The organism is Microbacterium sp. NPDC091676 (assembly GCF_044756645.1).
GTDB lineage: Bacteria > Actinomycetota > Actinomycetes > Actinomycetales > Microbacteriaceae > Microbacterium > Microbacterium paraoxydans_D.
Genome location: NZ_JBIVTI010000001.1, coordinates 1400866 through 1454798 on the forward strand (window position 1 = coordinate 1400866; position 53933 = coordinate 1454798).

At 71.8% G+C, this 53933-nt stretch carries 62 protein-coding genes (2 of these 62 only partly in view); 33 read left to right on the top strand and 29 right to left on the bottom strand.

Annotation, left to right across the window (positions count from 1 at the left end; all coding sequences use genetic code 11):
* Together ACIQID_RS06850 and ACIQID_RS06855 are read left to right on the top strand one after the other, a co-directional pair.
* Nucleotides 1-20, top strand: the 3' portion of a protein-coding gene (locus ACIQID_RS06850; RefSeq protein WP_331202371.1) for an ABC transporter ATP-binding protein. 979 nt of this gene lie to the left of the window's left edge; 20 of the gene's 999 nt are visible here — the last part of the coding sequence; its start codon lies off the left edge, out of view; the stop codon is at nt 18-20.
* Entirely contained in the window at nt 17-784 is a 768-nt protein-coding gene (locus ACIQID_RS06855) for an ABC transporter ATP-binding protein (RefSeq protein WP_312673494.1), read from the top strand. The genes ACIQID_RS06850 and ACIQID_RS06855 overlap by 4 nt, the downstream gene beginning before the upstream one ends.
* A gap of 64 nt (nt 785-848) precedes the next feature.
* Here the strand turns inward: ACIQID_RS06855 and ACIQID_RS06860 are convergent, their stop codons facing one another.
* From ACIQID_RS06860 to groES, 3 genes are all read right to left on the bottom strand, one after another.
* Nucleotides 849-2105 (bottom strand): ABC transporter substrate-binding protein, encoded by a 1257-nt coding sequence (locus ACIQID_RS06860; RefSeq protein WP_312673496.1) that lies wholly within the window; start codon nt 2103-2105, stop codon nt 849-851.
* A 144-nt stretch (nt 2106-2249) separates the two neighbouring features.
* Nucleotides 2250-3182, bottom strand: a complete 933-nt coding sequence (rarD, locus tag ACIQID_RS06865) for an EamA family transporter RarD (RefSeq protein ID WP_312673498.1) — start codon at nt 3180-3182, stop codon at nt 2250-2252.
* 130 nt (nt 3183-3312) lie between these two features.
* Nucleotides 3313-3609, bottom strand: a complete 297-nt coding sequence (groES, locus tag ACIQID_RS06870) for a co-chaperone GroES (protein WP_017203655.1) — start codon at nt 3607-3609, stop codon at nt 3313-3315.
* A gap of 156 nt (nt 3610-3765) precedes the next feature.
* On the opposite strand from groES, the gene ACIQID_RS06875 reads away from it, so the two are divergent.
* Nucleotides 3766-4965 carry an SAM-dependent methyltransferase gene (locus tag ACIQID_RS06875; protein WP_400285700.1) on the top strand — a complete coding sequence of 400 codons (1200 nt, stop codon included), beginning with the start codon at nt 3766-3768 and terminating at the stop codon, nt 4963-4965.
* A 7-nt stretch (nt 4966-4972) separates the two neighbouring features.
* On the opposite strand, the gene ACIQID_RS06880 is transcribed toward ACIQID_RS06875, so the two are convergent.
* The 10 genes from ACIQID_RS06880 to flgN are packed head-to-tail and all read right to left on the bottom strand — an operon-like array spanning nt 4973 to nt 13176.
* A complete protein-coding gene (locus ACIQID_RS06880; RefSeq protein WP_400283216.1) occupies nt 4973-6163 on the bottom strand; it encodes a hypothetical protein in 1191 nt (396 codons plus the stop codon).
* Nucleotides 6147-7271, bottom strand: coding sequence for a hypothetical protein (locus ACIQID_RS06885; protein WP_400283219.1), 1125 nt, complete (start codon nt 7269-7271; stop codon nt 6147-6149). Before ACIQID_RS06885 ends, ACIQID_RS06880 begins: the two co-directional genes overlap by 17 nt.
* A gap of 11 nt (nt 7272-7282) precedes the next feature.
* Nucleotides 7283-7765 carry a hypothetical protein gene (locus ACIQID_RS06890; protein WP_312673502.1) on the bottom strand — a complete coding sequence of 161 codons (483 nt, stop codon included), beginning with the start codon at nt 7763-7765 and terminating at the stop codon, nt 7283-7285.
* A complete protein-coding gene (gene tsaD / locus ACIQID_RS06895; RefSeq protein ID WP_400283223.1) occupies nt 7762-8850 on the bottom strand; it encodes a tRNA (adenosine(37)-N6)-threonylcarbamoyltransferase complex transferase subunit TsaD in 1089 nt (362 codons plus the stop codon). Before tsaD ends, ACIQID_RS06890 begins: the two co-directional genes overlap by 4 nt.
* A complete protein-coding gene (rimI, locus tag ACIQID_RS06900) occupies nt 8847-9335 on the bottom strand; it encodes a ribosomal protein S18-alanine N-acetyltransferase (protein WP_312673504.1) in 489 nt (162 codons plus the stop codon). The genes tsaD and rimI overlap by 4 nt, the downstream gene beginning before the upstream one ends.
* The gene (gene tsaB / locus ACIQID_RS06905; RefSeq protein ID WP_400283228.1) at nt 9332-9949 is read right to left on the bottom strand and encodes a tRNA (adenosine(37)-N6)-threonylcarbamoyltransferase complex dimerization subunit type 1 TsaB; all 618 of its coding nucleotides are present in this window, start codon (nt 9947-9949) and stop codon (nt 9332-9334) included. Before tsaB ends, rimI begins: the two co-directional genes overlap by 4 nt.
* A 58-nt stretch (nt 9950-10007) precedes the next feature.
* A complete protein-coding gene (locus tag ACIQID_RS06910) occupies nt 10008-10379 on the bottom strand; it encodes a flagellar assembly protein FliW (protein ID WP_312673507.1) in 372 nt (123 codons plus the stop codon).
* On the bottom strand, nt 10376-11257 hold the full coding sequence (flgL, locus tag ACIQID_RS06915) for a flagellar hook-associated protein FlgL (protein ID WP_060923324.1): 882 nt from the start codon (nt 11255-11257) through the stop codon (nt 10376-10378). The genes ACIQID_RS06910 and flgL overlap by 4 nt, the downstream gene beginning before the upstream one ends.
* A gap of 13 nt (nt 11258-11270) precedes the next feature.
* Nucleotides 11271-12680, bottom strand: a complete 1410-nt coding sequence (gene flgK, locus ACIQID_RS06920; protein WP_312673509.1) for a flagellar hook-associated protein FlgK — start codon at nt 12678-12680, stop codon at nt 11271-11273.
* A 13-nt stretch (nt 12681-12693) separates the two neighbouring features.
* Nucleotides 12694-13176, bottom strand: coding sequence for a flagellar export chaperone FlgN (gene flgN, locus ACIQID_RS06925; RefSeq protein ID WP_400283233.1), 483 nt, complete (start codon nt 13174-13176; stop codon nt 12694-12696).
* Nucleotides 13177-13394: 218 nt separating this feature from the next.
* Here flgN and ACIQID_RS06930 point away from each other — a divergent pair, with 218 nt between their 5' ends.
* The 16 genes from ACIQID_RS06930 (at nt 13395) to ACIQID_RS07005 (ending at nt 26372) form a co-directional block, all read left to right on the top strand.
* Nucleotides 13395-14198, top strand: a complete 804-nt coding sequence (locus ACIQID_RS06930) for a sigma-70 family RNA polymerase sigma factor (protein WP_400283236.1) — start codon at nt 13395-13397, stop codon at nt 14196-14198.
* An 81-nt stretch (nt 14199-14279) separates the two neighbouring features.
* Entirely contained in the window at nt 14280-15110 is an 831-nt protein-coding gene (locus ACIQID_RS06935) for a flagellin (RefSeq protein WP_312673513.1), read from the top strand.
* Between the two features lie 88 nt (nt 15111-15198).
* A complete protein-coding gene (gene fliD / locus ACIQID_RS06940; RefSeq protein ID WP_400283240.1) occupies nt 15199-16587 on the top strand; it encodes a flagellar filament capping protein FliD in 1389 nt (462 codons plus the stop codon).
* Nucleotides 16588-16589: 2 nt separating this feature from the next.
* Nucleotides 16590-16976: a flagellar export chaperone FliS gene (gene fliS, locus ACIQID_RS06945; protein ID WP_400283243.1), complete on the top strand. Its 387-nt coding sequence runs from the start codon at nt 16590-16592 to the stop codon at nt 16974-16976.
* Entirely contained in the window at nt 16973-17269 is a 297-nt protein-coding gene (locus ACIQID_RS06950; protein ID WP_268777199.1) for a hypothetical protein, read from the top strand. The genes fliS and ACIQID_RS06950 overlap by 4 nt, the downstream gene beginning before the upstream one ends.
* Before the next feature lie 112 nt (nt 17270-17381).
* Nucleotides 17382-17723, top strand: a complete 342-nt coding sequence (flgB, locus tag ACIQID_RS06955) for a flagellar basal body rod protein FlgB (RefSeq protein WP_025104347.1) — start codon at nt 17382-17384, stop codon at nt 17721-17723.
* Nucleotides 17720-18115: a flagellar basal body rod protein FlgC gene (locus ACIQID_RS06960; protein WP_071327494.1), complete on the top strand. Its 396-nt coding sequence runs from the start codon at nt 17720-17722 to the stop codon at nt 18113-18115. Before flgB ends, ACIQID_RS06960 begins: the two co-directional genes overlap by 4 nt.
* Nucleotides 18116-18156: 41 nt before the next feature.
* A complete protein-coding gene (fliE, locus tag ACIQID_RS06965; RefSeq protein ID WP_210677993.1) occupies nt 18157-18417 on the top strand; it encodes a flagellar hook-basal body complex protein FliE in 261 nt (86 codons plus the stop codon).
* Entirely contained in the window at nt 18417-20039 is a 1623-nt protein-coding gene (fliF, locus tag ACIQID_RS06970; RefSeq protein ID WP_312673521.1) for a flagellar basal-body MS-ring/collar protein FliF, read from the top strand. Before fliE ends, fliF begins: the two co-directional genes overlap by 1 nt.
* Complete coding sequence (gene fliG, locus ACIQID_RS06975; RefSeq protein WP_400283249.1) at nt 20036-21040, top strand: flagellar motor switch protein FliG; 1005 nt, start codon at nt 20036-20038, stop codon at nt 21038-21040. The genes fliF and fliG overlap by 4 nt, the downstream gene beginning before the upstream one ends.
* Nucleotides 21030-21638: a FliH/SctL family protein gene (locus ACIQID_RS06980; RefSeq protein ID WP_400283252.1), complete on the top strand. Its 609-nt coding sequence runs from the start codon at nt 21030-21032 to the stop codon at nt 21636-21638. The genes fliG and ACIQID_RS06980 overlap by 11 nt, the downstream gene beginning before the upstream one ends.
* Nucleotides 21635-22927 (top strand): FliI/YscN family ATPase, encoded by a 1293-nt coding sequence (locus ACIQID_RS06985; protein WP_312673525.1) that lies wholly within the window; start codon nt 21635-21637, stop codon nt 22925-22927. Before ACIQID_RS06980 ends, ACIQID_RS06985 begins: the two co-directional genes overlap by 4 nt.
* Nucleotides 22924-23346, top strand: coding sequence for a hypothetical protein (locus ACIQID_RS06990; protein ID WP_331202360.1), 423 nt, complete (start codon nt 22924-22926; stop codon nt 23344-23346). The genes ACIQID_RS06985 and ACIQID_RS06990 overlap by 4 nt, the downstream gene beginning before the upstream one ends.
* Entirely contained in the window at nt 23343-24713 is a 1371-nt protein-coding gene (locus ACIQID_RS06995) for a flagellar hook-length control protein FliK (RefSeq protein WP_400283257.1), read from the top strand. The genes ACIQID_RS06990 and ACIQID_RS06995 overlap by 4 nt, the downstream gene beginning before the upstream one ends.
* A gap of 14 nt (nt 24714-24727) precedes the next feature.
* The gene (locus tag ACIQID_RS07000) at nt 24728-25186 is read left to right on the top strand and encodes a flagellar hook capping FlgD N-terminal domain-containing protein (protein ID WP_312673529.1); all 459 of its coding nucleotides are present in this window, start codon (nt 24728-24730) and stop codon (nt 25184-25186) included.
* Between the two features lie 25 nt (nt 25187-25211).
* Nucleotides 25212-26372 carry a flagellar hook protein FlgE gene (locus ACIQID_RS07005; RefSeq protein WP_312673531.1) on the top strand — a complete coding sequence of 387 codons (1161 nt, stop codon included), beginning with the start codon at nt 25212-25214 and terminating at the stop codon, nt 26370-26372.
* 106 nt (nt 26373-26478) lie between these two features.
* Here ACIQID_RS07005 and ACIQID_RS07010 read toward each other — a convergent pair whose 3' ends face one another.
* Together ACIQID_RS07010 and ACIQID_RS07015 are read right to left on the bottom strand one after the other, a co-directional pair.
* The gene (locus ACIQID_RS07010) at nt 26479-27522 is read right to left on the bottom strand and encodes a Fic family protein (protein ID WP_400283261.1); all 1044 of its coding nucleotides are present in this window, start codon (nt 27520-27522) and stop codon (nt 26479-26481) included.
* 316 nt (nt 27523-27838) lie between these two features.
* Entirely contained in the window at nt 27839-29221 is a 1383-nt protein-coding gene (locus ACIQID_RS07015) for a peptidoglycan DD-metalloendopeptidase family protein (protein WP_312673533.1), read from the bottom strand.
* A gap of 218 nt (nt 29222-29439) precedes the next feature.
* Here ACIQID_RS07015 and ACIQID_RS07020 point away from each other — a divergent pair, with 218 nt between their 5' ends.
* From ACIQID_RS07020 to csrA, 12 genes are all read left to right on the top strand, one after another.
* Nucleotides 29440-29694, top strand: coding sequence for a flagellar FlbD family protein (locus tag ACIQID_RS07020; RefSeq protein WP_331202356.1), 255 nt, complete (start codon nt 29440-29442; stop codon nt 29692-29694).
* Nucleotides 29694-30509 (top strand): MotA/TolQ/ExbB proton channel family protein, encoded by an 816-nt coding sequence (locus tag ACIQID_RS07025; RefSeq protein ID WP_312673536.1) that lies wholly within the window; start codon nt 29694-29696, stop codon nt 30507-30509. Before ACIQID_RS07020 ends, ACIQID_RS07025 begins: the two co-directional genes overlap by 1 nt.
* Nucleotides 30506-31315, top strand: coding sequence for a flagellar motor protein MotB (locus ACIQID_RS07030; RefSeq protein WP_312673537.1), 810 nt, complete (start codon nt 30506-30508; stop codon nt 31313-31315). The genes ACIQID_RS07025 and ACIQID_RS07030 overlap by 4 nt, the downstream gene beginning before the upstream one ends.
* Nucleotides 31316-31364: 49 nt before the next feature.
* Nucleotides 31365-32285, top strand: coding sequence for a flagellar motor switch protein FliM (locus ACIQID_RS07035; protein ID WP_400285704.1), 921 nt, complete (start codon nt 31365-31367; stop codon nt 32283-32285).
* Nucleotides 32282-32941: a flagellar motor switch protein FliN gene (fliN, locus tag ACIQID_RS07040; RefSeq protein WP_025104363.1), complete on the top strand. Its 660-nt coding sequence runs from the start codon at nt 32282-32284 to the stop codon at nt 32939-32941. Before ACIQID_RS07035 ends, fliN begins: the two co-directional genes overlap by 4 nt.
* Before the next feature lie 71 nt (nt 32942-33012).
* Nucleotides 33013-33423 (top strand): flagellar biosynthetic protein FliO, encoded by a 411-nt coding sequence (locus tag ACIQID_RS07045; RefSeq protein ID WP_312675058.1) that lies wholly within the window; start codon nt 33013-33015, stop codon nt 33421-33423.
* Nucleotides 33420-34229 carry a flagellar type III secretion system pore protein FliP gene (gene fliP, locus ACIQID_RS07050; protein ID WP_071327508.1) on the top strand — a complete coding sequence of 270 codons (810 nt, stop codon included), beginning with the start codon at nt 33420-33422 and terminating at the stop codon, nt 34227-34229. The genes ACIQID_RS07045 and fliP overlap by 4 nt, the downstream gene beginning before the upstream one ends.
* Nucleotides 34226-34498 carry a flagellar biosynthesis protein FliQ gene (gene fliQ / locus ACIQID_RS07055; RefSeq protein ID WP_025104366.1) on the top strand — a complete coding sequence of 91 codons (273 nt, stop codon included), beginning with the start codon at nt 34226-34228 and terminating at the stop codon, nt 34496-34498. The genes fliP and fliQ overlap by 4 nt, the downstream gene beginning before the upstream one ends.
* Before the next feature lie 4 nt (nt 34499-34502).
* The gene (locus ACIQID_RS07060) at nt 34503-35264 is read left to right on the top strand and encodes a flagellar biosynthetic protein FliR (protein ID WP_060922129.1); all 762 of its coding nucleotides are present in this window, start codon (nt 34503-34505) and stop codon (nt 35262-35264) included.
* Complete coding sequence (locus tag ACIQID_RS07065) at nt 35261-36352, top strand: flagellar biosynthesis protein FlhB (RefSeq protein WP_060922130.1); 1092 nt, start codon at nt 35261-35263, stop codon at nt 36350-36352. Before ACIQID_RS07060 ends, ACIQID_RS07065 begins: the two co-directional genes overlap by 4 nt.
* On the top strand, nt 36349-38412 hold the full coding sequence (locus ACIQID_RS07070; protein WP_312673539.1) for a flagellar biosynthesis protein FlhA: 2064 nt from the start codon (nt 36349-36351) through the stop codon (nt 38410-38412). The genes ACIQID_RS07065 and ACIQID_RS07070 overlap by 4 nt, the downstream gene beginning before the upstream one ends.
* Nucleotides 38413-38416: 4 nt before the next feature.
* Nucleotides 38417-38668 (top strand): carbon storage regulator CsrA, encoded by a 252-nt coding sequence (gene csrA / locus ACIQID_RS07075; protein ID WP_312673541.1) that lies wholly within the window; start codon nt 38417-38419, stop codon nt 38666-38668.
* A gap of 8 nt (nt 38669-38676) precedes the next feature.
* Here csrA and ACIQID_RS07080 read toward each other — a convergent pair whose 3' ends face one another.
* The 8 genes from ACIQID_RS07080 to coaA all read right to left on the bottom strand — a co-directional run bounded on the left by ACIQID_RS07080 (nt 38677) and on the right by coaA (nt 47377).
* Nucleotides 38677-39813 (bottom strand): hypothetical protein, encoded by a 1137-nt coding sequence (locus tag ACIQID_RS07080; protein ID WP_400283271.1) that lies wholly within the window; start codon nt 39811-39813, stop codon nt 38677-38679.
* On the bottom strand, nt 39810-41402 hold the full coding sequence (locus ACIQID_RS07085) for a PAS domain-containing sensor histidine kinase (RefSeq protein WP_312673544.1): 1593 nt from the start codon (nt 41400-41402) through the stop codon (nt 39810-39812). Before ACIQID_RS07085 ends, ACIQID_RS07080 begins: the two co-directional genes overlap by 4 nt.
* Nucleotides 41403-41611: 209 nt before the next feature.
* The gene (locus ACIQID_RS07090) at nt 41612-42457 is read right to left on the bottom strand and encodes a response regulator transcription factor (protein ID WP_312673545.1); all 846 of its coding nucleotides are present in this window, start codon (nt 42455-42457) and stop codon (nt 41612-41614) included.
* A complete protein-coding gene (gene tsaE / locus ACIQID_RS07095) occupies nt 42454-42948 on the bottom strand; it encodes a tRNA (adenosine(37)-N6)-threonylcarbamoyltransferase complex ATPase subunit type 1 TsaE (RefSeq protein ID WP_396654626.1) in 495 nt (164 codons plus the stop codon). Before tsaE ends, ACIQID_RS07090 begins: the two co-directional genes overlap by 4 nt.
* Nucleotides 42945-44051 carry an alanine racemase gene (gene alr / locus ACIQID_RS07100; protein ID WP_400283276.1) on the bottom strand — a complete coding sequence of 369 codons (1107 nt, stop codon included), beginning with the start codon at nt 44049-44051 and terminating at the stop codon, nt 42945-42947. The genes tsaE and alr overlap by 4 nt, the downstream gene beginning before the upstream one ends.
* Entirely contained in the window at nt 44048-44407 is a 360-nt protein-coding gene (locus ACIQID_RS07105; RefSeq protein ID WP_312673547.1) for a holo-ACP synthase, read from the bottom strand. Before ACIQID_RS07105 ends, alr begins: the two co-directional genes overlap by 4 nt.
* Nucleotides 44408-44512: 105 nt before the next feature.
* A complete protein-coding gene (gene glmS, locus ACIQID_RS07110; RefSeq protein WP_400283279.1) occupies nt 44513-46360 on the bottom strand; it encodes a glutamine--fructose-6-phosphate transaminase (isomerizing) in 1848 nt (615 codons plus the stop codon).
* Between the two features lie 63 nt (nt 46361-46423).
* Nucleotides 46424-47377: a type I pantothenate kinase gene (coaA, locus tag ACIQID_RS07115; RefSeq protein WP_400283282.1), complete on the bottom strand. Its 954-nt coding sequence runs from the start codon at nt 47375-47377 to the stop codon at nt 46424-46426.
* 28 nt (nt 47378-47405) lie between these two features.
* Between coaA and ACIQID_RS07120 the strand changes: the two genes are divergently transcribed.
* The gene (locus ACIQID_RS07120) at nt 47406-48341 is read left to right on the top strand and encodes a Ppx/GppA phosphatase family protein (RefSeq protein ID WP_400283285.1); all 936 of its coding nucleotides are present in this window, start codon (nt 47406-47408) and stop codon (nt 48339-48341) included.
* 61 nt (nt 48342-48402) lie between these two features.
* Nucleotides 48403-48864 (top strand): VanZ family protein, encoded by a 462-nt coding sequence (locus ACIQID_RS07125; RefSeq protein WP_312673552.1) that lies wholly within the window; start codon nt 48403-48405, stop codon nt 48862-48864.
* A gap of 21 nt (nt 48865-48885) precedes the next feature.
* Here ACIQID_RS07125 and glmM read toward each other — a convergent pair whose 3' ends face one another.
* From glmM to ACIQID_RS07155, 6 genes are all read right to left on the bottom strand, one after another.
* Entirely contained in the window at nt 48886-50244 is a 1359-nt protein-coding gene (gene glmM, locus ACIQID_RS07130; protein ID WP_312673553.1) for a phosphoglucosamine mutase, read from the bottom strand.
* Nucleotides 50245-50258: 14 nt separating this feature from the next.
* Nucleotides 50259-50744 (bottom strand): 30S ribosomal protein S9, encoded by a 486-nt coding sequence (gene rpsI, locus ACIQID_RS07135; protein WP_025104384.1) that lies wholly within the window; start codon nt 50742-50744, stop codon nt 50259-50261.
* Nucleotides 50745-50770: 26 nt separating this feature from the next.
* Nucleotides 50771-51217, bottom strand: coding sequence for a 50S ribosomal protein L13 (rplM, locus tag ACIQID_RS07140; RefSeq protein ID WP_071327520.1), 447 nt, complete (start codon nt 51215-51217; stop codon nt 50771-50773).
* A 192-nt stretch (nt 51218-51409) separates the two neighbouring features.
* Nucleotides 51410-52078 (bottom strand): endonuclease/exonuclease/phosphatase family protein, encoded by a 669-nt coding sequence (locus ACIQID_RS07145; RefSeq protein WP_136052048.1) that lies wholly within the window; start codon nt 52076-52078, stop codon nt 51410-51412.
* Nucleotides 52079-52131: 53 nt separating this feature from the next.
* Nucleotides 52132-52980, bottom strand: coding sequence for a tRNA pseudouridine(38-40) synthase TruA (gene truA / locus ACIQID_RS07150; RefSeq protein ID WP_331202348.1), 849 nt, complete (start codon nt 52978-52980; stop codon nt 52132-52134).
* Nucleotides 52981-53018: 38 nt separating this feature from the next.
* Nucleotides 53019-53933: the 3' portion of an APC family permease gene (locus ACIQID_RS07155; protein WP_312673557.1), read on the bottom strand. The gene runs 624 nt beyond the window's last position; 915 of the gene's 1539 nt are visible here — the last part of the coding sequence; its start codon lies beyond the right edge, outside the window — the gene reads right to left on this strand; the stop codon is at nt 53019-53021.

A 53933-nucleotide genomic window follows, 5' to 3' on the forward strand; every position in this document is an offset into this window, starting at 1 on the left:
CCGAGGAGGACAAGGCATGAGCACTGCAACCCCCGCCGAGGGCGCCGCCCCGGCCGACGACGTGGTCGTCGAGCTGAAGGACGTGCACGCCGGCTATCTGCCGGGAGTGAACATCCTCAACGGCGCGAACCTCGTCGCCCGCCAGGGAGAGCTCATCGGCATCATCGGCCCGAACGGCGCCGGGAAGTCGACGCTCCTCAAGGCGATCTTCGGCATGGTCAACGTCCGCGAGGGCGACATCACGGTCAAAGGCGAGAGCATCGTCGGCCTCAAGGCCGACAAGCTCGTGCGCCGCGGTGTGGCGTTCGTGCCGCAGACGAACAACGTGTTCCCGTCGCTCACCATCCAGGAGAACCTGGAGATGGGCCTCTATCAGAACCCGAAGATCTTCGCGGAGCGGCTCGAGTTCGTCAGCAGCATCTTCGCGGAGATCGGCAAGCGTCTGAAGCAGCGTGCCGGCTCGCTCTCCGGCGGCGAGCGGCAGATGGTGGCCATGTCGCGCGCGCTCATGATGGACCCGTCGGTGCTGCTCCTGGACGAGCCGTCCGCCGGCCTCTCCCCCGTGCGGCAGGACGACGCCTTCATCCGCGTCTCCGACATCAACAAGGCGGGCGTGACGACGATCATGGTCGAGCAGAACGCCCGGCGATGCCTGCAGATCTGCGACCGCGGCTACGTGCTCGACCAGGGCAAGGACGCCTACGAGGGCACCGGGCGGGAGCTGCTGAACGACCCGAAGGTCATCGGCCTGTACCTCGGCACCCTCGGGACCGACGCCGCCTGAGGCCGGCGCTCGGACGACGAAGGCCCCGGATGCCGAAGCATCCGGGGCCTTCGTCGTCGCTGCGTTACTTGATGCGCGAGGTGACGTTCTCGGAGTCGAACTCGTAGACGCCGATCGCGGCGCCCTTCGGGTCGTTGTTCTCGTCGAACGTGATCTCACCGGAGAGGCCGTCGTAGTCCGCCGTGCCGCCGTCGTTGATGATCGCGGCGCAGTCGGCGAAGTTGTCGCACTTCTCGCCGTCGCCGTCGCCACCGGAGACGGTGATCATCTCCGCCGCGATGTCCGGGCCCTCCACCGAGCCGGCCTTCAGCGCGGCCAGAGCGATCAGCACCACGGCGTCGTACGCCTCGGCCGAGTACGTCACGGCGTCGATCGGGTCGTTGCCCTCGGCCGTCCAGACCGCGTTGAGCTGGTCGAGGAAGTCCTGCGGCAGCTCGGCGCCGGCGCGGGTGCCCTTCGAGCCCTCGAGGCTGACGGACACGTCCGCGCCCCAGTCCTTCAGGTTGCCGTCGACGAGGTACAGCGACCCCGTGTCGACCCCGGCGTTGCCGAGCAGCGGCGCGATGGTGGCGAACTGGTCGTAGGAGACGACGGCGACCGCATCCGGGTTCGCCGCGGCGATCTCCGACACCTGGGCGTTGAACTGTCCGTCGCCCTGGTTGTACGACGCGTCGGCGACGACCTCGCCACCGGTGCTCTCGAACGTGGCCTTGATCGCCTCGAACAGACCCGTGCCGTACGGGTCGTTCTGGTAGATGATGCCCAGCGTCTTGTGGCCGTCCTCGGCGATCTCGTTGCCGAGGACCTCGCCCTGCAGGTTGTCGCTCGGGGCGGTGCGGAAGTACAGCGGGTTGATGCCCGTGAAGTCCGGCGAGGTGTTGGACGGGGACACCGTCAGGATGTCCGCGCCCGCGTTGCCGTCGAGGATGAGCTTGGTGACGCTCGAGGACGCCGCGCCGATCATGGCGGTGATGCCGTCGTTGCGCAGGTTGGTGATGGAGGTCTCGTAGGCCTTGTTGTCGAGGTCGCCCTCGTCTGCCGTGCTGAGGTCGATCGTGATGCCGGCGTCGGCCTCGTTGATCTGGTCCACGGCGAGCTGGACGCCGGCCTCCATCGGCGCGCCCAGGAACGCGAGCGTACCGGTGGCGGGCAGCAGCGAACCGAGCTTGAGCGTCAGGTCGGCGGCGGGCTTGTCGCCACCCCCGTCCGACGGCTCCGCGTTCGGCGTGCTGCTGCAGCCCGCGATGATGAGGGCGGAGGCGCTGACCAGCGCGATCCCGGCGAAGATCCTCGCGCTGCGCGAGCCCTTCAGTGCGTTCATGATGCTCCCTTGCGTAAACGAACGTGGATGGTGACCACAGTCGGGTGCTCTAACACTAGGGCGTGCGCCCCGCGCGCAGGAGGGGCAAGTATCTCGGTGCGTTAACGATCCAGGACCGCTGTTTCCGCCTGTGGGCGGGCGGGATCAGAGCCCCGCGGCGGGGGTGTCCCGACGGCCGCGCCGCGCGGCGAGGAGCAGATCGACGACGAAGACCGCGATCGCGATCCACACCAGGACGAACCCGATCCAGCGCTCCGGCGGCATCGGCTCGTGCAGCACGACGACCCCGATCAGGAACTGCAGGACGGGGGTGAGGAACTGCAGCATGCCGATGACCGTGAGGTCGACGCGACGCGTCCCGGCCGCGAACAGCAGCAGGGGGACGGCGGTGGCCACCCCCGCGAAGGCGAGCAGCACGGCATGCGACCAGCCCGCGGTCCCCATGGTCAGGCCGACGGGCGTCGTCGCCACGATCACGAGCTGCACCACCGCGATGGGGATCAGCCAGAACGACTCGAGCGTCAGCCCGCTGACCGCGTCGACGGCGGGGCCGATCTTCTTCTTGATGAGCCCGTACAGGCCGAAGGAGGCCGTCAGCGTCAGGGCGATCCAGGGGACGTCGCCGTACGCCACGACGATGACGACCACCGCGGCGGCCGCGATCCCGACGGCCACCCATTGCAGCCGGCGGATGCGCTCCTTGAGCACGAAGACGCCGAGCAGCACGGTCGTGATCGGGTTGATGAAGTAGCCGAGCGCCGTCTCCACCACGTTCCCGCTCAGCGTGCCGAGGACGAACACCTGCCAGTTGACATAGATGAGAAGGCCGGCCAGGGCCGTCCAGCCCAGCAGTCGCGGGCTCCGGACGATCGCGAGGAAGGCGGGCCATCCCCTCGTGACCGTGAGCAGCAGGAGACAGAAGACGAAGGAGAGCAGCACCCGCCAGGCGACGACCTCCCACGGACCGGTCGGCTGCAGCAGGAGGAAGTAGAGCGGCAGGACGCCCCACAGCAGGTAGGCGCTCCCGGCGTACGCGATGCCCGCCGTCCGGGTGGCGCGGGTCGTCTCGGGGGTCACCGCACAACCCTATGCCCGCGAGGACCAGGGCCGCGCCGCTCCGGATGCCGAAGAGGGCCCGGATGCCGAAGCATCCGGGCCCTCTGGGAACCGGGTTCCCGTCCGGCTAGCGGAGGGAACGGGTGTGCGATCAGCGGACGACGACCGCCAGGACGTCGCGAGCCGACAGGACGAGGAACTCGTCCGCGCCGAACTTCACCTCGGTGCCGCCGTACTTGCTGTAGAGCACGCGGTCGCCGACGGCGACGTCGAGCGGAACGCGGTTGCCGTTGTCGTCGATACGGCCGGGGCCGACCGCCACGACCTCGCCCTCCTGGGGCTTCTCCTTGGCGGTGTCGGGGATGACCAGGCCACTCGCGGTGGTCTGCTCGGCCTCGACCTGCTTGATGACGATGCGGTCCTCGAGCGGCTTGATGGAAACCGACACGGTCTACCTCTTCTTTCTTGACGCTGACACGAAAGACTCGTTCGCACTCTCAACCCGAGAGTGCTAATGCCAGTGTAGGCGGTCGGCTGGCACTCATGCAATGCGAGTGCCAACCCGGGCCGGGTGGCACGCGGGTCCTAGGCTGGGAGGGTGGAGATGTCCGAGCTGCGCGCCCTGCTGACCCCCGCCGGCCTCGAGCTGCTCGACGCCCTCGGGCCGGTCACCTCCACCGCCGAGGCGGCCGCAGCCGTCTCCCGGCTGCGCGCCGCAGGCCACTCCCCCGACCTCGTCTCCGCCGTCGTGGGCCAGGCGCACCTGCGCGCCAAGGCCACGGCGAAGTTCGGTCCCTTCGCCGCCCGGATGCTCTTCACCCGCGCGGGCCTGGAGCAGGCCACCCGCCTCGGGGTGGCCGCCCGTCACGCCCAGCGGATCCGCCGGGCCGGCCTCACGAGCGTCGCGGACCTCGGCTGCGGGATCGGCGGCGACGCCCTCGCGTTCGCCGGTGCCGGACTGGCGGTGCACGCCGTGGATGCCGATGAGGTGACCGCGGCCCTCGCCGCCTACAACCTCGCCCCGTTCGGGGACGACGCCACGGTGCGCCATGCCACCGCGGAGGAGGCGCTCGGGGCACCGGTCCCCGGCCAGGCGATCTGGATGGACCCCGCCCGCCGCACCTCCGGGCACAGCGAGACCCGGCGCGTCTCCGCCGACGACTACTCGCCGTCCCTCGACTGGGCGTTCGCCGTCGCCGCGCAGCGCCCCACCGGGATCAAGCTCGGCCCCGCCCACGACCGCGACGCCCTGCCCACGGACGCGGAGACGCAGTGGGTCAGCGCCGACGGGAGCGTCGTCGAGCTCGTGGTGTGGTCGCGGGAGCTGGCGAGGGAAGGGGTCCGGCGCTCCGCCCTCGTCATCCGCGGTGAGCGCTCGCACGAGCTCACCGGATCCGCGGATGCCGAGGACGCTCCGGTCCGTGCGCTCGGGGCCTTCCTCCACGAGCCGGACGGGGCCGTCATCCGGGCCCGTCTCATCGGCGACGTCGCCCGCAGCCTCGACGCGGGGATGCTCGATCCGCGCATCGCGTACCTGACCTCGGACGCCGCCCTGACGAGCCCGTTCGTGCAGTCCTTCCGCGTCCGGGAGACGCTGCCGATCACACCGAAGACGATCAACGCGGCCCTGAAGACCCACGGCATCGGCCGCATCGAGATCAAGAAGCGCGGGGTGGACGTCGATCCGGCGGCCTTCCGGCGCAAGCTGACCCTGCGCGGCGACGCCGAGGCGACCCTGATCCTCGCCCGGTTCGGCGATCAGCGCCGCGCGATCCTCGCCGACCGGGTGCCCGCCGCGGACTGAGAGCGCGTCAGCCCTCCGGGTCGCGACCCGGGATGTCGATGCGGATCGGATCCCCGGGTGGGCCGGTGGTCACGAGGTAGGACTCGCCCGTCGCCGCATCGACGACGGCGGGGCCCGAGGTCACGGTGAGGTAGGGCGTCTGCCAGCGGGTGAAGTCCACCTCGATGACGGATGCCGACAGCAGCTCCCCGGTTTCCTGGTCGACGTCGAGCAGCTGCACGCGGAGCCCGGACTGCACGGCTTCGTCGATCGTGGCGCACTGGCGCGAGCCGTCGGCGTCGACGATCAGGCAGCGTTGGGAGGGCCCGCTCTCCGTGCTGCGGTCGCCGAGCCAGACCGGCTGCTCGCGGAAGGATCCGAGGACGGAGAGGTTGAGATCGTAGCCGTCTCCGACGAGCTCCTCCGCCCTCGCGCGCTCCGCCTCGCCGAACTGGGCGACGAGCGTGGAGCTGCCTCCCCAGCGCTGGATGCTCACCATCGGCTCGTCCGTGGTGGAGAAGAGCATGACCGCCGTCACGCTGTCGAAGGAGAAGGAGCCCTCCTCGTCGTCCGCGGAGGAGGCCGGCACGGGGAGCGAGGCGTACAGGCCCGTCCCCACCTCCTCCCCGGCCAGGCAGGTCGACTGGGAGTCGGCGCCCACGTCGAGGATCAGGCACCGGCTGTCTCCGTCGTCCTGCGTGGCGAACCAGGCGAGCGCATCCTCCGCCTCCGCCACCGGGCGGACGGAGCCGGGATCGTAGCCGGAGCCGGCGAGCTCGCTCCGTCGCTCCTCCTGCGCCGGCGTCAAGGCGACCGCGTCCGATCGGGGGGCGAACAGTGCCCACCCGGCCCCCACGCCGATCGCGAGGAGCGCCGCCGCCGCGGCGAGCACCGGGACGAGACCCCGGCGGTTCACGACCGGCGCCTCGGACGCGGAGATGTCCTCCGGAGTCTCCGGCGAGGCGCCTTCCGCGACCGGCTCTCCCTCCGGCGCCGGGAGAGCGTCCGCGACATCCTTCGCACCGCCGGGGTCCGGGGCTGCGGACGTCGCCGGCTCCTCGGACGCGGGCAGAGCGGCGCGACGGCGCTCCGCCTGGAGCTCCTGCAGCCGGAGGGCCGCTGCGGCGTCGAGCCCGCCGTCACGGCCGTACGCCGCGCGCTCCAGCGCCCGGCGCTCCGCGTCGTCTCCGCGCTGCGGTCGATCAGTCTCCTCCCGCACCGACGTCGCTCCCTTCTCGGATGATCACGAAGGACGGGGAGCCTGCGGTCGGCAGCTCGTACGTCGTCAGGCCGCCGGTCTCTCCGTCTGTCACCTGCAACTGCAGCCGGCCGTCGTGCTCCTGCAGCGTCTCCGTCGTCTCGCAGGCTCTCGGCGCGTCGGGTGTCGACCCGTCGTAGATGAGGCACTGCCGCCCCGTCTCCCCCTCGGAGGCCGTCCAGATCGGGACGTCATGGTCGTATCCGACGACCCAGATCGAGTGCGGATCGAAGCCGTCATCGGCCAGGCGCGCGGCCGTGCGGGTCTCTTCCTCGTTCGCATAGGTGATGCCGCTGCCCTCACCGGAACCGAAATCCGAGACGCCGACGCTCACCGCCGGTTCGCCGTCGGGCGTGAGGAGCAACTGCGCGACGACCTGTCGGGTGTACTCGTCGCCCCGCTGCGTCGTCACCTCGCCCCACAGCCCTTCCTTCTGCACGGCTTCCCGCTGGTTGCAGCTCGGCGTCGTGCTCTCCGCCGACCCGAGGACCAGGCAGATGCTCGCACCGCCGTTCTGGGTCGCCATCCAGACGACCGCGTCGTCCTCCGTCGCGAGCGCCCGCACCGACCCGGCGTCGTACCGGCCGGACGCGATGAGCTCGGACTGCCACTGCTGCTGCGCGGAGCTCAGGGCGACGGCTGCGCCGCCGGTCCGGCCGAAGGCCAGCCACCCGATGCCGACGCCGAGCAGCAGCACCACCACCGCGGCGAGCGCGAGCATCCCGAGGCGACGGCGGCGCCCCTCCTGGAGAGTCGGCGCGTCGGTCCGGGCGGTCGCGACCTCCTCGGCCTCCTCCTCCGGAATCACGGGAGCGCCGCCGGGGGCCGGAGGCTCGCCGTCGTCTGGTGCACCGGACACGGACTCGGAGGACGGCGGAGGACCGGGCGTCCGGGCCTCCGGGACGGGACCGGTCGCCGAGGCGGCCGCGGGCGGCCCCGCCGCTCGTGTCCGCCGGGACTCCTCGAGCGCGCGCAGACGGGTGGCCTCCGCGGCGGTCAGCTCCCCGCCGGCGCGGTACGCCTTGCGCTGCAGGGCCCTGCGCTCCTCGACGTCATCGTCGTCCGTCATGGCCGTCCCGTCTAGCCGAGTCTCTCGAACTGCATCCCCGCCCAGACCAGCCAGCCGAGGCTGTACACGGTCGCGCACAGACCCAGCACGAGCGCCCAGCGCGCGATCGCGCGGTTCTCGACGGGGCGGCGCAGCGACATGATCGCGGCGATCACCGCGACGACCGCGACCGGGATCCCCCAGCCCACGAAGAACGATGCGCCGAGCGCGACGATCGCCGCGAGCAGCGCCCACGGGGCCAGGCGCGTGTCGTCGACCGCGACCGGCTCGACCGCGGGCTCCCACGCGTCGTCCTCCGCGTGGTCGAGGTCGGGCCCGCTGACGACCACCGGTTCGATGCCCACCGGACCCGTGGGGAGCTTCGTGTACCCCTCCCGAGGAGCCCCGGGGAGGCGCGCCGTCCCCGCCGGGCGCTCGACCTGCCCGCTGGCGCGCTCGACCCGCGCCCGGGGCGCGGCCCCGTCCGACTCCGGCTCCTGCGCGAGCCCGGTCACGCCGGCACCGCCTCCGCGACCTGGATCTCGGTGACCGGCAGGGTCGAGTCGGCACCGAAGCCGAGCGTCGAGGCGGGGCGCCCCGACGCGATGAGCTCGGCGGCGAGCGCGGCGATCATGGCGCCGTTGTCCGTGCAGAGGGACAGCGGCGGGATGCGCACGGTGACGCCGGCCTCGGCGGCCCTGGCCAGCGCCACCTCGCGGAGCCGACGGTTCGCGATCACCCCACCGCCCAGGAGCAGCCGCGGCACGCCGAGGTCGGCGCACGCGTTGAGAGCCTTGGTGACGAGCACGTCGACGACGGCCTCCCGGAAGCTGGCGGCGACGTCGGCGATCGGGAGGTCCCTGGCGTCCGGACCCGCGGCGGCGTTCTCGGCCTCGAAGCGCTCGATCCAACGGGCGACGGCGGTCTTCAGCCCAGAGAACGAGAAGCCGTAGCGATGCTTCGCGAGGTCGGAGGCACGGGAGAGCCCGCGCGGGAAGCGGATCGCGTCCGGGTCTCCGCCGACCGCGGCCCTGTCGATCTCGGGGCCGCCGGGATACGGCAGGGACAGCAGCCGGGCGACCTTGTCGAAGGCCTCGCCCGCGGCGTCGTCCACGGTCTCGCCGAGTAGCTCGACATCGGTCGTGAGGTCGCGCACGTGGAGCAGGGAGGTGTGGCCGCCGGAGACCAGCAGCGCGATCGTCGGGTACTCCAGCGGCGCCGCCTCCGGGGTGAGGATGTCGGCGGCGATATGGCCGACGAGGTGGTTGACCGCGTACAGGGGCTTGTCCAGGGCGACCGCGAGGCCCTTCGCCGCTCCGACACCGACCATGAGCGCTCCGGCGAGGCCAGGGCCGCTCGTCACCGCCACCGCATCGAGGTCGGCGAGACGGACGTCGGCCTCGGCGAGGGCGGCGTCGATGGCCGGCTGCAGCGCTTCGAGATGCGCGCGGGCGGCGACCTCCGGCACGACGCCGCCGTACCGGGCGTGCTCGTCCATGCTGGAGGCGATCGTGTTGGACAGCAGCGTGCGCCCCCGCACGATGCCGATGCCGGTCTCGTCGCAGCTCGTCTCGATGCCGAGCACCAGGGGCTCACTCATGCGGTCGCCTCCTCCGGCGTATCGGCGGCCGCCGGGTGGCGGCGCAGGTCCAGACGCATCACGATCGCGTCGACGTCGTCCGGCTGATAGTAACGGGGGCGCCTGCCGATCTCCTCGAAGCCCTCCGTGCGATACAGCCCCTCGGCCGCCGGGTTGTCGGCGCGCACCTCGAGGAACACCTCGCGCGCGCCCCGGGCCGCGGCCGTCCGCAGCAGGGCGCGCAGCAGCGCGCGCCCGCGTCCCTGTCCCCGGACCTCGGCGAGGAGGGCGATGGTCTGGATGTCGGCGTCCGCGCCGCCCTGCAGGGCCCTGACCCCGCCGTAGCCGACGATGGCCCCGTCGTGCTCGTCGACGAGGTAGCGGCCGTGCGGGCTCGCCAGCTCGCTCGCCATGGTGTCACGGCTCCACGCGTCGGTCGGGAACGAGCGCTCCTCGATGGCCATGATCGCGTCGAGGTCGTCCGGCCGTGCGTCCCGGAGGGTCATGCGCCCACCTTCTTCGGCGCGCCGGGCAGGGTGACGTCCGGATGCCGCAGGTAGAGCGGCTCCTCGCCGGCGAGGACCCTGCCGGCGGCGAGCGCCCGCGCCCCCACCCGGGCGAGGTCGACCGCGGACAGCGTCGCCACGTCCACCCGGCGGAGGCCCCCGAGGTGCTCGTCCGCGTCGGCGGCGCGCACGAGCACGGTGTCGGCGATCGTGCGCGGGATCCCGTCCTCGTCCAGCCCGTCGAAGACGGTGACGGCGACCTCGCGGCGGCGGGCATCGGTGACGACGGCGAACGGGCCGGTCACGGTGGCCTGGATCGTGAGCGCTGCCGCCGTGTGGCTCGGGACCGGGACGACCGGGACACCGCGGCCGAGGGCGAACGCCCGCGCGGTCGCGATGCCGATGCGCAGTCCGGTGAACGGGCCGGGGCCCATGCCGGCCACGACGTGCGTGATGCCGTCGGACCCGCCCTCCTGGAGCACGTCGCGCACCAGGTCGCCGATCACTTCGGCGTGGCCCAGCGGATCGGCGGTACCGGCCTCGGCACGACGCGTCCCGTCCGGGTCGATGAGGGCGACGGCGGTGCCAAGGGACGTGTCGACGGCGAGGATCACCTCTCCAGGGTAGTCGTCACCCCGCCCGTCACGCCCGGCGCCCCGGCACCCGCACGGGTCAGCCCAGCGGCGCCCGCACGGGGTAGTCCTGGCCTTCGAGGATGACCTGGGTCGCCGCTCCGGTCGCCCGGTTCACGACGACCGGCGCCAGCAGGTTGACGCTGACCCCGTCGGCGGCGGGGTGGGCGACCACGAGCACGAAGGCGTCGTCCGCCGAGGCGAGCGCGAGGTCGGCGACCTGCGCGTCCGTGAGGGTCGGCGCGTACTCCGTGAGGACGGTGTTCGGGTCGACCAGGTAGAGCCGGAGGGCGTCGTCCTCGACCGCCCGCATCGCGAAGAGCCCGTCCGCGCCGTCGACCGGCGCCAGGGCGAAGTCCACGTGCGGAGCCAGCCCGGGCGGCGGAGCCGTGAAGGTGAGCGCCGCGGTCATCGCAGGAAGTCCATCAGCGACGGCTGCAGCACGCGCGCGTTCACGGCGAGCGCCGAGCGATAGACGAGCTCCTGCGCCTGCAGGCGGATGAGCACCTCGACCGAGTCGACGTCCTCGACCGCGGCGCGGCGGGACTCGAGGGACACGGAATTCTGCACTGCCGCCTCCTTGGCGCGTTCGATCTGGGCCTGTCTGGTGCCGACCGCGCCCTGCACGCCGAGCATCGCCGTGCGGCGGTCGTCGATCTCCGCGAGCCGGGGTCCCACGTTGGTGCCGGAGCGGAGATCGGCGACGATGCGGTCGACGAGGGCGAACACCGAGTCGTCGCCGGTGCCGAAGACCGCCGCCCCGTCGGTGTCGACGCGGACGGCCGCCGCGTCGGACACGCGGCGGGTGACCTCGGAGCCGGCGACGCCGCTGTACGAGTAGTCGGCCGCGAAGGCCGCGGTGTCCGAGGTACCGGCGAACACGGAGCGCCCGAGCAGCCGGGTGTTCGCCTGCGAGAGCAGCTCGTCGCGGATGCCCTCCAGCTCCACCGCGAGGGCCTCCTTCGCCGCGGCGTCCAGCGCCCCGTCGTTGGCTCCCTGCGCGGTGAGGTCCCGCACCCGCGAGAGCAGGGAGGTGCTGGAGGTGATCGCCGTGTCGGCCGCGGTCACCCACGCCAGGCCGTCGTCGATGTTGCGCGCATACTGCTCGGTGCGCCGCTGCTCGGCGTGCAGGGCGAGGGCGGCAGCGGCCGCGGCCGGATCGTCCGAGGGCGCGGCGAACGCCTTCTGCGACGTGGCCTGCTCCTGCAGACGGGCGAGCTCGGAGAGGTTGGACTGCAGCTGGCGCATCGCCGTCTGCGTCATCGTGGTCTGGGTCACGCGAGAGATCATGGGGCTCCTCCGATCAGCGTCCGACGACGCCCGTGCGGTTGATGAGGACGTCGAGGGCCTCGTCGACGGCGGTGAGCACGCGGGCGGCCGCCTGATAGGCGGTCTGGTAGGTGAGGAGGCTGATCGTCTCCTCGTCGCCGTCGACGGCCGCGACGGACTGCTGCGCGCCGACGGCGCCGATCGCCGCCGCATCCGACGCCTTCGCGCGCTGCACATCGGCCGCGGTGGCGACGCCGAAGCGGGTCACCTGGTCGGTCCACAGCGCATCCGGAGAGGTCGCGCGCTGCCCGATCTGGGAGATGAGGTCGGCGTTGGTCGCGTCCTTGGAGCCTGCTCCGGGCGCGGCGAGGGCCAGGTCGGTCGCCGAGGTGACGGCCACCTGCAGCCCGAGCGCGGCGGAGCCCGTCGTCGGCAGGGTGAAGAAGTCGCCCCCGGCCTGTCCGGACGCCGTGACACCGGCGCGGTGCTGCGCGTTGAGCGACTCCGCCAGCGCCGTGGCCACCCGGTCGTAGGTGGCGGCGAGCTGTGCCAGCATCCCGCCGTCGGCGGCCGGGGCGAGCACCGCGAGCGAGCCGCCGAGCTCTCCGCCGTCGACGACGAGGGGAAGATCCGGCACCGACTCCCAGACCACGCCGACGCGGGGCGCGCCGTCGATCGTCGCCGAGCCGGTCAGGGCGAGGTGGCGGGCGTCGCCCCCGGAGACCAGGGCGTTGCCACCGAGGCGGACCGTGAGCGTGCCGTCCGCCTCCACCGTCGCGGTGCCCCCGGCGAGCCGGGCCACGTCCTCCGCGAGCAGGTTGCGGCGGTCGGTGAGCTCGTTGGCCGAGCGTCCCGAGGCCAGAGCGTCGCGGATCTCGGTGTTCAGCACCGCGATCTGGTCGGCCGCGGCGTTGACCTGGCTGACGGTGCGCTCGGCCGTTCCCCGTGCGGCCGTCCACTGCGCGGCGACGGTGCGATAGCCGCCGGAGATATGGGCGGCGAGCTCCTTCGCCGACTCCAGGATGCTCGCGGCCGCGGCCCCGGAGTCGGGGGTGTTGGCGAGATCCTGCCACCCCGCCCAGAAGTTCGTCAGCCGGTTCGCGAGCCCCTTGTCGGTCGGCTCGGCGAGCGCCGACTCGGCGGTCGTCGCCGCGAGCGCGCGCGTGGCCCAGTAGCCGGAGGCCCCGAGGGCGTCGCGCACCCGGGCGTCCAGCAGCGCGTCGCCGAGCCGGGACACCCCGTCGATGGAGACGCCGTGTCCGGGGAGCGCGCCCATGCTGAAGCGCCCCGTCTGCGCGACGGCGGCGATCGAGGAGGTCTCCACGCGCTGCCGCGTGTACCCCTCCGTCTTCTGGTTGGCGATGTTCTGCCCGATCACGTCCATGCCCCGCCGCGCCGCGGCGAGGCCGCTGGCGGCGGTGGTCAGTCCACTGAAGGTCGACATGAATCCCTCTCGGTCACATCTCGGTGTCGATGATGCGGGCGGCGTCCTCGCGGGCGCGATCGCCGCGGGTGGTGTACTCGCCGCTCTCCTGGCCGAGAGCGGCGATGGTCTCCTGCGTGGCGCGGAGCACCCCGCTGAGCTGCTCCGCGGCGGCGTCGCGCATCTGCTCGACCTCCGCCGTCAGCTTCACCAGGGCGCGCATGTGGTCGGTGAAGACGTCGCCCCAGGCCGCGTCCGGAGCATGCTCGATGAGCTGACCGATCGTGGCGTCCTGAGGAGCCCCCCACTCCTCGGCGACGCCGGCGACTTCGACGGCCCTGGCCAGGCTCGCCGCGCGCAGGCGGTCGAGCACCTGATCGATCTCCCTGGCCGCGAACTGAATCCAGTGCGACCGGCCGGCGGCGAGCAGCAGTTGCTGCTCGTCGAGCTTGAAAAGCAGCATCTCGAGCAGCTCGCGCTCGCGCCAGAGTTGCATCGATAGTTCGTTGGCTCCCATGATCCCCTTGTCCCCAGCGATCCCCCGCCCCACGCAGGTGCGATCGGCCCGCCTGTTAACGGTTCATAAATCTCTATCGGCCACCGCGCCCCTAAGGTTACTATGTGGACTGGCGGCGGTTAGTGCTCCCCATGGACATATCCCGGACCTTGTGATATGCCCATCTACCCCTCGCCATGGAGCTTCCGGAGTGCATCCAGAGAGGTGGATCATCCCCCATGTCGTCGCGCGCTGAGCGCAACCGCCTCGTCGAGGCCAACCTCCCCCTGGTCGGCTACCTCGCTGCAGACACCCATGCTCGGGCTACCCATATCCCCCGCGAAGAGCTCGCCGCCGTCGGCGCGCTCGCCCTCGTGACCGCCGCCGACGCGTATGACCCCGCTCTCGGCGTCCCGTTCGGCGCCTACGCCCGCCGGCGCATCCTCGGCGCGTTCGCCGACGAGATGCGCGCCATGGACTGGGCGTCCCGCGGCATCCGCAAGCGCATCAAGGAGACCGTCGCCGTCCGCGACACCCTCACCGCCGCCCTCGGTCGCACGGCGACCGCCACCGAGATCGCCACCGCCATGGGCTCCCCCAAGGAGGTGGTCGTCGAGGCCCTCGCCGACGCCGCGCGCACCGTCGCCCCGCTGGACGACCCCGCCACACGGGACCTCGTCGCCGACATCCCCCTCCCGGAGGAGTCCGCGATGGTCGGCGAGCGGCGCGAGGTGCTCGAGCACGCGATCACCGCCCTGCCGGAGCGCATGCGCCGCATCGTCGTGGCCGTCTACGTCGAGGAGCGTCCCGTCAAGGAGATCGCCGAGGAGCTGGGCGTGACCCACTCGGCCGTCTCGCAGCAGCGGGCGGAGGCGGTGCGCCTGCTCCGCGACGCCCTGGACCGCTACTTCGCGGAGGGCGGCACGGAGACGACGACCACCACCCGGGTGTCGCCCGCCGCGCGGGATGCGTACTTCGGTCGCATCGCCGAAACCGCCGGCGTCCGGATCGGCGACGTCTTCCGCGCCGCCGCCCCCGCCTAACGCGCCGGCGTCCTCCGCCGATAGGTGAGGGCAGGAGACCACGGACGGTCTCCCGTTCAACACATCACGGAGGAAACCCTCATGGGTATGCAGATCAACACCAACGTGTCGGCGCTCAACGCCTACCGCAACCTGTCCAGCACGCAGAACGACCTGTCGAAGTCGCTCGAGAAGCTCTCGAGCGGTCTGCGCATCAACCGCGCCGCGGACGACGCCGCCGGCCTCGCGATCTCCGAGGGCCTGCGCTCGCAGGTCAACGGCCTGAACGTCGCGGCCCGCAACGCCCAGGACGGCATCTCGGTCATCCAGACCGCGGAAGGCGCCCTGACCGAGGTGCACTCCATCCTGCAGCGCGTCCGCGACCTGACCGCTCAGGGCGCGAACGACTCGAACAACGCGAAGTCGCGCGACGCGATCCAGAAGGAGATCAACACCCTCGGTGACGAGCTCACCCGGATCGCCGAGAGCACGAACTTCAACGGCATCAAGCTGCTCTCGGGCGGCACGACGCTGACGTTCCAGGTCGGTGCGGGCGCGGTCGCCGCCGAGGACCAGATCTCGGTCGCCCTGACCAACTTCGCCGACCTCGGCGCGGACATCAAGGGCTACGCGGCGACGATGACGAACGCGGCGACGTATGGCGCCGCACTCGCCGACATCGACACCGAGATCCAGGCGGTCTCGACCGCACGCGCCGGTTACGGTGCGCTGCAGAACCGCTTCGAGTCGACCATCAACAGCCTCAACGTGTCGGCCGAGAACCTCGCCGCCGCCGAGAGCCGTATCCGCGACACCGACATGGCGTCCGAGATGGTCAAGTTCACGTCGGCGAACATCCTGTCGCAGGCGGGAACGGCCATGCTGGCCCAGGCCAACCAGGCCAACCAGGGCGTGCTCCAGCTGCTGCGCTGATCCGCGCCGCCGCACGGAATCACTCCGGGGGTCCGGGTGACGGCTTCGGCCGTCGCCCGGGCCCCGCCGCACACAGAAGGGAAGCCGCATGTCGCTCTCGCTCGACGGCCTCGTGTCGGGGCTCAAGACCACCGAGGTCATCAAGGCGCTGATGGACGTGCACGCCATCCCCCGCACGCTGCTCAAGGCCAAGATCGACGACAAGAACGTCGTCATGACGCAGCTGCGCACCCTCAACACGGCCGTGCAGAACCTCGCCGCCGCCGCCGAGAAGGCCGCAGCGCCCGGCGGTCTCGACCGCTTCACCGGCAGCGCGTCGTCCGAGTCGGTGAAGGTCGCCCTGCGCACCGGCGCCGCGCCCGTGTCGACCGACATCGTCGTCGACCGTCTCGCCCAGGCGCACACGGTGGTCTCGGCCGCCATGACTCGCTGGCCCGCCGACCCACCCGTCCTGACGCTGGAGGACGGCACCGGGAAGCGCGTCCAGGTGCAGGCCGACTCCCCCTCCCTGCAGGACATCGCCCAGGCCATCAACGACGCCGACACCGGTGTGCGCGCCACGGCCGTCCCCGCCGGCAAGGATGCCGACGGCACCCCCGTCTACCGCCTGCAGCTCCGGGCCGAGGAGTCCGGAGAGGCGGGACGCTTCCGCGTCTACGCGGGCGACCTCGCCGCCGTGGCCGCCGGCACCGCCACGGACGTGTCCGCCGAGCCCGGCGCCGCCGTCATCGCCACGGGCACGGATGCCCAGCTGCGCCTCTGGGCCGGCACCGCGGCCGAACAGGTCATCACCTCGTCCGGCAACACGTTCACCGATTTCTTCGAAGGCGTCGACGTCACCGTCTCCACCGTCTCGACGACCCCCGTCACGGTCACCGTCGCCGTCGACGGCGAGGCCAGGACCAAGGCCTCCGGCGAGTTCATCGCCCTCCTCACCGACATCTTCACCCGCATCGACAACGGCTCGAAGGCCACGGTCGCCACGGGACAGGGCGAGAAGACGACGCTCGGGGTCTTCACCGGAGACAGCACCATCCGCGGTCTGCGGACGGCGCTCGCCGACGCCGTCCAGCACCCGGTGGACGGCGTCTCGCCCTCCACGATCGGCATCTCCACCGACATGTACGGCAAGCTCACGTTCGACGAGGAAAAGTTCTCCGAGGCGCTGGCGAAGGACCCCGCCGCCGTCGGCGCCCTCTTCTCCGCGGTCGCGGCGCGCGTGGAGCAGACGGCGACGTCCTACTCGGACAAGTACGACGGGCTGCTCACCTCGCGGATCACGGGTCAGGAGAGCGAGGTCAAGAGCCTCGGCGAGCAGATGGAGCGCTGGGACGTGCGCCTCGCGCAGCGCAAGGCGTCGCTGGAGCGCACGTACGCCCGCCTCGAGGTGATGCTGTCGCAGATGCAGTCGCAGTCCTCGTATCTCACCTCCCAGATCAACGCGCTGCCGAGCAGCCGCTCCGGGTCGAGCTCGTGAGCATGAACGCCGCCCTGCGCGCCCAGCAGCGGTACCGCGAGGACGCCATCCTGTCCGCCCCGCCGGAGCGCCTGGTCACGATGCTCTACGACCGGCTCCTGCTCGACATCGAACGCGCCGAGACGGCGCAGCGGGCGGCCGACTGGACCGAGGCCAACACCCAGCTTCAGCACGCGCAGGCGATCGTGGCCGAGCTGTCGTCGTCCCTCACCGACGACTGGAGCGGCAGCGCCGGGCTGCGCTCGCTGTACGTCTTCCTGTCGCAGACGCTGATCGGCGCCAACATCGGCCGCGATCCGGAGCGCACGCACGCCTGCCGCGAGCTCGTCGTGCCGCTGCGCGACGCGTGGCACACGGCCGCCCTGGCCGTCGCGGAGGGCCGCGCATGACGGACGAGGACTGGGCCGCCCTGCTCGACCGGCTCGAAGCGGACGCCGACCGGATCCTCGCCGCGCCGGCGGGAGCCGTCGAGGTGCACGACATCATCCCCTGGGCGCCACCGTCCTCCCCGCTCCCCCCGCACCTGGCCGACCGCGCCCGCGCGGTGATCGACCGGCAGCACGCCGCCATGGAGCGCGCCCGGTCGGAGCTCGACGGGCTGCGGCAGCACCTCGGCGCCGTCCGCCGGGTCCCGGCACCCCGTCCTCCTGACGCCCCCGCCTACCTCGACGTGGACGGGTGAGCGACCCTCCTAACGAAACCGCACGGACGGCCGACAGTCTCCCGAGAGCACGGATGGCTCGCAAGACTCGGCCAGGGAACGGCCACTTCACCCACACACGGGGAGCCGGTTCGTGTTCGACTCTGTGACCATCACCGCACTGACCAGTGCGCTGAACGGCCTCTCGCTGCGCCAGCGAGCCATCGCCGACAACATCGCCAACATCAACACCCCCGACTACCACGCCAAGCGCGTGCAGTTCGAGGCCGCGCTCGCCGACTCGATCGCCGCCGGCGACGGGGACGTGTCCGCCACGGTCGGGACGTCGCTCGAGCCGACGCGCCTGAACGGCAACAACGTCAACCTCGACACCGAGACCCTGTCCAGCATCGACACCATGCTGCGCTACCAGTTCGCGACGCAGGCCGTGAACGGGTCATTCTCCTCGATGCGCACCGCGATGAGGACGTCATGACCTTCGACGCCATCGGGATCGCCGGCACGGGACTGACCGTGCACCGGAAGTGGCTCGACGCCATCAGCGACAACATCGCCAACATCAACACGGCGACACCGACCGACGGCGCGGCCTTCCGCGCGCGGTACATCCTGGCCCAGACCAGCGACCAGTCCCCCGGCGTCTACGTCGCCGGGACCGTCCAGGGCGACGCGGAGGGCCGGCTCGTGCACCAGCCCGACCACCCGCTCGCCGACGCCGACGGCTACGTGCGCTACCCCGACATCGACCTGGGAGACCAGATGAGCCAGCTGATCCTCGCGCAGCGCGGATACCAGGCGAGCGCGGCGATCGTGGACCGCGCCCGCAACTCCTACGAGGCGGCGCTGCAGATCGGGCGGAACGCGTGAGCGCCGTCGCCGGCATCGAGGCCGTCGCCTCGTCCCTCGGCATGACCACCTCGCCCGTGACGGGCGCCAAGACCGGCGACGACGCGGCCTTCGCGAACAGCGTCACCGGGGCGATCGACGAGCTGCGCTCGCTGCAGTCCGAGTCCGACACCCTCAAGGTCGCGGCCGTGACCGGCGACCTCGACGACATCCACGCAGCGATGATCGCCTCCTCGCGCGCTGCCGTCACCCTCGAACTCGTCGCCGCCGTCCGCAACAAGGGCGTCGACGCGTTCAACGAGATCATGCGGATGCAGGCCTGATGCCCCCGGCAGTGACCGGGGCGTTCCAGCGGATGCGGCGGGTGATCGCCGGATTCTCGCTCGCCCAGCGGACCATCGCCATCATCGGCATCGCCGTCCTCGCGCTCGGCATCATCGCCCTGTCGAGCTGGCTCACGCGCCCCACGTACACGCCGTTGTTCTCGGGGCTGAACGCCTCGGACGCGAACGCCGTGGTGGAGCAGCTGCGCTCCGCCTCGGTCCCCTACGAGCTCGCCGACGGCGGGGCCACGGTGCTCGTCCCCGAGAAGGACGTCTACGACCAGCGGCTCGCGGCCGCCTCCGCCGGGCTCCCGAGCGCCGGATCGGCCGGGTACTCGCTGCTCGACGACATGGGCGTCACCACGAGCGAGTTCCAGCAGTCGGTCACCTACAAGCGCGCGATCGAGGGCGAGCTCGCCGCCACGATCTCCGCGATCGACGGCGTCTCCGCGGCGTCCGTGCAGCTCGCGATCCCCGAGGAGAGCGTCTTCGTGTCGGAGACCGTCGACGCGACGGCCTCCGTGTTCGTGGAGACCGCCGGGCGCACGACGCTCGATCAGAAGCAGGTCGAGGCCATCGTGCACCTCACCTCGGCCGCCGTCAGCGGCATGAAGCCGGAGAACGTGGCCGTCGTCGACCAGACCGGGCGGACGTTGTCGACCGTGGGCGGCGGGGCCACCGGCGGCCTCGACCAGCAGGCGAGCGACTACGAGGCCCGCGTGGCCGCGAGCGTGCAGCAGATGCTGGACACCGTGGTGGGCCCCGGCAACGCGACCGTGACGGTGGTCGCCGAGATCGACCGCTCGGTGAACGAACGGGTCGAGGAGACCTACACACCGGCCGAGGGCGCGCCCCCTCTCACCGAAGAGGTGCGTGAGCAGAACAGCAACGGCTCCACGTCCGAGGCCGGCGTCCTGGGGCCGGACAACATCGCCGTCCCGAACGGGAACGGCGACGGCACCTACCGGTCCTCCGAGGAGAGCCGCACGAACGCCGTCAACAAGGCCACGCAGTCCACCTCGACGCCCGCCGGTGCCCTGCTGCGGCAGTCGGTGTCGGTCGCCGTGGACGCCGGTGCCGGAGGCGACCTCAGCTCCGCGCAGCTCAGCGACCTCGTGGCCACCGCGGCCGGCATCGACCGCACCCGCGGCGACGAACTCGCCGTCGAGCTCGTCGCGTTCAGCCAGACGGACGCCGAGGCCGCCCAGGCCGCGCTGCAGGCGGCGAAGGAGGCCGAAGAGGGCGCTCGCCAGGCCGCGCTCCTGAACACCGTCATCATCGCGGCCGCCATCGCGATCCCGCTCATCGCCGCGATCGCCGCCCTCATCGTCCGCTCCCGGCGGAAGTCGGCGGGAGTGGAGGAGTTCGACCAGCTCTTCGGCGACCGCCCTGCCGAGCTCGCCGCGCTCTCCGCCGATGCGCCGACGGCCGTGCTGGAGGCGCCGACCACCCCGCTCGCCTTCCTCGAACCGGTGCCGGATCTCGACCCGGACCCCGAGCCGGAGCCCGCGCAGATCAGCCTCGAGCGCCGCCGTGCCGAGATCGACGCCCTCACCCGTCAGGACCCGCAGCGCACGGCCGAGCTGCTGCGCACGCTCATCGACGACAGGTCGCGGGCATGAGCGGACTCACCGACCGGCAGACGGCCGCCATCGTCCTCATGAACCTCGACCGCGCGCAGGCCGTCGAGGTCATGAAGCACCTCTCGGAGACCGAGGCCGAGGCCGTCGCCGCCGAGATCATCGGGCTGCAGGACCTCGACGCGGAGACGACCGCACAGGCGCTGGGACAGTTCCATCGCATCGCCGCCGGGCACCTGCCCCCGGCCCGGGGTGGGCGCGACATCGCCGCCGGACTCCTGGAGGCCTCCTTCGGCTCGGAGCGGGCGGCCGCCGTGCTCGGCCGCGTCGGCTCGACGTCGATGAGCGCCTCGTTCGAGTTCCTCGCCTCCGCTGACGCCGCCCATCTCGCCACGCTCCTCGACGGGGAGCTGCCGCAGACCGTCGCGCTCGTGCTCGCGCACCTCCCCGCCGATCAGGCCGCCGCCGTGCTCGCCGCGCTGCCCGACCCCGCCCGGACCGACGTCGCCCAGGCCATCGCGACCATGGGCACCGCCTCGCAGGACGCCATCGCGATCGTCGCCGACGCCCTCAGGGCGCGGACCGGCAGCCTCGCGTCCCGGGACAGCCCCGAGGTGCTCGGCGGCGTCGAGCCGCTCGTGGAGATCATCGGCCGCTCCGGTGCCACCATCGAGAAGGCCCTGCTGGCGAGCATCGAGGACCGCGACAGCGCCCTCGCGGAGGACATCCGCTCGCGCATGTTCACGTTCGCGGACATCGTCAAGCTCGACGACAGGGACACCCAGCGCGTGCTGCGGGGCATGGACATCCGCTCCCTCGCCCTCGCCCTCAAGGGCGCCCAGCAGCCGATCGTCGACCTCATCCGCCGCAACGTGTCCGAGCGCAACCGCGAGAACCTCGACGAGGAGGCCCGGACGCTGGGCCCCGTGCGCGTCTCCCAGGTCGAGGAGGCGCGGGCCGAGATCGTCCGCACGATCCGCGCCCTGGAGGCCGCCGGCGACATCACGGTGCAGCGGGCCGACGAGGACGAGTATGTCTACTGACGCCTTCGCCCCCGCCGCGTTCCCCCGGCTCGGCGGCTCCGACCATCGAGCGGAGCAGGAGCGCGCCCGGCGCCGCGGCTACGCCGAGGGGCACGCCGCAGGCTTCCGGGCGGGAACAGCCGACGCCGCCGCCGCGCACCGCACGCTCGCGGCGGAGATGGAGGAGCGCGAGCGCCATCGGGCCGAGGAGGTCGCCGCGGCCGTGGCGGCCCTGCACGCCGCCGCCCGCTCCCTGGCGGAACGGGAGGCGCAGCTGGAGGCCGCCGCGACGACGCAGGTGCTCTCCCACGCCATCGACCTCGCGGAGCTCCTCCTCGCAGCCGAGCTGAGCGACGCGGGAGCCGCCGCGGCCGCCGCCGCCCGCCGTGCCCTGAGCGCGACCGAGCCGGCCGCGGTGCGCAGCCTCCGCGTCCATCCGGAGGATCTTCGCCTCCTGGCCGCGGAGACCGGGGACGACCTCGCCGCGTTCCCGCTCGTCGCCGACGACACCCTCGCCCGCGGCGACGCCGTCGCCGTGCTCGCGCACGGCGTCATCGACGCCAGGGTCGGGACAGCGCTCGACCGCGCGCGCCGCGCCCTCGCGGAGGGCACGCCGTGAGCTCCTGGGCGGCGGTGCTCGAGGCGGCGCGCCCGGAACGCATCGGCGAGGTCTCGCAGGTGCGCGGACTCAGCGTGCAGGTCCGCGGGCTCGACGGCGCCGTCGGGGACGTCGTGACGCTCGACGGCATCGACGCCGAGGTCGTGGCGACGGGCGAGGACGGACTGCGCTGCATGCCCCTCGCCCCGGTCGCCGGGCTCACCGTCGGCGCCCCGGTGCGCGGCCGGGGCGGCCCCGTGCGCGTTCCCACCGGGGCCGCGCTGCTGGGTCGGGTGCTGGACGGCCTCGGGCGTCCCATCGACGGCAAGGGCCCGCTCGTGGCGCCGCATGTGAGCCTGGATCACGACCCGCCGTCGATCATGGAGCGCGACCGCATCGACACCCCGCTCCCCCTCGGCGTGCGCGCGCTGGACACCCTCGTCAGCGTCGGTCGCGGGCAGCGCGTCGGCCTGTTCGCGGGATCCGGCGTGGGCAAGTCGTCGCTGCTGTCGATGATCGCCCGCGGCACCGAGGCCGAGGTCACCGTCATCGCCCTCGTCGGCGAGCGGGGCCGCGAGGTGCGCGAGTTCATCGAGGACGACCTGGGCCCTGAGGGACTCGCCCGCTCCGTCGTGGTCGTCTCCACCTCCGACCAGCCGGCGATGGCCCGCATCCGCGCCGCGTTCACCGCCACCCGGATCGCGGAGGCCTTCCGTGACGACGGGGCGCACGCGATCCTCATGATGGACTCCCTGACCCGCGTCGCCATGGCCCAGCGCGAGATCGGACTCTCCGCCGGAGAACCGCCGGCCACGCGCGGCTACCCGCCCTCCACCTTCTCGCTCCTCGCCGGGCTGCTGGAACGCGCGGGTACCGACCGCGCCGGCTCCATCACGGGCATCTACACCGTGCTCGTGGACGGCGACGACCACAACGAGCCGATCGCCGACGCCGTCCGTTCCATCCTCGACGGCCACGTCGTGCTCGACCGCGCCCTCGCCCTGGCCGGGCACCACCCTGCCATCGACGTCCTCGGGTCCGTGTCCCGCGTGGCCGGCAAGATCACGAGCCGGGAGCGCCGCGCACAGGCGGCCACCCTCCGCGCCGTGCTCGCGGCCCGACGCCGGGCGAACGACCTGATCGACATCGGCGCCTATCACGCCGGCGCCGACGCCCGCATCGACGCGGCGATAGCCCACGAACGGCCGATCTCGGCGTTCCTCACCCAGCCGCTCGACGAGACGAGCGGGATCGAGGACTCCTGGGCGCGGCTGGACGGGCTGGTCTCCGCCTTCGAGGGGGTGTCATGAGCAGAGGGTTCTCGCTCGCCGGTCTGCTGCGCGTCCGGGAGATCCAGGAACGCGCCGCCGCGCAGCGTCTGTCGCGCGCCGTCATCGACGCGCAGCACACCGAGGCCAGGGACAGGGCCCTGCGCGCGCACCTGGCCGGTACGGACACGGAGGCCGTGGACGTGCGTGCCCTCGCCGCGCTCGCGGCGGCCCGGGTCTCCAGCCGGGCACTGCTGGCCGACCTCACCACGCTGTCCGCCCTCCAGCAGGAGACCGTCGCCGAGGCGAGGACGGCGCACGCCGACGCCCGACGCACCCTCCGCGGTCTGGAACGGCTCGCGGACGGTCACGCGGACGCGGTGCGCGCCGCCGACCTGCACGCCGAGCAGGCGGAGCTGGACGAGATCGCCTCCCGCTCCCGGACGGAGGATCCGGCATGACCGCTCTCGACCTCCTCGCCGCGCTGGACACCCGCCCCGCACGCCCGTCCGCCCCGGCCGGACGCGGTGGAGCCCCGGGAGCCGCCGCCTTCGCCGACGCCGTGCGCGATGCGGAACGGGAGACCGCGCCGGCCGGCCCCGAGTCGTCCGAGGGCCCCGCTGCCGACGCGGCGACGGGTACTGACGGACCCGCTGCCGGCGCTCCGGCCGACGGATCCACCGGTCCCGCGCCGCTCCCCCTCCCCGCGCCGTCGCCTCCTGCGGCCGCGACGCCGCCGCCCGCGATCCCGCAGGCCACCCCGCAGGAGTCCCGCACGCCGACGGACCGGCCACCGGCGGCGGAGTTCCTCCCCCCGGCCGCCTCCGTCCCGAGTGACCCGGTCGGAACGGTGACCGACGCGCCTCCCGCGCCCGTCCTCAGCGCGGCGTCCGTGCCGGAGACGCCGCTCGCCGACGCCGCGGCCGCCGCGGCCACGGACGACGCGGCCTCGGATGACGCGGGGGCGGCCCCGGCGCCCCTCCTCACGTCGTCGGCGCTGCCGTCCGCTGCGCCGCAGCCGGTCGCAGCGGGCGGGGCGGCCCCGCGCACCTCCTCCGCGATCGAAGCCGCAGCCCTCGGCGCGCATCCCGAACGCGCGGGCGGGGCGAGCGCGGGATCGGAGGGGCGGCCGTCCGGGCTCACCACGTCGGCGACGGATGGGCCGGAAGTCACGCCCGCCTCTGTGCCCCTCGCGGAGCCGACGACCGTCGCCGGTGCGGCCTCCGTGCCCGCAACGCCCTCGACCCCGGCGCCCGTCGCCGCCACTCCCGCGACCGGCATCGACCCGGTCGCCGCCGGGTCCGCCGCCGCACCGAATCCGGTCGCCGCCGCGGCCCCCGCTCCCGTCGCTCCGCCCGCCGCGGTCCCGGCACCCGTCCGGCCGGCTCTGCTCCCCCAGGTGGCGGCCCCGGTCCTGTCCCTGGCCCAGGCCCCGGACGGCGATCACCGGATCACGCTCACCGTCTCGCCGGAGAACCTCGGACCCGTCACCGTGCGGGCCCACATCGCCGGCTCCACCCTCCGCATCGAGCTGCAGGCCCCGAACGAGATCGGCCGGGACGCGCTGCGCGCCCTCCTCGTCGACCTCCGCCGGGACCTCGCGGTCGCCGCGCCGCACGCCACCCTGAGCCTCAGCACCGGAGACGGCTCGTCCGCTTCGCCGCAACAGGGCTCGACGACGCACGGGCAGACCGGGAACGGCAGCCCCGACACCCCGCGGCCGCCGACGACCCCGCGTCCCCCGGCCGCCCCGCCGGCGCCGACGACCCCCGCACCCCCGCCCGCACCGCCCGCCGGACCTTCCGGCGGCATCGACGTCTACGCCTGATCAGAGAGGACTCCATGACCACGGTCGACTCCATCACCGGCACCCTCCCCCCGGGGGCCACACCGACGTCCGGTGTGCAGACCGGCAGCACGACTCCGGCGACCGAGCGCAAGCAGACCCTCGACTCGGAGGTCTTCCTCAAGCTGCTCGTGACCCAGCTCACCAACCAGGATCCGAGCTCGCCGATGAACACCAACGAGATGATCTCGCAGACGACGCAGCTCGCCTCGATGGAGCAGCTGACCGCCCTCGCCTCGACGAGCACCGAGAGCTTCGCCCTCAGCATGCGGCAGACCGCCGCCGCCCTCCTCGGGCAGGAGGCGCAGTACGTCGACGCCGACGGCGTCACCCAGAAGGGTGTCGTCACCGCGGTCTCCTACGCCGGAGCCGTCCCCACCGTGACCATCGGCGAGAAGTCGATCCCCCTCGACGCGATCTCCGGCGTCTCCCTCGTCCCCGGCACCGCTGCCTGACCCCGCTCCCCAGAAAGGCACCACCATGCTCCGTTCGCTCTTCTCCGGAATCTCCGGACTCCGCTCGCACCAGACCATGCTCGACGTCACGGGCAACAACATCGCCAACGTCAACACGACCGGCTTCAAGGCGTCCTCCGTGCAGTTCCAGGACTCCCTCTCCCAGCTCCTGCGCAACTCGATGCTGCCGCAGCAGGCGGCCGGCGGGCAGAACCCCGCGCAGGTGGGACTCGGCGTGCAGGTCGCCGGCATCAGCACCAACTTCGCCGGGGGCGCGCCGCAGCCGACCGGCGTCCCCACCGACCTGATGATCTCGGGCGACGGCTTCTTCGTCGTCCGCTCCGGCGGCGAGACCCTCTACACCCGCAACGGCGGCTTCACGTTCGACGCGAGCGGCCGTCTCGTCGGTGCCGGCGGGGCCCTCGTCCAGGGCTGGACCGCGCGCAACGGGGCGATCGTCCCCGGTCAGGGCATCGGAGACATCACCCTCCCCGTCGGCGCCCTCAGCCCCGCAGCCGCCACCACCACCGCGCGCGCCACCGGCAACCTGCCCTCCGGCGCGGCGGTCGGCGAGACGCTCGTGCGGGACATCAAGACCTACGGCGCCGACGGCTCCGCCTCCACCCTGCGGCTGACGTTCACGCGCAGCGCGACCGGGTGGGACGTCACCGACGGCGCGGGCGCGAGCACGGCGCTGACCTTCACCGACGGCGTGCAGAACGGCGCCGGAAGCATCGTGTCGGGCGGCGTCACCGTCGACCTGTCCGGTGTGACCGGCTTCGCCGACGTCAGCGACATCGCGATCAAGGAGCAGAACGGCAAGCCGGCGGGCACGCTGAGCTCCTACGCCCTGACGAACGACGGCAGCCTCGTCGGCACCTTCAGCAACGGCGACACCCAGGTGCTGGCACGCATCGCGCTGGCCGGGTTCGTGAACCCCGGCGGCCTCGAGAAGGTCGGCTCCTCCCAGTTCCGCCCGAGCGGCAACTCCGGTCAGGCCGAGCTCGGACAGCCCGGCACCGGCGGTCTCGGCGGCATCATCAGCGGCGCGCTCGAGATGTCGAACGTCGACCTCTCGCAGGAGTTCACCAACCTCATCGTCGCGCAGCGCGGATTCCAGGCCAACGCCCGCATCATCACCACGAGCGACGAGGTGCTGCAGGAGCTCACGAACCTCAAGCGCTGACCCCGCTCCCGCGAGACCCCGTCGTCGCGTCGAAGCCCCGCCGTATCCTCGTGGATTCGGCGGGGCTTCGACGCGTAACCGGGGTTTCGGAACGTCGAGCGCGGTCTCACGGACTCATGGCAGCCTGGATCCGTCGATCGAGGTCGTCGAGTTCCGCGACCAACTCGGCCGCCACCCACACGCGGTCGCGTTTTCGACCGGTGATCTCCTCGATGAACCCGGCTGCCTCCAGCCGGGCGATCGCCTTGTAGGTCTGCGGATAAGACGCTCCCGAGCGCTGTTCGAGCTCACCCGCGGTCATGACGGGGTGGTCATAGAACGCCGGGATAAGAGCCGCGACGGCAGACCCGGCCCGTGGCCGGAGCTCAGCCATCCACTCCCCCGGCAACGCCTTGATGCGAGCAATCGACACACGCGAGCTCATCGCCGCCGCGCGCACGGACCGGATGAAGAGGTCGATGAGGGGGGAGGGTTCGCCCGTCCGGTAGCTGCCGAGCGACGCGAAGTACTGCTCGCGCCGGGCGAGAAGACCGCTGGCAAGCGGGACTATGGCGTTTCGGGTGACGCCGCGCCGTCGGAGTACCGCGGAGACGAGAGCACGTCCGATTCGCCCGTTGCCGTCCGTGAACGCATGGATCGACTCGAACTGCGCGTGACCGATCGCCGCCTGCACCAGTACCGGGACGTCGTCCCGGTTGAGGTAGCGGATCAGATCATCCATGAGATCGGGGACCCGGGTGGGTGCCGGGGGGACGTAGAGGGCATCACGCGGCGAGTAGTCGCTCCCGCCGATCCAGTTCTGCATGTCTCGCAGTCGCCCGGCATACACCGCTTCCTGCGGGTCGTCTCTCATCAGTGCGTTGTGCGCCGCCAGCAGGTCGTCGATCGAGAAGCGGCCACGGTCGCCGACACCCGTGACGAGGGCGTGCAGGGCCGTGCTCGCCGCCACCATGCTCGTCGCCGAAGAGTTCGACCTGTTCCCTGCCACCGCCTTGGCATAGTCGACTGCGCTGGCGGTGATCCGTTCGATCTTCGACGAGGCGACCGATTCCGTCCGTGTCATGAACCTGCTCATCGCGGCGGTGTGACCTTCCGCGTCGGTGTCCGCCTGCGCCACGGCGAGCAGCGCTTCCTCCGAGGCGACGATCATCGCCGTCGAGGTGACGAACTCGCTTCCTGCGATCATCGGAGGAATGGAGGCGTCCACAGCGTCCAGCATCCGGTCGGCACGGGTTCCGCCGCGGGCGCGCTGTCGCCAGGGCAGCGTCTCGGTTCCGTGTGACGGCCACTCGCCCGGTGCGAAGAGCTCGGCATCCATAGGGCCGATTATCGCATCCGTTAGTTAGCTTTAGGCGCATAACCTAAATTAACGCCTGCGAACCTCTCACACGCCGCTCTCCCTCTCCCTCACCCATTCCCGCGAGACCCCGTCTTCGCGTCGAAGCCGGGTCTCGCGGCGTTGTGGGTCAGACGTAGATGCCGCGCTGCTCCATGAAGAGCACGGGGTTGGTGTAGCCGCCGTTGATGTAGACCTCGAAGTGCAGGTGGCAGCCGAACGAGCGTCCCGTGTCGCCGGCGTAGGCGATGACCTGACCGGACTGCACCCACTGTCCGCTGCGGACGATGATGCCGCCCGGCTTGATGTGCGCGTACCCCGTGCTGACGCCGCCGCCGTGCTGGATGCGCACGTAGTTGCCGTAGTTCCCGTTCGGGCCGGCGTAGTCCACCGTCCCGGAGTTCGCGGCGTAGATCGCGGCACCACAGCCGTTGGCGAGGTCGGCTCCGTAGTGGAAGCTCGACGAGCAGCCCTGCGGACCGCAGATGGGCGTGCGCGGACCGTAGCTCGAGCTCCGCGCCCCACCGTGCGGGCGCACCCAGCCGCCGTTGCCCGGCGTGCCACCGCCGCCACCGCCGCCACCGCCACCGCCACCGCCGCTCGTCCCTCGGCCGGCAGCAGCCGCCGCCGCGGCCGCCGCAGCGGCCTCGCGCTTGCGGCGGGCTTCCTCTTCCTTTCGCCGCGCCTCGACGCCCGCCTGGTACCCCGCGACCGTCTTGGTCGTGGTGTCCTTGAGCGCCGCCAGCTGGGCCTTGAGGGTCTCGAGGTTCGCCGCCTGCTCGTCGAGCGCGGCCTGCGCCGCGTCCGCCGCCTGCTGCGCCGCGACCATCTTCTGCTCGGCAACCTGCTGCAGGCGGTCGCGCTCGTCCCTGGCGACCTGCGCCTGCGCGGTCAGGGCCTGAGCGGTGTTCCGCGCCGACACGGCGTTGTCGTACGTGGTCTGGTTGTACTCGAGGAACTTGTTCATCGTGCCGAGCCGCGACAGCAGCTCGTCGGCGTTGGCTCCCGACCCGGCGAAGAACAGCTCCAGCGCGGTGTCGTCGCCGCCGCTGCGGTAGAGCTGGGCCGCGATCTGACCGGCCTTCTTCGCGGTCTCGTCGGCGAGCGCCGCCTGCTCGTCGGCCTGTGCCTGCAGCGCGTCCGCCTCGGTGATCGCCGCGAAGTAGGCCTGCTGCGCCTCGAAGAACTCGTCGGACGCGACCTGCGCCGCCGCCTGGGTCTCCGCGACCTTGCGCTCCAGCGACTGGATCAGCCCCTGGATGCGGGTGACCTCGCCGGCCTTGGCCGCCTCGTTGTTCTTCGCGCGCTGCACGTCGTCCCAGCTCGGGTACGACGCGGCATGCGCGGCCGTGACCCCCGAACCGACGCCGAAGGCGGCGAGCGCGACCACGCCCAGCGCACCGATCCCGAAGGCATGGCGCCGGCTGACCGGCTGGTTCCACAGCGCGCCGCGCTCGGCAGCGGTCGGCGCGCAGCCGCACTCCTCGGCCGCCGTCGCCGCGGCCTTCTCCACGTTCCGATCCCGCACAAGGCTCCCTTCGCCCGCTGCTCATCGTCCCCCGCCCCTGGTCCCTATCGGCGACGACGCGCCCGCCGTGAGAAAGATCCCACCCGGTCCCGACCCCGCGCTAACGCGGCGCAGCACCCGGCCGACAGTCCTCTCCGACAGCCCAGGACGGGCCGTCGGTTCCCCGCTCTCGGGCGGGGCGAGCTTTTTCCAGGATGGAGCCCATGATCGTCCTCACGCGCCTGAACCGTTCCCGGTTCGCGGTGAATCCCGACCTGATCGAACGTGTCCAGGCCACGCCGGACACGACGATCACGATGGTCGACGGCGCGACCTTCGTCGTCACGGAGACGATGGACGACGTGATCGCCCGGATCACCCGCTTCCGCGCCGGGGTCCTCGCGACCGCGGCCGCGCTGGTCGCGGCCGGCCACGAGGTCGACGCTCCCGCGGCGTCGGTCAGGGGAGGGGACGCCTGATGGATCCGTCTCTCATCCTCGGGCTCGTCCTCGCGTTCGGCGCCCTGATCGCCATGATCAACCTGGAGGGCGCGACGATCGGGTCGCTCCTCCTGCCCGCACCGATGGTGCTCGTCTTCGGCGCCACGATCGCGGTCGGGCTGGCCAGCGGCACGCTGCGCGACGCCCTGCACGCCGTGAAGTCGCTCCCCCGCGCCTTCCGCGGCGAGCGCCGCACCGCCCAGAGCACCATCGACACCGTCGTCGGCTACGCGGAGAAGGCCCGCACCGAAGGGCTCCTGGCGCTGGAGCAGGGTCTGGACGAGGAGAAGGATCCGTTCCTGCGGCAGGCCCTGCAGAGCATCGCCGACGGCACCGACGCGGAAGACCTCCGCGTCCTGCTCGAGGACGAGCTGTCGTCCACCGCTGCTCGGAACCGCACCGCGTCGCGCTTCTACATGACCCTCGGCGGGTTCGCCCCCACCGTCGGCATCATCGGCACGGTCGTCTCCCTCACCCACGTGCTGGAGAAGCTCGACAAGCCGGACACGCTCGGACCGATGATCGCCGCCGCCTTCGTCGCCACGCTGTGGGGCCTGCTGTCGGCGAACTTCATCTGGCTACCGATCGGCGGACGCCTGCAGCGCCTCGGTGAGCTGGAGCTGGAGCGCATGACGGTGCTCATGGAGGGCATGCTCGCCGTCCAGGCCGGCGCCGCCCCCGCCCACGTCCGCGAGCGCCTGAGCGCGCTGGTCTCCGACCGTTCCCCCGGTCGCTCCCGCCGCCGCGAGCAGCCGGCGGAGGCGGCGGCCGAGCACGAGGACCTCTTCTCATGAGCGTGCGCGCCCGACGCCGCGTCCAGGAGTCCGAGCACAGCGGGCCGGACGAGCGCTGGATGGCGTCGTACCTCGACATGGTGACGGTGCTGATGTGCATGTTCATCGTGCTCTTCGCCATGTCGACCGTCGACCAGGAGAAGTTCGAGGCCTTGAGCGCCTCCCTCGCGACCGGCTTCGGCCAGGAGCCGTCCGACGACATCGACGTGACCAGCGGCGTCGTCGTACCGCCCGAGCTCGTGGACGACGAGGGCGAGGACTTCGCCGACACCGGGCTGGAGGCCGCGCAGCGCGAGTTCGACGAGCTCTCCGCTCTCCGCGAGCGCCTGCGCCAGGTGCTCGCCGACCGGGGTCTCGAAGCCGACGTCACCTTCACGATCGACGAGCGCGGTCTGACCATCGGACTCGTGAGCGCGGAGACCTTCTTCACCACCAACAGCACGGACCTCAGCCCCGCCGCGACCCAGGTGCTCGATGCGCTCGGGTCGGTCCTCGTCTCGGCCCCGAACGAGATCTCGGTGGAGGGGCACGCCGACGCCCGCGGCTCGGTCGCCCCCTTCCCGACCAACTGGGAGCTCTCCGCCGGGCGTTCCACGCAGGTGCTGCGCTACCTCGTGGAAGCCGCCGGCCTGCCCCCTGCCCACCTCAAGTCCGTCGGGTTCGGCGACACCAGGCCGGTCGCCGCCGGCAGCACGCCGGAGCAGCTCGCGGAGAACCGCCGGGTGGACATCGTCATCCTGTCCGATGCCAGCGAGGAGGTGCGAGCGCTGATCCCGGCTGCGGGTGCGGCGCAGACCTCCCCCTGACCCGTCCCTAACGCACGCCGCTCACCGCCCGATAGTCGGGTTCGTGGTGATGGATGACGGCGTGCGCTCGCGAGCGCGCGCGGAGACGGCGATCGCCGACGTCGAGGTCTACGACTTCGGACGCGCGGCGACGCTGTCGCGCGAGCACGCCCGCACCCTGGAGCTCGCGTTCGAGACGTTCGCCCGGCAGTGGTCGGCCCAGCTCTCCGGCAAGATCCACGTGCGCGCCACCATCGCCGTCGAGCACGTCGGCATGCTCACGTACGGCGAGTACGCGCAGTCACTTCCCACGACGACGACCATGATCGTGTGCGCGCTCCCGGATTCGGACGAGCGCATGATCGTCCAGGTGCCGATCCCGACCGCGACCTCCTGGATCGTGCAGATGGTCGGCGGACGGTCGACGTCGACCGTGGAGGACCGCACCTTCACGCCGATCGAGCAGGCGCTGATCCGGTCGCTGATCGCCGACGCCATCGATCACCTCACCGGCAGTCTCGACGGCCTGCTGCCTGTGGGCGTGGCCGTCGCCGGCATCCAGTACAGCTCCCAGTTCGCGCAGGTGGCCGCCGCCGGGGAGCCGGTGATCGTCGCACGGCTCTCGATGCGCCACGGCGGCCGCACGGTTCCCGCCAGCATCATGCTGCCCGCGTCGGTCCTCGCCGGGTTCGCGGTACGCGCCTCCGACGCCGACCGCACCGAGACCCCCGGGCTGGTCCGCCGTCAGGTGGAAGCCGCCCCGGTCGAGGTGGCGCTGCGGCTGGCCCCCCGCACGGTGCTCCCCCGCGAGGTGCTCGACCTCGCCGTCGGCGACCTGCTGCCCCTGCCGCACGCCGCCGACCGTCCCCTGCTCCTCACCGTGGGCGACCAGACGGTCGCGACCGCCGCCGTCGGCAGCGCCGGCGCCCGGCTCGCCTGCGTCGTGACCGCCACCCTCCCCGAAACAGCCCCCGCTCAGGAGTCCGCGTGATCAGCACCACCGCTTACGAGTCCGCCGTCGCCGCCGCGTTCGCGGCGCGGCTGCCCACCGCCGCACCGGTCACCGCGCGCGCCTCGCAGGTGTCCGGCGACACCGGTGACGCCGTGGTCGCGCAGTTCGTCGGCGAGGCGAGCGCTCAGCTCGCCGTGCAGCTCCTCGACGCCGACGTGCTCGTCGACGGCCTCGGGGACCGTCCGCTCACCGACCGGCTGCTGGACGCGCTCGAGGCCGCGGCGACCGCCCTCGGCCCTGGCCTGCTCGGGGAGGCCGCGGTCGGCGACGCCTCGGCCGTCTTCGCCGACCCGCAGACCCAGCTCTTCGACCTCGTGGACCACACCGAGCGGATCATCGGCCGCCTCGCCGTGCGGATCACCCACCGCCCCGCGCGCCCGACCGGGGCCGACGGCCGCCTGCACCGCATCGCGGGCGTCGAGATGGAGCTCACGGTGGAGATCGGCCGCACCCGCATGGCGGTCCGTGACGTGCTCGACCTCGAGCCCGGCCGCATCGTGGAGCTCGATCGCTCCGCGGGCGCCCCCGCCGACGTCAAGCTCAACGGCCGCACGATCGCGCACGGCGAGGTCGTCGTCGTCGACCAGGACTACGCGGTGCGGATCACCCGCATCCTCGAGAACGTCGAGGCCTGACCCTGGACGACCTCCTGCTCGCGCTGCGGGTCGGGCTGTCGCTCGCCGCCGTCCTCGGGCTGCTCTGGTTCCTGCAGCGCCGGGTCTCGAAGACCCAGGCGCGGCGCCGCGACGCCGAGGCGATCACGGTGCTCGGGCGGCAGGGCATCGGTCCGAAGGCGCAGCTCGTGGTCGTGCAGACCGATGACGCCCGTTACGTGCTCGGGGTCACCGAGCACGGCGTGAGCGTGGTCGACCGTCTTCCTCTGCGGCCGGAGCCCTCGGAGTCCGAGGAAGGACGCCCGCCGGCCGCCCGCACGGCCGACGACGTCGAGTTCGACCGCATCCTCGCCGCCGCGGCGCTCACGAGCCCGCCCCCGGCGGTCGCCCCGGCACCGGAGCTCCGTCGCCGCGTGCGGCACCGCAACGACCCGCTCCGCGGTTCCATCCTCTCCCCCGACACCTGGCGGCAGACCGCCGAGGCCCTCCGGCGCGCACGATGACCGCGACCCGTGCCGTCGATCGCGGTCGCGCCTCGCGGCTGCTCGTCCTCGTCGCGGTCGCGATCCTCCTCGCCGTCGTCCTCATCGCCCTCACCGGCACCGCCGCGCACGCGGAGGTCACCCCGGACGACGGCGAGGGCGTGACGATCGACATCAACGGCATCGACGGCGGCCCGTCCGGCTCGATCCTCACCCTGCTGGGGATCACGCTGCTGTCGGTGGCCCCCGCGCTGCTGCTGATGATGACGTCGTTCACGAAGATCTTCGTCGTGCTCGCCATGACGAGGAACGCGCTGTCGCTCCCGACGATCCCGCCGAACCAGGTGCTCGCAGGCCTGTCGCTGTTCCTCTCGCTGTTCATCATGTGGCCGGTCCTGACCGAGATCAACACGCTCGCCGTGCAGCCGTACATCGACGGCGCGCTCACGTTCACGCAGGCCGTGGACGTCGGGCAGGCCCCCCTGCGGGAGTGGATGCTGCACTACACGCGCGAGGAGGACCTCGCGCTGATGACCCGGATGGCGGGGCAGGACAACCCGGAGGACGCCGCGAGCGTGCCGATGTACACGCTCATCCCCGCGTTCATGATCTCGGAGCTGCGTGCGGCCTTCATCATCGGCTTCGTGATCTTCGTGCCGTTCCTCGTGATCGACCTCGTCGTGGCGGCGGCGCTGATGTCGATGGGCATGATGATGCTCCCGCCGGTCATGATCTCGCTGCCGTTCAAGATCCTGCTGTTCATCCTCGTGGACGGGTGGGGGCTCATCATCAAAGCGCTCCTGGAGAGTTACGGAGGTGTGGGATGAGTCCCGAAGCCGTCCTCGACATCGGCGCCCAGGGTCTGCTGATCGCCGCCAAGCTCGCCGCCCCGATGCTGATCACGGCCCTCGTGGTGGGTTTCGCGATCTCGCTGCTGCAGTCCATCACGCAGGTGCAGGAGGTGACGCTGTCGTTCGTGCCGAAGATCGTCGCGGTGGGCATCGCCCTGCTCATCGCGGGGAACTGGATGATCGCCGAGATCATCGCCTTCACGAACGAGATGTTCGCCCGCATCCCGTCGCTGCTGAGCGGATGAGCCCGTGTTCATCCCGATCGACTTCGCGTGGCTGGAGGCCACCCTGCTCGCCGCCGTGCGGATCACGGCGTTCATCATGATCGCCCCGCCGTTCTCGTACGGCGCGATCCCGGTGCGCGTGAAGGCGATGCTCTCGATCGGACTGTCGCTCGCGGTGGGCGCGGCCGTGGCGCCGGGGTACGAGAGCCTCGACACGGGCGCGTTCCTCGGCGCGCTCGTGATCCAGCTCCTCACCGGCGCCCTGCTCGGGTTCCTCGTGCTGCTGTGCTTCTCCGCGGTGCAGGCCGCGGGCAGCCTGATCGACGTGTTCGGCGGATTCCAGCTCGCCCAGGCCTTCGATCCGGCGGCGATGGTCAACGGCGCGCAGTTCACCCGGCTCTTCCACCTCACCGCGCTGACGCTGCTCTTCGCCTCCGGCGGCTATCAGCTCATCCTCGCCGGGCTCGCCCGCAGCTTCGACGCGGTGCCGGTCGACGGCATCTTCCGCGTGGCGGGACCGACCGAGCTGCTCGTCGACGGGGTGTCCCAGATGGTGCTGGCCGCCGTGCAGATCGCGGGCCCGCTGGTCCTCGTGCTCTTCCTCGCCGACGTCGGGCTCGGGCTCATCACGCGCGTGGCGCCGGCGCTCAACGCCTTCGCGATGGGTTTCCCCGTCAAGATCCTCCTCACCCTCCTGCTCGCGGGCGCCGTGTACGTCGCGTTCCCCGGCATCGTCGACGCCCTCGCCACCCAGGCTTTCCGCATGATGCAGGGGGTGACACCGTGAGCGGCTCGGACAGCGGCGAACGCAGCGAGAAGGCCACCGAGAAGCACCTCAGGGAGGCCAGGCAGAAGGGCCGGATCTCCCGCAGCCAGGACCTCACGGCGTGGCTCGGCATCGGCGCCGCCGCCGTCATGATGCCCGCCGCCATCGCCGCGGGGACCGCCGCCGGCACCGAGCAGCTGGTGACCCTCGCCGGGCTCATGCAGGCGCCCTCTCCGGAAGCCGCCCTCGCCGCCCTGGGGCGGGCCCTCGCCTCGGTGCTGCCCACGCTGGGCGCGCTGCTGGCCGCGGTCGCGATCGTGACGCTGTTCGGCGCGGTGGTGCAGGGCGGCGTGCACCTGCGGAAGCTCTCCGGGCGCTACGAGCAGTTCAACCTCGTCTCCGGCGTGCGGCGGGTGTTCGGGCTGCAGGCGCTGTGGGAGGGGGCGAAGGCGCTGCTGAAGACGGCCGCGATCGCCCTCGCCCTCTGGGTCGTCATCTCCGGGCTCATGCCCGTGCTCACGGCGAGCGGCGCCCATTCGGTCTCCCGACTCCTCGGCACCGCGGCGGACGGCACCGCGGCGCTGCTGCAGACCGCCATCGCCGTGGGTCTGGTGCTCGCCGCGATCGACCTGTTCGTGGTGATGCGCCGCAACCGCAAGCACACGCGCATGACCAAGCGCGAGGTGCGCGACGAGAACAAGAACTCCGAGGGCGACCCGCTCATCCGCCAGCAGCGCCGGTCGCGCCAGCTCGCGGTGAGCCGCAACCGCATGATCGCCGCGGTCGCCGGCTCCGACGTCGTGGTCGTCAACCCCACGCACATCGCCATCGCCCTCGAGTACGACCCCGGCACGTCCGCCCCGCGGGTCGTCGCGAAGGGCAGCGGCGTCATCGCCGAGCGGATCCGCGAGAAGGCGCTCGAGTCGGGCGTCCCGCTGGTCCGCGACATCACCCTCGCCCGCGCTCTGCACGCCGCGTGCGAGCTGGGTCAGGAGATCCCCGAAGACCTCTACAACGCCGTGGCACGGGTGCTCGTGTTCGTCGATGCGCTGCGGCGTCGCGGCGCTGCCCGCGGCATCCACTCGCTCCCCTACCGGAGGACCGTATGAAGAAGCTTCTCACCACGCTCGGGGTGCCGATCGGCGTCGTCGGCATCATCATGCTGCTCGTCGTCCCGGTGCCGCCGTTCCTGCTCGACGTGCTGATCATCCTCAACATCATGTTCGCGCTGGTGATCCTGCTCACGTCGATGTTCGTGAAGAAGCCGCTCGATTTCTCGGTGTTCCCCTCGCTGCTGCTCGTGGCGACGCTGTTCCGGCTGGGGCTCAACGTCGCCTCCACCCGCCTCGTCCTCGGCGAGGCGTATGCGGGACAGGTGATCGAGGCGTTCGGGGCGATCGCGGTGGGCGGCTCGCTCATCATCGGCGCCGTCGTGTTCCTCATCCTCGTCGTCATCCAGTTCGTCGTGGTGACCAAGGGTGCCGAGCGCGTGGCCGAGGTGGGCGCCCGGTTCACGCTCGACGCCATGCCGGGCAAGCAGATGGCCATCGACGCCGACCTCAACGCCGGCCTCATCAGCGACACCGAGGCCAGGGAGCGCCGGGCGGAGGTGGCCGCCGAGTCCGACTTCTACGGCGCGATGGACGGCGCCTCGAAGTTCGTCAAGGGCGACGCGATCGCCGGACTCGTGATCATCATCATCAACCTCGTGGGCGGCATCGCGATCGGCCTCGTCCAGCACGGCATGTCGATCGACCAGGCCGTCAGCACGTACAGCCTGCTCACGATCGGCGACGGCCTCGTCACCCAGATCCCCGCCCTGCTCATGGCGGTTTCGACCGGCATGATCGTCACCCGCTCGACCGCCGAGGCCGAGATGGGCACGGCGGCGTCGACGCAGCTCGGCCAGTCGCGCAACGCCCTCATCATCGCGGGGTCGGCGGCCATCGTCATGTCGCTCATCCCGCACATGCCGATGCTGCCCTTCCTGGTGATCGGCGCCCTGCTGCTGCTCATCGCCCAGCGCATCACCGCGACCCGCAAGCGGGAGGAGGCGGAGGCCGCGCAGGCCCCGACCCCCGCGCCGGTGGACCAGCCGGAGGAGCTCATCGAGCGCATGCGGGTGCACCCCCTGGAGATCCTCCTCGCCCCGGACATCGTCGATCTGGTGACCGGCGGCCCCGACGACCTCCTCGCCAGGGTGAAGGCGCTGCGGCGCCGCATCGCGCTCGACCTGGGCCTGGTCACGCCGCCCGTGCGCACCAGGGACAGCATCGAGCTCCCCCAGGCCACCTACGTCATCCGCATCGCCGGCGTCGAGACCGGGCGGGGCACCGCGCCGACCGGATCGGTGCTGGCTCTCGGACAGGGTCTGGACAGCCTGCCGGGGACCGCCGCCCTGGACCCCGTGTTCGGTCTCGAGGGCAAGTGGATCCCGATGGAGATGCGCCACAGCGCCGAGTTCGCCGGAGCCACCGTCATCGACAGGGCGAGCGTCATCATCACCCACCTGTCGAGCGTGATCCAGACGCACGCGGCCCGTCTGCTGAGCCGCGAGGACGTGCGTCAGCTCACCGACGCCCTGAAGCAGGTCTCCCCGTCCGCGGTCGAGGAGCTCACGCCCGCGCTGCTGTCGCTCGCGGAGGTGCAGCGCGTGCTGCAGGGGCTGCTCGCCGAGCGCGTGCCGATCAACGACCTCAGCCGCATCTACGAGGCGCTCGCGCTCCGCGCCAAGACCTCGACCGACCCGGAGGGACTGATCGAGGCCGCCCGTGCCGCGCTGGGGCCGGCCATCGCCTCCCGCTTCGCGGAGGACGGCACGCTCCGCGTCGTCATGATCGCCCCGTTGCTGGAGCAGGCCATGCTGGAGAGCCTCCGTCCCGGCGACGAGGGCTCGCAGATCGTCTTCGACCCACCGCGGATGGAAGCGGTGATCGCGTCGGTGAAGCAGGCCGTGGCGGCGCAGACGGACGGCGGCGAACCGGTGCTCGTGTGCGCGCCCTCGCTGCGTCCGGCCGTGCGGCGGCTCGTGTCGGCGCAGACCGACGGCCTCCCCGTCCTCTCCTACACCGAGGCGACGGCCGCATCGCTGACGATCGAGACGATCGGCGTGGTCCGCGACTCCGCGACCGCGTCGCTGGGGGCCGCCCCCTCCGCACCAGTAGGCTGAACGAATGCTGGTGTTGACGAGGCGGATCGGTGAGAGCGTGCGCATCGACGGCGAGATCGAGGTCACGCTGCTCGACATCAAGGGCGACAGCGTGCGCATCGGCGTCAAGGCCCCGCGCGAGACCCGCATCCAGCGCACCGAGATCATCGAGGCCGTCGTCGCCGAGAACGTCTCCGCCGCCGCCGACTCCGATGCGAGCGCCGCGGACGCGATCACCGCGGCACTCGCGCGGGGGCGCGAGAAGCAGACCCCCTAGGCGCCGCGTCAGACGGCGGCCAGGTCCGACTCCTGCGCCCGCTTCCACTGGTCGCCGCCGGCGTCGCGCGCCCGATCCGCCGCGGAGGCCGCCGCCGCGACGAGGGTGCCGTAGTCGTACCCGGCGACGGACGCCGTCGCCCAGCCGATGCTCGCGGAGGAGCGGATGCCGGTCGCCGGCGCGTCCAGGTCGATGATCGACACCGACGTGAGGATCGCCCGCAGGTGGAACCGCACCGCCTCGTCGCTGCCGTGGATGATGACGATCGCACGGTCGTCGGCGACCCGTTCCGCATCCGCCGTCGCCGGCAGCGCGTCGCAGATGCCCGCGTGGAACCGGTCGGCGATGCGACGGAAGTCGGCGCTGCTCGACGCCTCGCGGAGGTCGGTGGGGTCGTCCAGGCGGATGTCGAGGATCGACCAGGCGGGGTCCTTCTGCGCCGCCGCCTTGCGCAGACGGTCCGCGGCGCGGTCGGCGGCGCCGTCCGTCCCTGGCGCCGCGCTCTCCACCCGCACGAGGAGCACGAGGGTGAACGCCGCGCACGTGCTCACGACGATCGTCCCCAGGGCGTTCACTCCGCGGAGCGCACTGAGCTGCTCCTCCGTGCTCACGCCTCCGGAGACGAGCGCGGACGCGGCGCTGACGACGGCGACCACGACGAAGCCGCACGCGGCGAGCGCGAGCGGCAGCACGACGTCCCGCGACGCCGGCTGTCCGCGCAGCAGCTCCCAGGCGAGGAGACCGGCGAAGACCGCCATCGCCAGGAAGACGACGTGGAAGACCGGCAGATACCAGCGGGTGCCCGCGGTGAGGATCAGCGCGGTGGGCACCCCGACGAGCGCGAGGACGACCGGCGTCCAGGGCGCCGACCGCCCGAAGTGCATCCGCACGCCGATCCACACGAGCGGCACGAAGCAGACGACGATCGCAGAGGCGGCCGCGCGCAGCACGGGGCTGCCCGTGTGGTGCCCGGCCAGCCAGAGGTAGGCGCCGAGCATCCCGATGCCGAAGGCGACGCCCCACACGATGGTCGCCCTGCTCGGCCGGGCCAGGGTGGCGAGACCGACGACGATCGCGGTGAGCACGGTCACCACCGCCACCATGCTCGTGGTGACGTCGACGCTGACGGGCACGAGCGGTGTCATGCGGAGACCTCTTTCGTTCGTCGGGGGAAGCGGACGGTGACGGTGGTGCCGACGTCCACCTCGCTCGCCACGAGGATGACGCCGCCGTGGGCGACCACGATGTCCCGCGCGATGCCCATGCCGAGTCCGGTGCCCGCGATGCCGCCGCGCACCGCGCTGTCGGCCCGGAAGTAGGGTTCGAACAGCCGCGGCAGCTCCTCCTCGGCGATGCCGATCCCCGTGTCGGCGACCGTGACCTCCGCGTGCCCGTCCGACTCCGCGAGCCGCACGCTGATGCGCCCGCCCCCCGGCGTGTACTTGACGGCGTTGCCCAGGAGGTTGTCCAGCACCTGCCGCAGCCGGAACGCGTCTCCCGTGATCACCATGCGGTCGGCGCCGTCGAGCACGAGCTCCTGCCGCGCAGCCCCCATCAGCGGCGCGAACGAGGCGGCGGACTCCTCGACGACCACGCGCAGGTCCACCGGCTCGAAGGGGTCGGGCGAGACCCGCCCCGTCTGGGCCTGCATGCTCGTGACGAGGTCCTGCAGCCGCTCCCCCGCGTCCGCGATGACCTCGATCTGGGCCGGCACGCGGCCGGGGAGATCGTCGCGCTCCCGCAGGAGCTCGACGTGGCCGATGATCGCGGTGAGCGGGTTGCGCAGCTCGTGGGAGATCACGGCGGTGAGGGCCCGCCGCTCCTCCGCGGCCTCCAGGAGCGCGGTGACGTCGTCGATGACCACCAGGGTGATGCGCTCCCCCTCCCGCGCGCCGGCGATGGGCTGGGTGGTCACGGCCAGGGCGTGCCACTGCCCCGCACCGTCGTACAGCCACACCCGCTCCTCCCGCATCTGCTCCCCCGCGGCCGCCCGCGCGAGCGTCGTACGCTCCGGGGTCAGCGCCGTTCCGCGCCGTGCGTCGTACTCGACCGACGCCGACGGGAGGGCCGTGCCGAAGCGGTCACGACCGTACAGGGCGCGGTAGGCGTCGTTCATCTGCAGGATGCGACCGGCGGAGGTCACCACCACGAGCGCGATGCCCAGCGCGTCGATGACCTGCGTGACGCGCTCCTGGTTCGTCTCCGCGCGCTCCGCCGCCCGGTTCACCTGCTCGGAGCGGCGCTGCAGGAGCCGTCGTGCCGCGCCGGAGCGCTGGGCGCCGATGCGGACCGTCACACCGAGGAAGCTCAGGGTGATGACGACCGTGAGCACGCGCAGCAGCACGTCCTCCGGCGGACCGGAACGGTCCGAGAAGAACACCAGGCAGCCGCCGCTGAGCGCGATGCCGGCGAACACCCAGGGCATCGAGAAGTAGGTCGCCAGCCAGACCACCGGGAAGACCCAGAGGAAGCCGAGTCGGAGATCCGGCACGTTCGTCGTCAGCCCGACCCCGAGCACGTCGAGCAGCGGGAGGACCGTCACCGCCGTGCGAGGCAGGCGTCGCCACGGCACCATGAGGGCGACGAGGGTGGTGACGACGATGAGGCCGATCCCCCCGATGAACAGCGGGATCGCGAGGGTCTGCGGCTTGAAGCCCGCGACCATCACCACGATGGCGACGATGCTCGCGGTGAACACCAGCTGCCACCGCCAGATCGAGACCGTGCGGATCATCAAGGTCCGCCTCCCGGTCGATCCTCAGCATTCACGCAAGATTACTCAAAGATCGTCACTTCTCGCTCTTCAGGCGGCGTTCCCGTCCTACGATTCTGAGTGGGAGCCGACGCTGCGACTGGGGATTTCGCAGAAGCTGGGGCCGCGCGAGTGGGGATTCGCAGGCATCCGGGGCCGCGGTGGGGGAGCCGCGGCCTCGACCCCTCCCGTCAGGGGCGCCGATCGTCGGACGTGAGGCGGTACCCGACGCCGCGCACCGTCTCGATGTAACGGGGGGCGGTGGGACTGTCGCGGAGCTTCCGACGCAGGTTGGCCATGTGCGTCTCGATGGCCCGTTTGTCGGGTTCGCTCACCCGGTCGAAGGCGTCGCCGGACGATCCGCGGAGTCCGAGCGCGAGATCGGCCTTGCTGCAGACCCGGCGTCCGGCCTCGAGGAGCGCGGCGAGCAGGTCGAACTCGGTGGGGGTGAGCTCGACGGGGCGCTGGGCCACGAGCACGAGACGGGTGTCGAGGTCGAGACTGAGGTCGCGGTGGACGAGTCCTCGCCACGTGGCGACGGTCGCGTCCGCGACGGCGACGGCCGGCACCGCGGCGCTGGGTCCTGCGGAGGCTGCAGGGGCCGCGGCCGGGGGCGCCGCGACGTGTCCTGCGGTGAGAGGGGGAGGGTCGGTCGCCGGGGTCCGGGTGCGCCGGAGGAGCGCCTCGATCCGGGCGCGCAGCTCGCGCGGCCGGAAGGGCTTCACCAGGTACTCGTCAGCGCCCGACGTGAGGCCGAGCACCACGTCCGACTCGTCGGCCAGGGCGGACAGCATGATGATGAACGTGTCGCTGACCTGACGGATGCGCCGCGCGACCTCGAAGCCGTCGATACCGGGGAGGTTGATGTCCAGCGTGGTGATGATCGGATGGTGCGCCGCCACGGCTGCGAGCCCCTCCGGTCCCGACCCCGCCTGCACGGTGCGGAACCCCGCGGCGAGGAACACCTCGTCCAACAGGGACCGGACGCCGGGGTCGTCCTCGATGATGACCGCGACCAGCTGCTCCCCCGCCGTCATGCGCGCTCCTCCCGGGTGATCGTGACGACGCGCGGCGCGTCGGCGTCCAGCTCCGAGGGGTCGAGGTCGTCCGCGTCCGCGCCCGCCCCGACCGGACGTTCGATCTCGATGTCCCACCAGGCGTCGGCGAGTTCCTCCGCCATGCCGCGGCCCCATTCCACGACGACGACCGACCGCTCCAGGTCGAGGTCGAGGTCGTCGAGCTCGGCCGCGGACCCGAGGCGGTAGGCGTCCACATGCACGAGCGGCGCGCGGCCGACGAGCGACGGATGGGTGCGGGCGATCACGAAGGTCGGACTCTGCACAGGACCGCGCACCCCGAGCCCCTCGGCCAAGCCGCGGGTGAACGTGGTCTTGCCCGCCCCCAGCGGCCCGGTGAGGATCAGGAGGTCGCCGGGCTCGAGCTGCTCGCCGATGCGCAGGCCGAGCTGCTCCATCTCCTCGGAGGTGGAGATCCGGCGGCGTCCGAGGAACGCGGGGTCCAGGCTCACGTCGTCCTCCGCGGCACCCGGTGACCGATGCGGGTGACGATCTCGTAGCCGATGGTGCCGGCCGCCTCCGCCCAGTCCGCGGCCGACGGCACGCCGAGGGTCGGATCCCCGAACAGGGTGACCTCGTCGCCGACAGCCACCGGCGCATCCCCGACCTCCACGACGAACTGATCCATCGCGATCCGGCCCACGTTGGTGTACCGACGCCCGCCGATCGACACGGGCAGTCTCCCCGAGGCGCTGCGGGGCACGCCGTCGGCGTAGCCGAGCGGCACCAGCGCCAGGGTGGTCTCGCGGTTCGTGCGGTGCGCGTAGTCGTAGGAGACCCCGGTGCCCGCGGGAACCCGCCGGACGGCCGCCACAGCCCCGCGCAGGGTCATGGCAGGACGCAGACCCAGTTCCGCGGAGGAACGGTCCTCGAAGGGCGAGAGGCCGTACGTGCCGATGCCGATGCGGACGGCGTCCAGGCGCGTCTCCGGCAGGTCGATCGCGGCGGCCGTGGCCGCGATGTGGCGGATCTCCGGACGCACCCCGAGAGCGGCCGCCCTGGCCACCCCCTCCTCGAACAGCGCGAGGGCGGCGCGGTCGTCGGCGGGCGACGCGTTGGAGAGGTGCGAGAAGAGGCCCACGATGCGCAGGCGTCCGATGCGCTCCAGCCGGGCGGCCTCGGCGAGCACCGTCCCCCAGTCGTCGGGAGCGATGCCGTTGCGCGACAGTCCGGTCTCGAGCTTCAGGTGCACGGCGACCGGGCGGTCGCCGGATGCGGCGGCAGCGGCCGCCTGCAGCTGGTCGTAGGACGAGATGCCGATCTCGATCCCTTCCGCCGCCGCCTCCAGGAACCGCTCCCCCGGCGCGTGCAGCCACGCCACCACGGGCGCGTGCACGCCCTGACGCCGCAGGTCCAGCGCCTCCGGGATCTCGGCTACCCCGAGCCGTGTCGCACCGGCGGAGAGCGCGGCCACAGCGGTCGCGGCGGCTCCGTGCCCGTACGCGTTCGCCTTGACCACGACGAGCACCTCGACCCCGGTGAGCCGGCGGAAGTGCCGCACGTTGTCGGCGATCGCGTCGAGGTCGATCGTGGCCTCGCGGAACGGGACGGTCACAGCGGGGCTCCTTCGGCGACGACGAACGCGGCGGCGAGGCCGGCATCGTGGGTGAGGGTGAGGTGCAGCGTGCGGATCCCGCGCTCCTCGACGACCGCGGCGGTGGATCCCGAGAGCACGAAGTGCGGCCTCCCCGAGGCCTCCGAGGCGATCTCGATCTCGGTCCAGTGCACCCCGTCGGAGCCGCCGAGCGCCTTGATCAGCGCTTCCTTCGCGGCATATCGCGCAGCCAGAGACGGCAGCCGGAGCTCCCGTTCGGACGGAGCGAACAGCCGTTCGCGCAGACGAGGGGTCCGGGTCATCGTGCGCTCGAACCTCGGGATGTCCACGAGGTCGATGCCGGTGCCGATGATCACGCGTTCAGCCTACTCGGGCTTGCCCACCCACCCCTCTCCGTACGCCCCACCCCTCTGCGTGCGCACGCAGAGGGGTGGGAGGAACGCAACGGGGTGGGTCGGCGATCACTCCACCGTGACGGACTTCGCGAGGTTGCGCGGCTGGTCCACGTCGAGGCCCTTCGCGGTGGCCAGCGCCATCGCGAAGATCTGCAGCGGCACCACGGCGAGCAGCGGCTCGAACATCGGGCCTGCGAGCGGGATGTGGATGACCTCGTCCGCGAACGGCAGCACGGCGGCGTCGCCCTCCTCCGCCACGACGATGACGCGGGCACCACGGGCGCGGATCTCCTGGATGTTGGAGACGACCTTCGAGTGCACGAGCGCCGAGTGCCGCGGCGACGGCACGAGCACGAACACCGGCTGTCCCGGCTCGATCAGGGCGATGGGACCGTGCTTGAGCTCACCGGCGGCGAAGCCCTCCGCGTGGATGTAGGAGATCTCCTTGAGCTTGAGCGCGCCCTCGAGCGCGATCGGATACCCGACGTGACGGCCCAGGAAGAGCACCGAGCGGGTGTCCGCCATCCAGCCGGCGAGCTGGGAGACGTGCTCGTGCTCGCTCTCCAGCACCTTCGCGACCTTCTCCGGCAGCGCGGCGAGCTCCTCGACATCGGTGGAGGCGTCGGCGACGACACCGCGGACGCGGCCCATGTGCAGGCCGAGCAGCAGCAGGGCGGTGATCTGGGCGGAGAACGCCTTGGTCGAGGCCACGGCGACCTCCGGGCCGGCGTGGGTGTACACGACGGCGTCGGACTCGCGCGGGATGGTCGCCCCCTGCGTGTTGCAGACCGACAGTGTGCGGGCGCCGCGCTCGCGGGCGTACTTCACGGCCATCAGCGTGTCCATGGTCTCGCCGGACTGGCTGATCGAGACCACGAGCGTGTCGGCGCCGATGACCGGGTCACGGTAGCGGAACTCGTGGGCGAGCTCGACGTCGACCGCCACGCGGGCCCACTGCTCGATCGCGTACTTGCCGACGAGGGCCGCATAGGAGGCCGTGCCGCAGGCGGTGATGATGACGCGGTTGATGCCGACGAAGAGGTCGTCGAGGCCGTCGAGCTCCGGGATCACGACCTGGCCGTCGTGGATGCGGCCGCGGATCGTGTTCGCGACCGCCTCGGGCTGCTCGGCGACCTCCTTGGCCATGAAGCTCGACCATCCGCCCTTCTCGGCGGCGGCGGCGTCCCAGGAGACGTCGAAGGGCTCGGCGATGACGGGGGTGCCCGCGAAGTCGGTCACGGTCACCGCGTCCGGGGTGATCGAGACGATCTGGTCCTGACCGATCGCCAGCGCCTTGCGGGTGTGCTCGACAAAGGCGGCGACGTCGGAGCCGAGGAAGTTCTCCCCCTCGCCCAGACCGATCACGAGCGGCGAGTTGCGGCGGGCGCCGACGACGAGCCCCGGGTGGTCCTGGTGCATGGCGAGGAGCGTGAAGGCGCCCTCGAGGCGGTTGACGACAGCGCGGAAGGCGAGCGCGAGGTCGCCCCCGTTGCCGGCGTACTCGCGGCCGAGCAGCGCCGCGGCCACCTCGGTGTCGGTCTCGCTGCGGAAGGCGACGCCGTCGGCGAGGAGCTCGCCCCGCAGGGCCGCGAAGTTCTCGATGATGCCGTTGTGGATCACCGCGAGCTTGTCGTCGTCGGCGAGGTGCGGGTGCGCGTTCACGTCGGTCGGGCCGCCGTGCGTCGCCCAGCGGGTGTGGCCGATGCCGGTCGTGCCGTCCGCGAGGGGGGCGTCGCCGAGCGAGTCGCGCAGCATGGCGAGCTTGCCCGCCTTCTTGCGCATGCCCAGCGTCCCCTCGCCGTCGATCACGGCGATGCCCGCGGAGTCATAGCCGCGGTACTCGAGCCGGGCGAGGCCGGCGAGAAGGATGTCCTGGCTGGGCCGCGGGCCCACGTATCCGACGATTCCACACATGCGGATAAGGGTAAGCGGCATTTTTTGCGAACCGTCCGAACAATCGGACGCCGCCGCGGGCCGTCAGAGCTTGCGGAGGAGCACGCTCTCCACGTCGTGATCCGCGCCCTTCCGCAGGACGAGCCGCGCCCGATGCCGGGTCGGCATCACGTTCTCGACGAGGTTGGGCATGTTGATCTCGTTCCAGTATCCCAGTGCAGTGGTGATCGCCTCCTCGTCGGTGAGGTGCGCGAACACGTTGAAGTACGAGGACGGGTTGCTGAAGGCGCCCTGCCGCAGGGCGAGGAACCGGTCGACGTACCACTTCTCGATGTGCGCGGTGTCGGCGTCCACGAAGATCGAGAAGTCGAAGAGATCGCTGACCGCCACGTCGTTCGGCGCGGGCGGGGGCTGCAGGACGTTCAGCCCCTCGACGATCACGACGTCCGGCCGGCGCACCACCACGTGGGCGTCCGGGACGATGTCGTACCGCATGTGGGAGTAGAACGGCGCGCGCACCTCGGGAGCCCCGCTCTTGACCTCCGTGAGGAACTCGATCAACGCCCGGCGGTCGTACGACTCGGGGAAGCCCTTGCGGTCCATGAGGCCGCGGCGCTCCAGCTCCGCATTCGGATAGAGGAACCCGTCCGTCGTGACGAGCTCCACGCGCGGCGTGCCCGGCCAGCGGCTCATGAGCTCGCGGAGCAGCCGGGCGATCGTCGACTTGCCCACCGCGACGGAGCCGGCGACGCCGACGACGAACGGCGTCGTGGTGTCGTCCTCCTGCAGGAAGGTCGAGGTGGCCGCACCGAGCTGCTTCGTCGCGCTCGCGTACAGGCTCAGCAGTCGGCTCAGCGGGAGGTAGACCTCGCGCACCTCGGTGAGGTCGAGGCGATCGCCGATGCCGCGCAGTTCGACGACCTCGGTCTCGGTGAGCGGCTGGTCGAGTCCGGCGGCGAGACGCGCCCATTCCGCGCGCCCGATCTCCCGGTACGGCGACAGCGGCAGCGTGGGGTCGGCGGTGGTCACGTCGTCCATCGTAACCGCGCGCGAGTATCCTCATCCCGTGCGCCTCGGAGTCCTCGACATCGGATCCAACACCGTCCACATGCTCGCGGCCGACGTGCGTCCGGGCGGACGACCGCTCGCCACCACGAGCGACCGCACCGTGCTGCGCCTCATGCGCTACCTCACACCGGACGGGGCGATCGCGGAGGACGGCGTGCAGGCCCTGGAAGCAGCCGTCGCGCAGGCGCGCCGGGTGGCGGCGGAGGAACGTGTCGACGCGCTCCTCGCCACCGCCACGAGCGCCGTGCGCGACGCCCGCAACGGCGCCGCGGTGATCGCCCGTATCGAGGCCGTGCTCGGTCAGCCGCTGCAGGTGCTCGACGGGGAGACCGAGGCCGCGCTCACCTTCCTCGCCGTCCGGCGCTGGTTCGGCTGGTCCGCCGGCCGGCTGCTGCTCCTCGACATCGGCGGCGGTTCGCTGGAGATCGCCGCGGGGGCCGAGGAGCTCCCCGAGATCGCCGCCTCCGTGCCGTTGGGAGCGGGACGGATGACGGTGCGGTTCCTCGCCCAGGACCCGCCCGGCGAGGACGATGTGGACCGGCTTCGCGCGCATGCGACGGCGACGCTCGCCGGCGTCGTCCCCGCGTTCACGTCGCTCCCCCGTCCCGACCACGTCGTCGGATCGTCCAAGGCCATCCGCTCCCTCGCACGTCTGGTCGGCTATCCCGTCCCCGGCTGGTCGGGCAGCGAGCGGATGCTGCTGCCGCGCGCGGCCCTCGGGTCGTGGATCCCCCGCTTGGCGCGCCTGCCCGCATCGGCGCGGCAGGAGCTTCCCGGCATCACGCCCGACCGCACCTTCCAGATCGTCGCGGCGGCGGTGTCGCTGCACGCGGCGATGACGGCGCTCGACCTGGAGGAGCTGGAGGTGTCGCCGTGGGCGCTGCGGGAGGGGGTGCTGCTGCGGTACATCGAGCAGCAGGGTCCGCCCGGATGACCCCGCCGTCGCGCAAGGCCGTGCCGGACGGATCCCCAGGTTCGCCCCCTAGGCTCCCGCCATGCCCTCCCGCCTGCCGAAGGCCGCCATCGCGGCGCGCGTGCTGCTCGTCCCGTACGTCGTCGCCGTCGCGCTGATCGTCTGGCTGCCGGCCACGGTCGCCTCGCGGGTGACGGGCATCGCGTTCCGTCTCGCGGAGTACGCCTCCGCCCACCTCGGGATCTCGCTCTCGACGAGCTACACGGTGTTCGAGTTCCTCGCGAACATCGCCCTGTTCGTCCCGTTCGGGCTTCTCCTGGCCGCGGGGTGGCCCCGCTGGAGCCCCTGGCTCGTGATCCTGACGGGCTACGCCGCGAGCGCCACGATCGAGCTCGTGCAGACGCTGCTGCCGAGCCGCTACCCGACGCTGTCGGACGTGATCGCGAACACGCTGGGCACCATCGTCGGATGCCTGCTCGTCCGGGTGGCCGTGGGGCTGCGGCCGCGCCCGAGAGCCGTGCAGCCGACCTCGCCGGCAGGATGAGGCAGCGAGCCCCCGCCCCGGTCAGAGGGCGAGGCGCTCCTGCACCGCGGCGGCCAGCCGTTCGGCGTGGGCCCGGGCCGACTCGGAGTCGGCGGCCTCGACCATGACGCGCACGAGCGGCTCGGTGCCGGACTTGCGCAGCAGCACGCGCCCGGTGTCTCCCAGCTCGGCCTCGACGTCGCGCACCGCCTGCTGCACGACCTCGTCATCGGCGACACGATCCTTGTCGACGTCGCGGACGTTGATCAGCAGCTGCGGGTACACGGTCATGACGGACGCGAGCTCGGCGAGGGACTTGCCCTGACGCGCCATCTCGGCCACGAGGTGGAGACCGGTGAGCAGGCCGTCGCCGGTGGTGGCGTACTCGCTCATGATGACGTGCCCGGACTGTTCGCCGCCGAGAGCGTAGCCGCCGGCGTTCATGTCCTCGAGCACGTAGCGGTCGCCGACAGCCGTCTGCCGAACCGTGATCCCGTGCTCGCGCATCGCGACGTGCAGGCCGAGGTTGCTCATGACCGTGGCCACGAGGGTGTCGTCGGTGAGACGACCGCGCTCCTTCATCGACACGGCGAGGATCGCCATGATCTGGTCGCCGTCCACGACGTTGCCCTGTGCGTCGACCGCGAGGCAGCGATCCGCGTCGCCGTCGTGCGCGATGCCGACGTCGGCGCCGAGCCGGACGACGGCTTCGGCGAGGTTGTCGAGATGGGTCGAACCGACGCCGTCGTTGATGTTCCAGCCGTCGGGATCGGCACCGATGACGGTGACCTCGGCGCCCGCGTCGCGGAACGTCTCCGGCGAGACACCGGAAGCGGCGCCGTGGGCGCAGTCGAGCACGACGTGGATGCCCTCGAGACGGTGCGGCAGCGACGCGAGCAGGTGCACCACGTAGCGGTCCTCGGCGTCCGAGAAGCGGTCGATGCGGCCGACGCCGGCACCGGTCGGGCGCAGCATCTCGCCGTGCATGGCCTCCTCGATGCGCTGCTCCACGATGTCCGGGAGCTTGCGTCCGCCGCGGGCGAAGATCTTGATCCCGTTGTCGGGTGCCGCGTTGTGCGAGGCGGAGATCATCACGCCGAAGTCGGCGTCGCGGTCCGCGACGAGGAACGCCAGCGCGGGCGTGGGGATGACCCCGGCCTCGAGGACGTCGACGCCCGAGGAGGCGAGCCCCGCGGAGACGGCGGCGGTCAGGAAGTGCCCCGAGACCCGGGGGTCACGGGCGACGACGGCGGTGAGTCGCTTGCCTTCGGCCTTGCGAGCCTCCGCAGTACGGCCCTGGCCCAGGACGACAGCAGTCGCCTGGGCCAGGGTGAGCGCCAGGTCGGCGGTGAGGATGCCATTGGCGAGTCCTCGCACGCCGTCCGTGCCAAAGATCGGCATCGGAGCAGTGGACCTTAACGCTTCGAGTACTGAGGCGCCTTACGGGCCTTCTTGAGTCCGGCCTTCTTGCGCTCCTTGACGCGAGCGTCGCGCGAGAGGAAGCCGGCCTTCTTCAGGGTCGGACGGTTGTTCTCCGCGTCGATGCCGTTGAGGGCACGGGCGATGCCGAGACGCAGGGCGCCGGCCTGGCCGGAGTCGCCGCCACCCGAGATGCGGGCGATCACGTCGTAGGCACCGGCGAGGTTCAGCGCGGTGAACGGGTCGTTGATGAGCTGCTGGTGCAGCTTGTTCGGGAAGTAGTCCTCGAGCGTACGGCCGTTGACCGTGATGGTGCCCGAGCCGGGAACCAGACGCACGCGGGCGATGGCCTGCTTGCGACGGCCGACAGCGGCGCCGGGGACGCTCAGCACGGGGCGGGGAGCCGCCTCGACCGCGTCGGTCTCCGGGGTCGACGTCGAGAAGTTCTGGAGGTTTTCGGTGGAGTCCTGGATGTCAGCCACGAGTATGTCCTTAGTCTGTACGGCGCTTACTGGGCGACCTGGTCGAGGGTGTACGGCTGGGGCTGCTGCGCGGCGTGCGGGTGCTCGGCACCGACGTACACCTTCAGCTTCGACAGCTGCTGGCGGCCCAGGCTGTTCTTCGGGAGCATGCCGCGGATGGCCTTCTCCACGGCGCGGACCGGGTTCTTCTCGAGGAGCTCGGCGTAGCTGACGGCCTTGAGGCCACCCGGGTAGCCGGAGTGGCGGTACGCCATCTTCTTCTGGAGCTTCTGACCCGTGAGCGCGACCTTCTCGGCGTTCACGATGATGACGAAGTCACCCGAGTCGATGTGGTTGGCGAAGGTCGGCTTGTGCTTGCCACGCAGGAGCGTCGCCGCGTGCGAGGCCAGACGGCCGAGAACGACGTCGGTGGCGTCGATGACGACCCAGTCGCGCTGGACTTCGCCAGCCTTGGGGGTGTAAGTGCGCGTCACGATAGTGCTGCTTTCTTGTCGAACGGAGGTGTTCGTGAATCCCACTCCGGGGTGGTTCTTCCCGACGGGGAGGAACACGCCAGTGGAGGGCTCACGTTCGGATGTGCGTCTTCCCCGCAGGCAGGGAAGAGCACCAAAGAGTCAGCATACGCCACCGGAACGGCATTCCCAAACCGGCCCGGACCGGCGGCGTCAGTTCGGGCGGACGGTCACGAGGATCGGGCGGTGGTCGCTGGAACGCTGCGGCAGCGTCGTGATGCGCTCGATCTCGAAGCCGGACGATGTCGCGAAGTCGTAGTGCCCGCGGAAGACCCGGTAGCGGGTGTAGGTGTGGTCGTCGCTGAGGGACAGGGCGTAGCCCTGGTCACGGACAGCCTGCCCGAGGTTCTCCTTGAACACGGGGTAGTTGTAGTCCCCCACCATGAGCTGCGGCAGCCCCTCGCCCAGCGTCGCGAGCTCGGCGAGCGCGGCGCGGATCTGGTGCCGACGCAAGGAGTTCAGCGCGGTCAGCGGTGCGGCGTGGAAGGACGCCACGATGAACTCTCCGCCGTCGTCGATGTCGCGCAGGCGGGCGCCGAGGACGCGCTCGTGCGCGGGCTTGGCGATGCGATCGTGCAGCGACTTCTTCAGGCCGAGGGTGCGGATGCCGAGCAGACGGTAGGTGCTCTCGCGATAGAAGAGAGCGAGGCCGAGCCTGTTGCCCTGCGTCGCGTCCGCCAGCACGAGACCGCCGATCCGATCCGGAAGCTCCGGGACGTCGCACTCCTGGAGGCAGAGGATGTCGGGATCATGCTCATCGACGAGCGCCGCGAGCTCGCCGGCGGCGCGGTGCTTGCGCAGGTTGTAGGAGATGACCTTCATGATCGTCCCCACGCTACCCGCCCCATCTGTGCCCCGGCTCCCGATCCCGGGGATCAGTCGCTCTCGCGGTCGCGTCGGGCCCTGGTCTGCGCGGCCCTGGCCGCCAGCAGCTCGTCGGCCGGATAGCCGACCTCCGTGAGCGTGAGTCCGCGGGCGGCGAGGACCTTGAACTCGCTCGTCCGCGTCAACGCCTCGCGGAGCACGACGAGGTCGTCCACATCGAGTCGCCCCTCCCCCACGGCGGCGCACGCGCCGACCAGCGCCCGCACCATGCTGTGACAGAACGCGTCCGCCTTCACCTCGGCCACGAGCACGCCCTCCGCATCCCGCTGCCACCGGTAGTCGAGCAGCGTCCGGATGGTGGTGGCCTCCTCGCGCGGCTTGCAGTAGGCCGCGAAGTCGTGCAGACCGATGAGGGTCCGGGCGGCGGCGTCCATGGCCTCCGCGTCCAGCCGGCCCCGGATGGTGGTGGTGTCCAGCCGTCGCAGCGGGTCGTAGCCGGCGAGGTCGTCGGCGAGCCGGTAGCGATAGCGTCGCCAGACCGCGGAGAAGCGCGCGTCGAAGCCCTCGGGGGCGAGGGAGGAGCGCACGACCGTCACGTCGGGGTAGGCGCCGAGCACGCCACGCATCCGCGCGGCGATGCTGCCCGCCGGGTCCTGCGCGGCGCGGCCGTGACGCGCCTGGATCCGCGCCCACTGCGCCTCGTCCAGATCCACGTGCGCGACCTGTCCGCTCGCATGCACGCCGGCGTCCGTGCGTCCGGCGACGACGAATCGCACCGCGGAGCCCACGATCCGGGCGAGGGCCGCCTCCAGCGTTCCCTGCACCGTGCGGAGCGTCGGCTGCGTCGCCCACCCGCGGAAATGGGTGCCGTCGTAGGCGATGTCGAGCCGGATGCGCACGAGGCCAGCCTAGGACAGCCTCGCGCGCACCCCGCGTGTCAGATGCCGCCGTCGACCGAGCGGATCATCGCGCCCGGGTCCTCGGGCACCATCACCTCGGTCTCCCGGTTCAGGCTCTCGCCCCGGAAGAACCGCTTCGACCGCGGGAAGAGGTACCAGAGGAACATCAGGACCAGACCGATCGCCAGCGAGCCGATGCCGATCACGAACGTGCCGCCGATCCCGAAGAGCACGGTGTAGCCGTAGTCGACGTCCCACATGTCGATCGCCGACTGCACGAACGCCCCGGTCAGCAGCAGCGCCCCGAGCAGCGGGAAGATGCCCTTGAAGAACAGGTCGCGGGTCGAGCGGCGCAGGTCGGCGCGGAAGTACCAGACGCAGGCGAACCCGGTGATGGCGTAGTAGAACGCGATCGCGAGGCCCAGCGAGAGGATCGAGTCCTGCAGGATGTTGTCGCTGATCAGGGTCATGCCGATGTAGTAGAGGGAGGCGACGACGCCCATGACGATCGTCGAGAACGACGGGGTCTTGTATACGGGGTGCACGTCCTTGAACCTCGCCGGGAGTGCCCGGTACACGCCCATCGCGAGCGTGCCGCGGGCCGTCGGGAGGATGGTGGTCTGGGTCGACGAGATCGCCGAGATGATGACCGCGACCACCAGCACCCAGCCGAACGGTCCGAGCAGGCCGTCCTTGATGGCCAGGAAGAAGTCGTCGGCGTTGGCCTCGTTGCCGAGGCCCGTGCCGTCCTCACCGAGCCCGGCGTACATCATCGCGGCGATCGTCACCGCGACGTACGTCACCAGGAGGATGACGCAGGTGAGCACCGCGGCCCGGCCGGGGATGCGCTTCGGGTCCTTCGTCTCCTCGTTGAGGGCGAGGCAGGTGTCCCAGCCCCAGTAGATGAAGAGGGCGAGGAGGATCGCCTCCGTGAAGCCCGACCAGTCGGTGAA

Bases quoted from the DNA above. Each gene is read 5' to 3' on its own strand.
- ACIQID_RS06855 (WP_312673494.1), top strand. From the start codon at position 17: ATGAGCACTGCAACCCCCGCCGAGGGCGCCGCCCCGGCCGACGACGTG.
- ACIQID_RS06860 (WP_312673496.1), bottom strand. From the start codon at position 2,105: ATGAACGCACTGAAGGGCTCGCGCAGCGCGAGGATCTTCGCCGGGATC.
- ACIQID_RS06875 (WP_400285700.1), top strand. From the start codon at position 3,766: ATGTCCGAGCTGCGCGCCCTGCTGACCCCCGCCGGCCTCGAGCTGCTC.
- ACIQID_RS06885 (WP_400283219.1), bottom strand. From the start codon at position 7,271: ATGACGGACGACGATGACGTCGAGGAGCGCAGGGCCCTGCAGCGCAAG.
- tsaD (WP_400283223.1), bottom strand. From the start codon at position 8,850: ATGAGTGAGCCCCTGGTGCTCGGCATCGAGACGAGCTGCGACGAGACC.
- rimI (WP_312673504.1), bottom strand. From the start codon at position 9,335: ATGACCCTCCGGGACGCACGGCCGGACGACCTCGACGCGATCATGGCC.
- ACIQID_RS06910 (WP_312673507.1), bottom strand. From the start codon at position 10,379: ATGACCGCGGCGCTCACCTTCACGGCTCCGCCGCCCGGGCTGGCTCCG.
- flgL (WP_060923324.1), bottom strand. From the start codon at position 11,257: ATGATCTCTCGCGTGACCCAGACCACGATGACGCAGACGGCGATGCGC.
- flgK (WP_312673509.1), bottom strand. From the start codon at position 12,680: ATGTCGACCTTCAGTGGACTGACCACCGCCGCCAGCGGCCTCGCCGCG.
- flgN (WP_400283233.1), bottom strand. From the start codon at position 13,176: ATGGGAGCCAACGAACTATCGATGCAACTCTGGCGCGAGCGCGAGCTG.
- ACIQID_RS06930 (WP_400283236.1), top strand. From the start codon at position 13,395: ATGTCGTCGCGCGCTGAGCGCAACCGCCTCGTCGAGGCCAACCTCCCC.
- ACIQID_RS06935 (WP_312673513.1), top strand. From the start codon at position 14,280: ATGGGTATGCAGATCAACACCAACGTGTCGGCGCTCAACGCCTACCGC.
- fliD (WP_400283240.1), top strand. From the start codon at position 15,199: ATGTCGCTCTCGCTCGACGGCCTCGTGTCGGGGCTCAAGACCACCGAG.
- fliS (WP_400283243.1), top strand. From the start codon at position 16,590: ATGAACGCCGCCCTGCGCGCCCAGCAGCGGTACCGCGAGGACGCCATC.
- ACIQID_RS06950 (WP_268777199.1), top strand. From the start codon at position 16,973: ATGACGGACGAGGACTGGGCCGCCCTGCTCGACCGGCTCGAAGCGGAC.
- ACIQID_RS06960 (WP_071327494.1), top strand. From the start codon at position 17,720: ATGACCTTCGACGCCATCGGGATCGCCGGCACGGGACTGACCGTGCAC.
- fliE (WP_210677993.1), top strand. From the start codon at position 18,157: ATGACCACCTCGCCCGTGACGGGCGCCAAGACCGGCGACGACGCGGCC.
- fliF (WP_312673521.1), top strand. From the start codon at position 18,417: ATGCCCCCGGCAGTGACCGGGGCGTTCCAGCGGATGCGGCGGGTGATC.
- fliG (WP_400283249.1), top strand. From the start codon at position 20,036: ATGAGCGGACTCACCGACCGGCAGACGGCCGCCATCGTCCTCATGAAC.
- ACIQID_RS06980 (WP_400283252.1), top strand. From the start codon at position 21,030: ATGTCTACTGACGCCTTCGCCCCCGCCGCGTTCCCCCGGCTCGGCGGC.
- ACIQID_RS06990 (WP_331202360.1), top strand. From the start codon at position 22,924: ATGAGCAGAGGGTTCTCGCTCGCCGGTCTGCTGCGCGTCCGGGAGATC.
- ACIQID_RS06995 (WP_400283257.1), top strand. From the start codon at position 23,343: ATGACCGCTCTCGACCTCCTCGCCGCGCTGGACACCCGCCCCGCACGC.
- ACIQID_RS07000 (WP_312673529.1), top strand. From the start codon at position 24,728: ATGACCACGGTCGACTCCATCACCGGCACCCTCCCCCCGGGGGCCACA.
- ACIQID_RS07005 (WP_312673531.1), top strand. From the start codon at position 25,212: ATGCTCCGTTCGCTCTTCTCCGGAATCTCCGGACTCCGCTCGCACCAG.
- ACIQID_RS07010 (WP_400283261.1), bottom strand. From the start codon at position 27,522: ATGATCGTCGCCTCGGAGGAAGCGCTGCTCGCCGTGGCGCAGGCGGAC.
- ACIQID_RS07020 (WP_331202356.1), top strand. From the start codon at position 29,440: ATGATCGTCCTCACGCGCCTGAACCGTTCCCGGTTCGCGGTGAATCCC.
- ACIQID_RS07025 (WP_312673536.1), top strand. From the start codon at position 29,694: ATGGATCCGTCTCTCATCCTCGGGCTCGTCCTCGCGTTCGGCGCCCTG.
- ACIQID_RS07030 (WP_312673537.1), top strand. From the start codon at position 30,506: ATGAGCGTGCGCGCCCGACGCCGCGTCCAGGAGTCCGAGCACAGCGGG.
- ACIQID_RS07035 (WP_400285704.1), top strand. From the start codon at position 31,365: ATGGATGACGGCGTGCGCTCGCGAGCGCGCGCGGAGACGGCGATCGCC.
- fliP (WP_071327508.1), top strand. From the start codon at position 33,420: ATGACCGCGACCCGTGCCGTCGATCGCGGTCGCGCCTCGCGGCTGCTC.
- fliQ (WP_025104366.1), top strand. From the start codon at position 34,226: ATGAGTCCCGAAGCCGTCCTCGACATCGGCGCCCAGGGTCTGCTGATC.
- ACIQID_RS07070 (WP_312673539.1), top strand. From the start codon at position 36,349: ATGAAGAAGCTTCTCACCACGCTCGGGGTGCCGATCGGCGTCGTCGGC.
- csrA (WP_312673541.1), top strand. From the start codon at position 38,417: ATGCTGGTGTTGACGAGGCGGATCGGTGAGAGCGTGCGCATCGACGGC.
- ACIQID_RS07080 (WP_400283271.1), bottom strand. From the start codon at position 39,813: ATGACACCGCTCGTGCCCGTCAGCGTCGACGTCACCACGAGCATGGTG.
- ACIQID_RS07085 (WP_312673544.1), bottom strand. From the start codon at position 41,402: ATGATCCGCACGGTCTCGATCTGGCGGTGGCAGCTGGTGTTCACCGCG.
- ACIQID_RS07090 (WP_312673545.1), bottom strand. From the start codon at position 42,457: ATGACGGCGGGGGAGCAGCTGGTCGCGGTCATCATCGAGGACGACCCC.
- glmS (WP_400283279.1), bottom strand. From the start codon at position 46,360: ATGTGTGGAATCGTCGGATACGTGGGCCCGCGGCCCAGCCAGGACATC.
- coaA (WP_400283282.1), bottom strand. From the start codon at position 47,377: ATGGACGACGTGACCACCGCCGACCCCACGCTGCCGCTGTCGCCGTAC.
- ACIQID_RS07125 (WP_312673552.1), top strand. From the start codon at position 48,403: ATGCCCTCCCGCCTGCCGAAGGCCGCCATCGCGGCGCGCGTGCTGCTC.
- glmM (WP_312673553.1), bottom strand. From the start codon at position 50,244: ATGCCGATCTTTGGCACGGACGGCGTGCGAGGACTCGCCAATGGCATC.
- ACIQID_RS07145 (WP_136052048.1), bottom strand. From the start codon at position 52,078: ATGAAGGTCATCTCCTACAACCTGCGCAAGCACCGCGCCGCCGGCGAG.